Annotated in this window: 48 protein-coding genes, 8 tRNA genes and 1 pseudogene; 12 read left to right on the forward strand and 45 right to left on the reverse strand. The window is 36.2% G+C overall.

Going from position 1 to position 55,632, the window contains the following annotated elements; all coding sequences use genetic code 11:
- The first annotated feature begins 84 nt into the window (after positions 1–84).
- A complete protein-coding gene (gene fdhD / locus WKT09_RS07385) occupies positions 85–876 on the forward strand; it encodes a formate dehydrogenase accessory sulfurtransferase FdhD (RefSeq protein ID WP_340415431.1) in 792 nt (263 codons plus the stop codon).
- 366 nt (positions 877–1,242) lie between these two features.
- Here fdhD and WKT09_RS07390 read toward each other — a convergent pair whose 3' ends face one another.
- The 10 genes from WKT09_RS07390 to WKT09_RS07435 form a co-directional block, all read right to left on the reverse strand.
- Positions 1,243–1,665 carry a hemerythrin domain-containing protein gene (locus WKT09_RS07390; RefSeq protein ID WP_340415432.1) on the reverse strand — a complete coding sequence of 141 codons (423 nt, stop codon included), beginning with the start codon at positions 1,663–1,665 and terminating at the stop codon, positions 1,243–1,245.
- Between the two features lie 21 nt (positions 1,666–1,686).
- The gene (locus tag WKT09_RS07395) at positions 1,687–3,183 is read right to left on the reverse strand and encodes a nitrate/nitrite transporter (protein ID WP_340415433.1); all 1,497 of its coding nucleotides are present in this window, start codon (positions 3,181–3,183) and stop codon (positions 1,687–1,689) included.
- A 125-nt stretch (positions 3,184–3,308) separates the two neighbouring features.
- On the reverse strand, positions 3,309–3,824 hold the full coding sequence (locus tag WKT09_RS07400; RefSeq protein ID WP_340415434.1) for a hemerythrin domain-containing protein: 516 nt from the start codon (positions 3,822–3,824) through the stop codon (positions 3,309–3,311).
- 17 nt (positions 3,825–3,841) lie between these two features.
- Positions 3,842–4,489 carry a response regulator transcription factor gene (locus WKT09_RS07405; protein WP_340415435.1) on the reverse strand — a complete coding sequence of 216 codons (648 nt, stop codon included), beginning with the start codon at positions 4,487–4,489 and terminating at the stop codon, positions 3,842–3,844.
- Complete coding sequence (locus tag WKT09_RS07410; RefSeq protein ID WP_340415436.1) at positions 4,490–5,551, reverse strand: sensor histidine kinase; 1,062 nt, start codon at positions 5,549–5,551, stop codon at positions 4,490–4,492.
- Positions 5,548–6,000, reverse strand: coding sequence for a GAF domain-containing protein (locus WKT09_RS07415; RefSeq protein ID WP_340415437.1), 453 nt, complete (start codon positions 5,998–6,000; stop codon positions 5,548–5,550). The genes WKT09_RS07410 and WKT09_RS07415 overlap by 4 nt, the downstream gene beginning before the upstream one ends.
- A 175-nt stretch (positions 6,001–6,175) precedes the next feature.
- Positions 6,176–6,859: a respiratory nitrate reductase subunit gamma gene (gene narI / locus WKT09_RS07420; RefSeq protein WP_340415438.1), complete on the reverse strand. Its 684-nt coding sequence runs from the start codon at positions 6,857–6,859 to the stop codon at positions 6,176–6,178.
- The gene (gene narJ / locus WKT09_RS07425) at positions 6,846–7,421 is read right to left on the reverse strand and encodes a nitrate reductase molybdenum cofactor assembly chaperone (protein ID WP_340415439.1); all 576 of its coding nucleotides are present in this window, start codon (positions 7,419–7,421) and stop codon (positions 6,846–6,848) included. The genes narI and narJ overlap by 14 nt, the downstream gene beginning before the upstream one ends.
- A complete protein-coding gene (gene narH / locus WKT09_RS07430; RefSeq protein ID WP_340415440.1) occupies positions 7,414–8,955 on the reverse strand; it encodes a nitrate reductase subunit beta in 1,542 nt (513 codons plus the stop codon). The genes narJ and narH overlap by 8 nt, the downstream gene beginning before the upstream one ends.
- Complete coding sequence (locus tag WKT09_RS07435) at positions 8,945–12,622, reverse strand: nitrate reductase subunit alpha (RefSeq protein ID WP_340415441.1); 3,678 nt, start codon at positions 12,620–12,622, stop codon at positions 8,945–8,947. Before WKT09_RS07435 ends, narH begins: the two co-directional genes overlap by 11 nt.
- Positions 12,623–12,952: 330 nt before the next feature.
- On the opposite strand from WKT09_RS07435, the gene WKT09_RS07440 reads away from it, so the two are divergent.
- Positions 12,953–14,137 (forward strand): hypothetical protein, encoded by a 1,185-nt coding sequence (locus WKT09_RS07440; RefSeq protein WP_340415442.1) that lies wholly within the window; start codon positions 12,953–12,955, stop codon positions 14,135–14,137.
- A 233-nt stretch (positions 14,138–14,370) separates the two neighbouring features.
- Here the strand turns inward: WKT09_RS07440 and moaA are convergent, their stop codons facing one another.
- From moaA to WKT09_RS07545, 21 genes and pseudogenes are all read right to left on the reverse strand, one after another.
- Positions 14,371–15,381 carry a GTP 3',8-cyclase MoaA gene (gene moaA / locus WKT09_RS07445; protein ID WP_340415443.1) on the reverse strand — a complete coding sequence of 337 codons (1,011 nt, stop codon included), beginning with the start codon at positions 15,379–15,381 and terminating at the stop codon, positions 14,371–14,373.
- Complete coding sequence (locus WKT09_RS07450; protein WP_340415444.1) at positions 15,366–15,959, reverse strand: molybdenum cofactor guanylyltransferase; 594 nt, start codon at positions 15,957–15,959, stop codon at positions 15,366–15,368. The genes moaA and WKT09_RS07450 overlap by 16 nt, the downstream gene beginning before the upstream one ends.
- Positions 15,960–15,975: 16 nt before the next feature.
- On the reverse strand, positions 15,976–16,476 hold the full coding sequence (gene mobB / locus WKT09_RS07455; protein WP_340415445.1) for a molybdopterin-guanine dinucleotide biosynthesis protein B: 501 nt from the start codon (positions 16,474–16,476) through the stop codon (positions 15,976–15,978).
- Positions 16,464–17,714 carry a molybdopterin molybdotransferase MoeA gene (locus tag WKT09_RS07460; protein ID WP_340415446.1) on the reverse strand — a complete coding sequence of 417 codons (1,251 nt, stop codon included), beginning with the start codon at positions 17,712–17,714 and terminating at the stop codon, positions 16,464–16,466. The genes mobB and WKT09_RS07460 overlap by 13 nt, the downstream gene beginning before the upstream one ends.
- 6 nt (positions 17,715–17,720) lie before the next feature.
- Positions 17,721–18,368, reverse strand: coding sequence for a hypothetical protein (locus tag WKT09_RS07465; protein WP_340415447.1), 648 nt, complete (start codon positions 18,366–18,368; stop codon positions 17,721–17,723).
- Between the two features lie 299 nt (positions 18,369–18,667).
- Positions 18,668–19,015 (reverse strand): hypothetical protein, encoded by a 348-nt coding sequence (locus WKT09_RS07470; protein WP_340415448.1) that lies wholly within the window; start codon positions 19,013–19,015, stop codon positions 18,668–18,670.
- Between the two features lie 75 nt (positions 19,016–19,090).
- Complete coding sequence (locus tag WKT09_RS07475) at positions 19,091–19,681, reverse strand: lysophospholipid acyltransferase family protein (RefSeq protein WP_445324006.1); 591 nt, start codon at positions 19,679–19,681, stop codon at positions 19,091–19,093.
- Between the two features lie 18 nt (positions 19,682–19,699).
- Positions 19,700–21,169, reverse strand: a pseudogene (locus WKT09_RS07480) (DHA2 family efflux MFS transporter permease subunit).
- A 105-nt stretch (positions 21,170–21,274) separates the two neighbouring features.
- Positions 21,275–22,612: a phosphoglucosamine mutase gene (glmM, locus tag WKT09_RS07485; protein WP_340415450.1), complete on the reverse strand. Its 1,338-nt coding sequence runs from the start codon at positions 22,610–22,612 to the stop codon at positions 21,275–21,277.
- Positions 22,613–22,649: 37 nt separating this feature from the next.
- Complete coding sequence (locus tag WKT09_RS07490; RefSeq protein WP_340415451.1) at positions 22,650–23,873, reverse strand: CdaR family protein; 1,224 nt, start codon at positions 23,871–23,873, stop codon at positions 22,650–22,652.
- Positions 23,866–24,687, reverse strand: coding sequence for a diadenylate cyclase CdaA (cdaA, locus tag WKT09_RS07495; protein ID WP_340415452.1), 822 nt, complete (start codon positions 24,685–24,687; stop codon positions 23,866–23,868). Before cdaA ends, WKT09_RS07490 begins: the two co-directional genes overlap by 8 nt.
- 96 nt (positions 24,688–24,783) lie before the next feature.
- Positions 24,784–25,008 (reverse strand): hypothetical protein, encoded by a 225-nt coding sequence (locus WKT09_RS07500; protein WP_340415453.1) that lies wholly within the window; start codon positions 25,006–25,008, stop codon positions 24,784–24,786.
- A gap of 49 nt (positions 25,009–25,057) precedes the next feature.
- The gene (gene rocF / locus WKT09_RS07505; protein ID WP_340415454.1) at positions 25,058–25,960 is read right to left on the reverse strand and encodes an arginase; all 903 of its coding nucleotides are present in this window, start codon (positions 25,958–25,960) and stop codon (positions 25,058–25,060) included.
- Positions 25,961–26,042: 82 nt separating this feature from the next.
- Entirely contained in the window at positions 26,043–27,125 is a 1,083-nt protein-coding gene (locus WKT09_RS07510) for a phosphomevalonate kinase (protein ID WP_340415455.1), read from the reverse strand.
- 15 nt (positions 27,126–27,140) lie between these two features.
- Positions 27,141–28,118 (reverse strand): diphosphomevalonate decarboxylase, encoded by a 978-nt coding sequence (mvaD, locus tag WKT09_RS07515; protein ID WP_340415456.1) that lies wholly within the window; start codon positions 28,116–28,118, stop codon positions 27,141–27,143.
- 69 nt (positions 28,119–28,187) lie between these two features.
- Positions 28,188–29,135, reverse strand: coding sequence for a mevalonate kinase (gene mvk / locus WKT09_RS07520; protein ID WP_340415457.1), 948 nt, complete (start codon positions 29,133–29,135; stop codon positions 28,188–28,190).
- A 17-nt stretch (positions 29,136–29,152) separates the two neighbouring features.
- The gene (locus WKT09_RS07525; protein WP_340415458.1) at positions 29,153–30,442 is read right to left on the reverse strand and encodes a hydroxymethylglutaryl-CoA reductase, degradative; all 1,290 of its coding nucleotides are present in this window, start codon (positions 30,440–30,442) and stop codon (positions 29,153–29,155) included.
- 245 nt (positions 30,443–30,687) lie between these two features.
- Positions 30,688–30,762: transfer RNA gene (locus tag WKT09_RS07530), tRNA-Gln, on the reverse strand.
- Positions 30,763–30,769: 7 nt separating this feature from the next.
- Positions 30,770–30,854: transfer RNA gene (locus WKT09_RS07535), tRNA-Tyr, on the reverse strand.
- 22 nt (positions 30,855–30,876) lie between these two features.
- Positions 30,877–30,949 (reverse strand) — tRNA-Thr (locus WKT09_RS07540).
- A 4-nt stretch (positions 30,950–30,953) separates the two neighbouring features.
- Positions 30,954–31,028: transfer RNA gene (locus WKT09_RS07545), tRNA-Glu, on the reverse strand.
- A 317-nt stretch (positions 31,029–31,345) separates the two neighbouring features.
- On the opposite strand from WKT09_RS07545, the gene fabI reads away from it, so the two are divergent.
- Entirely contained in the window at positions 31,346–32,122 is a 777-nt protein-coding gene (gene fabI / locus WKT09_RS07550) for an enoyl-ACP reductase FabI (RefSeq protein ID WP_340415459.1), read from the forward strand.
- Positions 32,123–32,161: 39 nt separating this feature from the next.
- On the opposite strand, the gene WKT09_RS07555 is transcribed toward fabI, so the two are convergent.
- The 5 genes from WKT09_RS07555 to isdC form a co-directional block, all read right to left on the reverse strand.
- Positions 32,162–32,692, reverse strand: a complete 531-nt coding sequence (locus WKT09_RS07555; RefSeq protein ID WP_340415460.1) for a transcription repressor NadR — start codon at positions 32,690–32,692, stop codon at positions 32,162–32,164.
- 188 nt (positions 32,693–32,880) lie between these two features.
- Entirely contained in the window at positions 32,881–33,771 is an 891-nt protein-coding gene (locus WKT09_RS07560; protein ID WP_340415461.1) for a glycine betaine ABC transporter substrate-binding protein, read from the reverse strand.
- 301 nt (positions 33,772–34,072) lie between these two features.
- Positions 34,073–35,611: a class I adenylate-forming enzyme family protein gene (locus tag WKT09_RS07565; RefSeq protein WP_340415462.1), complete on the reverse strand. Its 1,539-nt coding sequence runs from the start codon at positions 35,609–35,611 to the stop codon at positions 34,073–34,075.
- 407 nt (positions 35,612–36,018) lie between these two features.
- Positions 36,019–38,292: an NEAT domain-containing protein gene (locus WKT09_RS07570; protein WP_340415463.1), complete on the reverse strand. Its 2,274-nt coding sequence runs from the start codon at positions 38,290–38,292 to the stop codon at positions 36,019–36,021.
- A 24-nt stretch (positions 38,293–38,316) separates the two neighbouring features.
- Positions 38,317–38,991 (reverse strand): heme uptake protein IsdC, encoded by a 675-nt coding sequence (isdC, locus tag WKT09_RS07575; protein WP_340415464.1) that lies wholly within the window; start codon positions 38,989–38,991, stop codon positions 38,317–38,319.
- A 317-nt stretch (positions 38,992–39,308) separates the two neighbouring features.
- Here isdC and WKT09_RS07580 point away from each other — a divergent pair, with 317 nt between their 5' ends.
- Together WKT09_RS07580 and WKT09_RS07585 are read left to right on the forward strand one after the other, a co-directional pair.
- Complete coding sequence (locus WKT09_RS07580; RefSeq protein ID WP_340415465.1) at positions 39,309–39,920, forward strand: TetR/AcrR family transcriptional regulator; 612 nt, start codon at positions 39,309–39,311, stop codon at positions 39,918–39,920.
- A gap of 244 nt (positions 39,921–40,164) precedes the next feature.
- Positions 40,165–40,824, forward strand: coding sequence for a hypothetical protein (locus tag WKT09_RS07585; protein ID WP_340415466.1), 660 nt, complete (start codon positions 40,165–40,167; stop codon positions 40,822–40,824).
- Positions 40,825–41,073: 249 nt separating this feature from the next.
- Here WKT09_RS07585 and WKT09_RS07590 read toward each other — a convergent pair whose 3' ends face one another.
- A complete protein-coding gene (locus tag WKT09_RS07590; RefSeq protein ID WP_340415476.1) occupies positions 41,074–41,949 on the reverse strand; it encodes a LysR family transcriptional regulator in 876 nt (291 codons plus the stop codon).
- 114 nt (positions 41,950–42,063) lie between these two features.
- On the opposite strand from WKT09_RS07590, the gene WKT09_RS07595 reads away from it, so the two are divergent.
- A complete protein-coding gene (locus WKT09_RS07595) occupies positions 42,064–43,101 on the forward strand; it encodes a YeiH family protein (protein WP_340415467.1) in 1,038 nt (345 codons plus the stop codon).
- Positions 43,102–43,187: 86 nt separating this feature from the next.
- On the opposite strand, the gene WKT09_RS07600 is transcribed toward WKT09_RS07595, so the two are convergent.
- A complete protein-coding gene (locus tag WKT09_RS07600; protein WP_340415468.1) occupies positions 43,188–43,967 on the reverse strand; it encodes a TatD family hydrolase in 780 nt (259 codons plus the stop codon).
- A gap of 86 nt (positions 43,968–44,053) precedes the next feature.
- The gene (locus tag WKT09_RS07605) at positions 44,054–45,190 is read right to left on the reverse strand and encodes an IscS subfamily cysteine desulfurase (RefSeq protein ID WP_340415469.1); all 1,137 of its coding nucleotides are present in this window, start codon (positions 45,188–45,190) and stop codon (positions 44,054–44,056) included.
- A gap of 114 nt (positions 45,191–45,304) precedes the next feature.
- Between WKT09_RS07605 and nadC the strand changes: the two genes are divergently transcribed.
- A complete protein-coding gene (nadC, locus tag WKT09_RS07610) occupies positions 45,305–46,144 on the forward strand; it encodes a carboxylating nicotinate-nucleotide diphosphorylase (protein WP_340415470.1) in 840 nt (279 codons plus the stop codon).
- 13 nt (positions 46,145–46,157) lie between these two features.
- Complete coding sequence (nadA, locus tag WKT09_RS07615; protein ID WP_445324007.1) at positions 46,158–47,252, forward strand: quinolinate synthase NadA; 1,095 nt, start codon at positions 46,158–46,160, stop codon at positions 47,250–47,252.
- A 111-nt stretch (positions 47,253–47,363) separates the two neighbouring features.
- On the opposite strand, the gene WKT09_RS07620 is transcribed toward nadA, so the two are convergent.
- Together WKT09_RS07620 and WKT09_RS07625 are read right to left on the reverse strand one after the other, a co-directional pair.
- Positions 47,364–47,693, reverse strand: coding sequence for a general stress protein (locus WKT09_RS07620; protein ID WP_340415478.1), 330 nt, complete (start codon positions 47,691–47,693; stop codon positions 47,364–47,366).
- Positions 47,694–47,976: 283 nt separating this feature from the next.
- A complete protein-coding gene (locus WKT09_RS07625; RefSeq protein ID WP_340415471.1) occupies positions 47,977–49,860 on the reverse strand; it encodes a serine hydrolase in 1,884 nt (627 codons plus the stop codon).
- 154 nt (positions 49,861–50,014) lie between these two features.
- Here WKT09_RS07625 and WKT09_RS07630 point away from each other — a divergent pair, with 154 nt between their 5' ends.
- Positions 50,015–50,542 (forward strand): helix-turn-helix domain-containing protein, encoded by a 528-nt coding sequence (locus tag WKT09_RS07630; RefSeq protein ID WP_340415472.1) that lies wholly within the window; start codon positions 50,015–50,017, stop codon positions 50,540–50,542.
- A gap of 359 nt (positions 50,543–50,901) precedes the next feature.
- Here the strand turns inward: WKT09_RS07630 and WKT09_RS07635 are convergent.
- Both WKT09_RS07635 and WKT09_RS07640 read right to left on the reverse strand, forming a co-directional pair.
- Positions 50,902–50,972: transfer RNA gene (locus WKT09_RS07635), tRNA-Thr, on the reverse strand.
- Positions 50,973–51,060: 88 nt separating this feature from the next.
- Positions 51,061–51,132 (reverse strand) — tRNA-Asn (locus WKT09_RS07640).
- A 311-nt stretch (positions 51,133–51,443) separates the two neighbouring features.
- Here WKT09_RS07640 and WKT09_RS07645 point away from each other — a divergent pair.
- The 3 genes from WKT09_RS07645 (at position 51,444) to WKT09_RS07655 (ending at position 55,155) form a co-directional block, all read left to right on the forward strand.
- Positions 51,444–53,045: a sensor histidine kinase gene (locus tag WKT09_RS07645; RefSeq protein ID WP_340415473.1), complete on the forward strand. Its 1,602-nt coding sequence runs from the start codon at positions 51,444–51,446 to the stop codon at positions 53,043–53,045.
- Positions 53,042–53,752, forward strand: a complete 711-nt coding sequence (locus tag WKT09_RS07650; protein ID WP_340415474.1) for a response regulator — start codon at positions 53,042–53,044, stop codon at positions 53,750–53,752. Before WKT09_RS07645 ends, WKT09_RS07650 begins: the two co-directional genes overlap by 4 nt.
- Before the next feature lie 104 nt (positions 53,753–53,856).
- The gene (locus WKT09_RS07655) at positions 53,857–55,155 is read left to right on the forward strand and encodes a CitMHS family transporter (protein WP_340415475.1); all 1,299 of its coding nucleotides are present in this window, start codon (positions 53,857–53,859) and stop codon (positions 55,153–55,155) included.
- 207 nt (positions 55,156–55,362) lie between these two features.
- Here WKT09_RS07655 and WKT09_RS07660 read toward each other — a convergent pair.
- Positions 55,363–55,435 (reverse strand) — tRNA-Ala (locus WKT09_RS07660).
- A 31-nt stretch (positions 55,436–55,466) separates the two neighbouring features.
- Positions 55,467–55,543: transfer RNA gene (locus WKT09_RS07665), tRNA-Ile, on the reverse strand.
- Positions 55,544–55,632 lie beyond the last annotated feature (89 nt).

Consider the following 55,632-nt stretch of genomic DNA (forward strand, 5'->3'; position numbering starts at 1 on the left):
ACTAACTAGAGCAATATTTTTAAATATGCTACACTAATTGTATAAAAAAAGGTTTGTTTCAATTGGAAGGGGAGAGAAAATTCAATGGATAAAAAGGTATATGAACAGTGGGACACAACGAGGTATACACTCAATCAATCGTATACTTTTGATGATACAATTGCCATTGAATTCCCTTTTACGATTTTCATTCAAGGAGAAGAGTTTGCAACAATTGTTTGTACTCCAACTCATATAGAAGAACTTACCATAGGTTTTCTTGCATCTGAAGGGATTATTTTACAAATAACAGATATCACATCCATTCAAATAGATGAAACAAAAGGCTTCGTCTACGTAGAACTGCATAAAACGATGCCGATGGTGGAACAGGATCATTCTAAACGGTTTATCGGTTCATGTTGTGGAAAAAGTCGACAATTTTATTTCAAGAGTGATGCTCGAACAGCGAGAACGATTTATACGACGACTTCTGTTACGGTGGCACAATGTGTGAAATTAATGAATGATATGCAAGAGCATTCCGAGTTATTTAAAGCAACAGGTGGCGTGCATAATACAGCACTTGCAACACCTGATGCCATCATTACTATTAGAGAAGATATTGGAAGACATAATGCGTTAGATAAAATATATGGACATATGTTGCAACATCATATTCGACCAACTGATAAAATTATTGTTTTTAGTGGGCGACTTTCTTCCGAAGCCTTATTAAAAGTATCTAAAATGGGAATCGGTATTATTATATCGAATGCCGCACCGACAAACTTAGCTTTACAGTTAGCGAATGATTTACAAATTACTACTATTGGATTTGTTCGAAATGAACAAATGAATGTATACACATATCCAGAACGAGTCAAAGAAGGGTAATTTTCTTTGACACAAAAGGAACGAGCGTATATACCTTTTTAAAACGAACATAAACAACACGTGAGAGGTATACAAAAGTTCCATATGTACTAAGACCAAATACGGTCCGACACTAGCATAGAAAATCTTCCTTCCATATACTAGACAAACTCGTCTATTTATTTAGAAAAAGTAATGAGTTGGAGACAAAAGTGAGGCACAGTTTTTACATATAAACAATCACCTCTTCCACAATGTACAAACCCTTTATGAGTTAATGGTTCGTATTTCGTACTAACTGGATAGTTTGTCTCACACTCATCTTTTTCATTTTGTATATGCGTGGTACACACCAATTGCACCTACATATACATGTATTCATATCGTTTAATGTTCATGCGGGAACAATAATCTTTCTTCATCCCGACTATGAATCTCGTTCACATGAATAAGTGTAAATAACTTTTGAATAATTTGATCATTTATTCCTTCGTTTTTTCTTTCTATCTCGATATCTTTTACGATAATCCGTAATAATTCATGATCTCTTTCCAATTGAATAACAGCACGTTCTAAAGACGGATCATTTGTTACAACTTCTTCGTAAAATCCTGACTCTTCTGCATCTGCATGACTTATGATTCTCGTTTTCCAATAATCAATCACATCATCTAATGCGTTTTCCGCTTCTTCTAGTTTCTTTTCCCACCAAAGCGATAAAAAGGTTTCTGTTTTTTCGATTGCACCAGACAATCCACCATCATGAATTGCTCGATGTGCATGTAATTGTTTCAATGCTGGTCCAGCCATTTGTCTCCACCTTTCTTTTTTTTATAATTCCTCATCTGTAATATCTGTAAAGGTACCGACATAACGAACATCTTCGCCAGCACCATCTTTTACAGCACTAATATTTAACCACTCTAAATATTCTTCACCATCTTTTTTCTTATTCCAAATAGCCCCTTGCCACATTCCTGTTTCATGGATACTCTGCCACATTTCATCATAAAACGTCTTATCTTGACGTCCCGTTTTTAAGATAGCTGGCGTTTTTCCGATTGCTTCTGCTTCTGTATAGCCTGTTAACATCGTAAAGGCAGGATTAATGGCTAAAATGGTGCCATTTCGATCCGTTACTAAAATCCCTTGCCCGGTAGAATTAAACACTTCATTTGCCACTTCTAATTTGTCTTGATAATGCATGCTAATGACGATGACTAAACTTGCTAATGAAACAGAAGATAACAGCATGAAACCAATCGAATATTGACCAGTGATTGAATAAATCGCTGCAAGTAATAATGGTGGGAAAAATCCTCCTAATCCTCCCATCATCGAAACGATACCGTTTACGATACCTGCCTGTTGTTGGAAATAATATGGGACGAGTTTAAAAATAACTCCATTTCCAATTCCCGCACTGATGGCAATCACGATACAACCGACACTATATAAAAAGATGGATGGAGAAAAGGCTAGTAACATAGCAGCTACTGTATATGTAACGAATACACCCATCAATAAAAATAAAGGTTGAAACTTATCACCTAACCAACCACCGACTGGGCGTAAAGCAGTAGCAACTGCAATGAATCCTGCCGTTCTCATCCCAGCATCTACTTTATCTAATTCAAAATAATCAACAAGAAAATTTGGTAAATAGACGGTAAATGCTACAAACGAACCGAAGGTGATAAAGTAAAATAAAGAAAAATACCATAGTTTTTCATTTTTATAGACAGATTTAATTTGCTTCATAATCGGCGCTCTCATTCGTTCTTCATTTCTATCACCGAAAACAAAGTTTAATAGTACAAAGATAAGCAGTAAAATTAAATATAATTTTACGGTCATCGACCAACCAATTTGTGTCGCAATAACCGGTGCAGCAAATGTAGAAATTGCGGTTCCAATATTCCCTGCTCCATAAATCCCATTCACAAATCCGTGTCTTTCTTTTGGATAATATTTCGGAAGAGATGTGACACCAACAGAAAAAACTGCTCCACCGATTCCTAAAAATAACCCACCAATCATTAAATCAATATAACTTGATGCCTCACTAATATAAAACACTGGAAATAACAATAAAATAAAACTAACGAGAAATACAATCCTTGCACCGAACACATTCGCATAATAGCCTAATGGAATACGTAAGATGGACCCTAAAACGACCGGAATCGCCGTTAAAATAGCAATTTTATCAGCTGGAATTTGAATATCCTCTTGAATAAATGGTAAGAGAGAAGAAATAATAACCCATACCATAAATCCGACGACTAAGTTTAATGTTTGTAATGGTAATTGCATTTTTTTAATCATAAGCTCACCTTTTCCTTAGGTAATGAATGGATAAGTATTAATTTCCCTATCTTTATTTTACCTAAAGGACAAACAGAAACGAATAAGGGAGTACCCTCTCTTACTTCGGGTATTCCCTTAACATATTAAATAATGAGCGTATTCACTTGTTCTAATAGTTTTTCTTTATCTGTTTCCCGCATCACTCGTTCGGCCATCGGAAATAACACCGATTCTTCTTTGACGAAATGCACTGTTAACACTTCAAATGCTTCTCCCGCATCTTTTACTAATGCCTTCATATCAGCTAATGATAATGTGTCTAAGGACATTCTCGTATGATGTAAAAAATGACCGATATAGGCATCAATTTCTGCATGTTCCTCTTCAATCGATAATATTGGTCCTTGTTCCAATCCAATATATTGCCCTAATAGCGGGAAGAAATATTTTTCTTCTTTTTCTGTATGATTTTTTAATGGATCAATAAAAGCAATCAATTGTTTGCGTAATGTTTGAAATGCTTCCCTACCTGTCGTTTCATCGTACATATCATGTTCAAAATGTAAAATGATTTCATGCCACTCATCCATTACATATGTTAAATAACGATGTTCATTTTCTAAGATTCTTAAAGCTTTATCTTTCGTCTGAAATTGCATCGGCTAGTAGCCTCCCTTTAAAAGTCTAATAACTTTTTCTTAAATGCATATTCGACTAGCTCTGGACGTGTTTTTAAGTGAAGCTTGTCCATTATTTTCGCTTTATGTGCTTCCACTGTTTTTACGGAAATAAATAACCTTTCTGCGATATCTTTATTGCCATACCCTTTGGCAACGAGTGGTAAAATTTCTAATTCACGTTTGGATAAAACGTGAAATGGATCATCTGGTGCGTGGCTTTTATTTTCTTCAACATACTCTTTGACAAGTGATGTTGCCATTTTCGGATGAATGTATGTTCCACCATCATGTACAACGCGTATTGCATGTACTAATTCTTTATCAGGAGCATTTTTTAAAATATATCCAGATGCACCACTTTTTAAGACGTGAAACATATACTCTTCTTCATCGTACATCGTTAAAATTAATATTTTAGTATTTGGAAAATCTGCATGGATTTTGCCCGTCGTAATTAGCCCACTTTCTCCTGGTGGCATACTAATATCAAGCAATAAAATATCCGGTTCGTATTTCGCAACTTTTTGGTATGCCTCCATTCCATCTGCTGCCGTTGCAACGACTTCCATATCTTCTTGATAATTAAGGATCATCGAAAATCCACTTCGAACGACAGCGTGATCATCCGCTATGACGATTTTCACTTATATTCCCCCTTCAATTGGCACAGATAAGACGACCTTTGTTCCTTTGCCAATTTCTGTATCGATCTGTATGGTTCCATTGACGAGTGCTGTCCGTTCTTTCATGCCAAATAACCCTAAACCTGTTCCTTTCGCGTTATAGTTCGCCAAATTAAATCCGTTCCCTTGGTCAATAATATGCAATATTACGTTGTCTTCGGCTTCATATAGATGGACAAAAATTTCATCTACATTGGCATATTTTAAAGCATTCAATATAGCTTCTTGTCCGACACGATAGATGACTGTTTCCATCTCACTATTGTACCGTTGTCCGTTAATTTCAGATGTGTAATGAATTTCCAAACCGTAATTTTTTTCAATCCAACTAAAATGAGAGCGAAAGGCAGCTTCAATACCTAGATCATCTAGAGATGCTGGCCTTAATTCTACAGACATATTGCTAATATCATCTAATAAACGGGATAAAGAACCTTCTATTTGTTGTAATCTTTCATGGACTGCTTCTTCATTAGGTAAATATTTGACTAACTGAATCTCCAATAAAGAGCTAAGCACTTCTTGAGCGACACTATCATGTAGCTCCCGGGATATTCGTTTCCGTTCATCTTCTTGTGCTTTGATCACTTTTTTTACTGTCGTATTTTCTAATAATTTATTATGTGTTTCCATCTGTTTTGTTAACGGTCTTAACATAAGCATTTTGATTCCATATTGTTCATCGATGGTTTGAAAACTCGCAGCATAAGGGACAATTCCTTCATTTTTTGTATTTAAAAATAATTGAAAAGAGCTAAAATCCCTTGATTTCTCATGAAAATAACAAGATTTACACGTGACTAATGCCTCTTCACTTGTATATCCATGACAAGTTAAGCAAATCGCATTCGTTTCTCCAAGAAACATTTTTTCTATCACTTCTATATCGACAATTTGCTTTGCTGCATTGTTCAAATGGACGAGGTTACCGACAACATTAAAAAAGAAAATCGCTTCCGAACAATTGTCATACATTTTCAATAAGTAATTATGCAAGGACGACGAAGGAACTGTTTGCTTCATTTGGTGATCATCTCCTTATGATAAATATATTGAAAATCCGCTTCTATGTTCTCTAATATTTTATCATAAAGTTCTACTGTCATTTTGTCTTTTTCTCGAAAACCTAACAAAACAACCCCTTTTACTCGATTTTGTTCGTAAAGTGGGATCGCACACATACTTTTTATTTTTTCAGATACGATTATTGGATAATTAAATAACGTATCCTCTGTAAAGGCTGCTTCCGTGTTTTCCACATGCATTGGTTTACCTGTTTTATAGACGATGCCTGCGATTCCCTTTCCGGATTTTAATACGATTCGCTTAAATCTTTCTGCAATATTTCCGACTGCATATTCCCATCTTAAATTTGTTTCATATGGTTGCATATATACATTTGTCACAGCGACAAAGTCTAATGCATATTTTTCTTTTATATTTTCTATCATTCGTTGAATCGACCTTGCCATTCTACTTCCTCCTCTGAGCACTCCGTTACCCTGTCCCTAGTGTACACGATAATAGAGTAGTCGAAAAATATTTACCTAGAGGAACTATTGTAAAAAACGCCAAAATAATACTTCCCCCTTGTACCTCTGTTAGCTTGAATAGAGTTGTATATATTTCGACGTATTATCATATAAATTATGTTCGGTTTTTTCGATAAATAATATAACTTCTTCCGATATAGTTTAACGGTACACTCCACACGTGAACGAGTCTCGTAAATGGCCACATTCCAAAAATAAAGAAACCTGATAATACATGTAATTTAAATGCGAGTGGAACAGATTGCATTAAAGATGCATCTGGACGTAATAAAAATAATTGACGAAACCAGACAGAAATAGTTTCACGGTAATCAAAATCAGGTTGTACAGTATTTGTTACGATTGTGGCATACATACCCATAAAAACAATAAATAATAAAACAACATTTACGATTAAATCAGATGTCGTACTTAATTTGCGTACGTTTTTTTTCGTAAATCGTCTTGAGGTTAAAATAATCATCCCGAGCAATGTTATAAACCCAAAAAAGCTACCGATATATACAGCTCCTAAATGGTATAAATGATCATTCACACCGATTGCATTCATCCATGATTTCGGTATTCCCAATCCTGATACATGCCCTAAAATAACTGGAAAGATACCGATATGAAACAAAAGACTTCCGATCATTAATTGTTTTTTCTCAATAAATTCACTTGATTTTGCCGTCCAACTAAATTGATCTGTTCGATACCTAAATATATGTCCGACAATAAATGTAACGATACATATATATGGGAAAATTACCCACAAAAGCTGGTCAATCATGTTCATTTGACATGACCTCCTCTTGTAAACACGACTTCAATGTTTCACGAAATCCTTTTACGAGTGGATAGTACACACTATCTATTTCCTCCAACCCTTGTAATAAATGATAGGTGCCATCCTCTAATACGGCCATTAAAATGTTGAAGCTATCTTCCGCTCTATCATCTCCTAGCCATTCGGCTGCATATAAAAATTCACTTATGAGTGGCAAGTAATCTGATAACTCGCCACTCGGCATCTTTAGCCCAAACATTTCATACATGACTTTTAACTTTGCTAACATTTGTCCGCGTTCTTTCGCATCTTCAAATTTGAAAAATGTCATATAAAGGGTTGCTTTTTTATGAAAATCAAATGTTTGTACATATAATTCTTGTAACTGTTCTAAGCTATACGATTGTACGTTTTCCCAATATTGTTTTATGAATGGATATGCTGGATCATCTACTTGAATACTTTCTTCCAACAACTTCGGATGGTAAGTGCTCTTTTCTGGATAAGTTAATTGTTGTGCAAAAAATCCAAATGCTGTTTTCTGACTGTACAATTTTTCTAAGTTAATCACGCCAAATCCCCCCATAGAAATTTTCCTCATAAATTTCTTTTCCAGATTTTTTCGGCGGATTTGGGGAAGCAGGTCCACATCCATCACAACCCATATCATATCCCATCGAACCCTGTGCACGATATGGATCCATATATCCTTCCCGGTGTGAGGTTGGAACGACAAAGCGATCTTCATATTTTGCAATTGCTAGTAATCGGTACATCTGTTGCGTTTGGTGTGCTGTTAAACCGACACGATCTAACCGACTTTCATCAAAATCTTTTCCAGATGATCGTGCTCGCATATATGAACGCATCATCGCCATTCGTTGTAATGATTCCTTCACAGACTTTGTATCACCAGCCGTAAGCATATTCGCTAAATACTGAATTGGTGTCCGCATTTCTTCAATAGCAGGAAAAATCATGTCAGGATTTTTAATGGAATCTTTTCCTTCAAAATAACTCATAATCGGGCTTAATGGTGGTACATACCAAACCATTGGCAATGTACGATATTCTGGGTGTAATGGAAATGCTAATTTATATTCGATTGCTAATTTATAAACGGGTGAATTTTGTGCTGCTTCAATCCACTCCTCGGCAATTCCGTCTTTTCTCGCTTGCTTCACTATTTCAGGATCATTCGGATCTAAAAATAAATCGCACTGTGCTTCATATAAATCTTTCTCATCTGGAGTCGACGCAACTTCTAACACACGGTCCGCATCGTATAATAAAACACCTAAATAGCGAATTCGCCCTGTACAAGTTTCGGAACAAACCGTTGGTAGTCCAGATTCAATTCTTGGATAACAAAAGGTGCATTTTTCCGCTTTATTCGTTTGCCAGTTAAAATATACTTTTTTGTACGGGCACCCTGTCATACAGTAACGCCAACCACGACATGCTTCTTGATCGACTAATACAATTCCATCCTCATCACGCTTATACATCGCACCAGATGGACATGATGCAACACAACTCGGATTTAAACAATGCTCACAAAGACGTGGTAAATACATCATGAACGATTTTTCAAAATTGAATTTGATTTCCTCTTCAATTTTTTGGATATTTGGATCTTGAGGACCTGTAATATGTGCTCCAGCTAAATCATCTTCCCAGTTCGGTCCCCATTCTAAATCCATTTTTTCGCCTGTTACAGCTGATTTTGCACGTGCAACCGGGGTATGTTTCTTTTCCGGTGCCGTCGTTAAACTTTCATAATCATATGTCCATGGTTCATAGTAATCTTCCATTTCAGGCATATCTGGATTATAAAAAATCTTTCCTAATGCGACCTTAGACATTTTCGAACCTGATTTTAGTTCGAGTTTGCCGTTTCGCATTTGCCAGCCGCCCTTATAATGTTCTTGGTCTTCCCAACGTTTTGGATACCCAATTCCTGGTTTCGTCTCAACGTTGTTAAACCACATATATTCAGCACCTTTCCGATTCGTCCAAGTGCTCTTACATGTCACACTACACGTATGACAACCAATACATTTATCTAAGTTCATGACCATTGCTATTTGCGCTTTAATCTTCAAGCCAATTTACCTCCTTCATCTTGCGGACAGCCACATACCCGTCACGTTGGTTTCCTATTGGACCGTAATAGTTAAATCCGTAACTTAATTGGGCATAGCCCCCAACCATTTGTGTCGGTTTTACATGTATTTTCGTTGGTGCATTATGGCTTCCACCTCGTTGTTCGGTAATGTCAGAACCTGGAACTTGAATATGCTTATCTTGAGCATGATACATAAACATCGTTCCTTTTGGCATACGGTGGCTTACGACTGCTCGAGCTGTTACAACACCGTGGCGGTTATATACTTCTAACCATTCGTTATCGTCAATATCATGTTCTTTTGCATCTACATCACTAATCCAAACGGTTGGACCACCACGGAATAATGTCAACATATGCAAGTTATCTTGATACGTACTATGGATATTCCATTTTCCATGTGGTGTTAAATAACGTAAGACAAGTGCATCTTTTCCACCGACCACTTTCTTATCGTTTGCCCCAAAAACAAGTGGTGGCAATGTTGGTTTATACACAGGGAGTGATTCCCCATACTGTATAAAGATTTCATGATCGATATAGAAATGCTGTCTTCCAGTCAACGTTCGGAATGGAACCAATCGTTCAATATTCGTCGTAAATGGCGAATACCTTCTACCAGCTTTATTCGATCCACTAAATACAGGTGTCGGAATGACCTCTCTCGGTTGCACTGTAATATTTTCAAACGTAATTTTTTCGGCGGCACGGTCTGCTGATATATCTTTTAACTCCATTCCTGTTATGCCTTCTGCAGTTTCCCACGCTTTTTGAGATACGTTTCCATTCGTCGCAGAAGATAGATGTAATACGGCATTTATCGCTTGTTTTGCCGTCCGCATCATCGGTAAACCATTTTTGATTGTTTCATCAAAATGTGTGCCGTTTATTTTCTTTATATCGTCATACTCTTCTTCTACCGGGAACGCAACACCGTGCGCACCAATTTTCCCTTTTTCAAGTAATGGACCTAACGAAACAAATTTGTCATAAATTTTCGTGTAATCTCGCTCTACAACAGAGAAATTCGGCATCGTTTTACCTAAAATTGGTTCAATTTCGCCTTTCTTCCAATCTTTTACTTCCCCTAACGGTTGCGATATTTCACTCTTCGTATCATGTGCAAGTGGTGTTGTAACAAGGTCTTTATAAATACCTGGTAAATGTTCCTCCGCCATTTCACTAAACGTTTCCGCTAAAGAACGATAAATATCCCAATCTGATCTAGACTCCCATAACGGATCAACCGCTGGATTAAATGGGTGTACAAATGGGTGCATATCTGTGGAAGAAATATCATCTTTTTCATACCATGTTGCAGCAGGAAGAACGATATCAGAATATAAAGGGGTCGAAGTCATTCGAAAATCTAAAGAAACGAGTAAATCTAATTTTCCTTCGACATCTTCTCGCCAAACAATTTCTTCTGGTTTGTCATCTTCATTTGCTGAGGCGAGCAATCCATCTGAAGCACCTAGTAAATGCTTCATAAAATATTCTTGTCCTTTTGCCGAACTTGAAATAAGGTTCGAACGCCAAACAAATAGTGATTTCGGGAAGTTTTCTGGTGAATCTGGGTCTTCCACTGCTGCTTTCACTTCTCCTGTAACGACTTGTTCATATGCATGTTGAATAATATCCTCTTCTGACGTCTTTCCTTCTTGAGCCGCTTCTTCGGCGAACAACAAACTATTTTTATTAAATTGTGGATAAGATGGTAACCAACCAAGCCTTGCAGCTAGCACATTATAATCTGCTGGATGTTGATAACGGATGTCATCTGCAAGTGGGGATTTTAACGCATCTGTTCCACTTTCTTCATATTTCCATTGGTCTGTTGCAAAATAGAAAAATGATGTCGCATTTTGTTGACGTGCTTGTGCTTGCCAATCCTTTGCAAAAGCGATGGTAGACCATCCTTCAATCGGACGTACCTTTTCTTGTCCGACATAATGTGCCCAACCTCCACCATTGACACCTTGAGAAGCAGTTAAAATCACGAGATTTAAAATGGAACGATAAATCGTGTCACTATTAAACCAATGGTTAATTCCAGCTCCCATAATAATCATCGAACGACCATTTGTGTCGATAGCGTTTTGTGCAAACTCACGAGCAACTTGTACGACAACCGATGCTTTCACACTCGTAATGGTTTCTTGCCATGCCGGCGTATAATGCGATGTTTCATCCTCATAACTTTTAGCGTCGTATGGACTATTTAATCCGCGGTCTACTCCGTATTGGCTTAACATTAAATCATAGACCGTAGCAATTTTTTTCGTTGTACCATCTTGCAATGTAATCGTCTTTGTCGGAATATGTCTCGTAAATACACCATTTTCCTTTTGATCAAAAAATGGAAACACAATTTCTTCTATCGTCGCTTCACTATCTAACACGGACATTGCCGGATCAATAAATGTCCCATCTTCATTTTCTAATTGTAAATTCCATTTCGTCTCTTCTTCCCAACGTTGTCCCATCGTTCCATTTGGCACGATAATATCGTCTTTTATTTGATCAATAAGGAGTGGTTTCCAATCAGCATGCTCGGTTGCGTCGCCGAGATCACTTGCACGTAGGAAACGTCCAGCTTTATATTTTCCGTCATATTCATCTAACATGATTAAAAATGGCATATCCGTATATTGTTTCGCGTAATCAATAAACATTTTTTCTTCACGTTGTACATAAAATTCATCTAAAATAACATGTGTCATCGCTTGGGCTAATGCAGCATCTGTTCCTGGATTTGCCGGTAACCAATTGTCCGCAAACTTCACATTTTCCGCATGGTCTGGAGCAACCGAAACGACCTTTGCCCCTTTATAACGTACTTCTGTCATAAAATGTGCATCCGGTGTACGAGTTAATGGAACATTGGAGCCCCACATAATTAAATAACCCGTATTATACCAGTCAGATGACTCTGGAACATCCGTTTGCTCTCCCCAAATTTGTGGAGACGCAGGTGGTAAATCCGCATACCAATCATAGAAACTAAGCATTTCTCCACCTAGTAAACTAATAAAACGAGAACCAGCGGCATAACTAATCATCGACATCGCTGGAATAGGGGTAAACCCTGCAATACGATCTGGACCATATTTACGAATCGTATAAATTAATTGCGCACTAATTAGCTGCAATGCATCTTGCCAATCGACCCGTACATGTCCACCCTTTCCACGAACTTTTTTGTATGACATTGCCTTTTCTTCATCTTCCACTATACTTGCCCATGCATCAACAGGATTTTCATGTTCTTCCAAAGCCGCTTGCCATAAACGCCATAGTCGACCACGCATATATGGATATTTCACACGGAGTGGACTATATTCATACCAAGAAAAGGAGGCTCCACGCGGACATCCCCGAGGTTCAAATTCTGGCATTTCTGGTCCACATGATGGATAATCTATCTGTTGGTTTTCCCACGTAATAATTCCATTTTTCACAAATACTTTCCAACTACATGAACCAGTACAGTTTACCCCGTGTGTGGTTCGCACAACTTTGTCATGGGACCATCGTTCACGATACATATTCTCCCATTCTCTACTTTTCTCTTCTAAAATTGACCAGCTACCTGAATACTTTTCTGTCGGCTGAAAAAATTTCAACCCAAATTTTCGCTTCATACGGACTCATCATCCTTTCTATCTTAAACGTTACATCATTAAGGAAAATCAATACTTATTCATGGTTATATTCTTATTATCATATATACGAAAATACTAGACTATTAGGGAAACACCTATATAAGTAAGGTGTTTCCCTAAAATGGAGGAGGTACATATCCATTTAAAAGGAGATATATCATAAAAGACCTATGTTCATTTGTTATCGCCCCGTTACTTTTCTATCATCTTTTTCATTTTTCAAAATTCCCTCTAGCATTCTATTTTTCATTTCGGTAATATATAAATACGTTTTTAATGACAAGAGATACATACAAGGAGGAATTCATATTGAAGCAATTATTAAAATGGGCGGTCATCTGCTTTGCCGCTATCGTGCTCGTAAGTTGTAATACAACAAATAAAAATGAGGAGCCTAACGAGGAAAATAAGATAGAAGCAGAAAATGCAGGAAATAGTGAGGTCTTACAACAAGAAAACAACATAAATGAACCAAAAAACCCTGATGCACCTCTCATTGATACAGATAAAGCGATCAATCAACGTGAAGCTTTAGTTAATTTGTTTGAAGCTGCAAAAGACGAGCCAATCATAAGTATTCTAGAACCTGGTGATGACTATATGAATGTAAATATGTTTAATAGTCCGCAAGATGAAAAACAGCCAATTAGTGTAGAAACGTCAATTGACGTGACAGATGTCCTCGTGCAACTATTACAATCCCCTGTTTTAACAGAGTATGGAATCGAAACATTTATGGAAGAAAATGAGTCAGAAGCAACAAACATAAAGGAATTTTCTGAAAATGGAAAAGAAGGCATGTACTATCAATCAGATGAAGGCGTGTATGGCATGGCATTTGAATTTGATGGAAGGTTGTATAATCCACATATCTCAAATGTACAATCCACAGAAGATAAAGAAAAGATGCAAACATTGCTACAATTACTGACAAAATCAATGAATACAGAAAATGAAGGAGCATATAACCCGATCTATGACCATTTCACAATCGATTTAAATGAGGTTAAATTTCCATCATTTAATGAAGAACGTGTAGAAATGGAATCGATTGGTGTATTAAACAATCCATCTGAAGTCCCTTCTTCAAGACATACAAATGAAGTAAGAGCTTTTTATCATATCGAACATTTAACCTATGTTTTTCATGTTAGAGCAGAACAATTAGATATTTATGACGAAGATAGTAAGGAGACAGAATCTTTAAAGGCTGACGATGGTACAGAAGTAATCAAACATATGAGTATCAACGATGAGGACGAAGTAATTGACACTTCATATGAATGGAAGGATGGTTCCTATTACTATGTTATCAACACTTCTGATACGGAAGATTTATTATCAGATGACGAAATCCTTACAATCATCGACTCGACTATTAACGATGAAAGAGAATTTGACCATCTCGACTCCTTTCAAAATTTAGACAAAGACTTTTCGTTATCAAAAGAGGAAAAAGAGTTAGCGAAAATTATTAAAGAATTTGCTTCCTAATAAAAATAGTTTGGAACATACATTAAGATAGGTCCTTACAATACGAATCATGCATGTTACATAACTAAAAAAAGAAATGTACGGTTATTTTTAGCGAGGAGCTGCTAAGTCTCTTATAGTCTATAACTTATTGAGACTTAGCAAAGCTTTTTCTCCCAAAGAAATTTTTGTACATTTCTTTTTTGAATTATCACTCGTATTTCATGGTAATTTGTTGATCCAAATTCGATTATTTATCCACCTATATAACTCATATTTATTTTCTTACGTTTTTTCGCAGTTTCTTCGGTTCGTTCATCAGAATAACGATCGATTCGATTTTCCCACACCTTCGTTAATGCCTCTAATAACTGTTCGTCTGAATATCCATTACGAACGAGTTCTTTTATATCAAACCCACTTGATGCGAATAAACATGTATATATTTTCCCTTCAGAAGAGAGCCGTGCGCGCGTACAAGAAGAACAAAATGATTCCGAAACAGAAGTAATAAAACCGACCTCAGCTCCATTATCTTTATATCGATATCGTTTCGCAACTTCCCCGAAATAACTCGCTTCTACTGGTTCTAAATCAAAATTTTCGTTAAGCATATCGTATATTTCCTTTTTAGAAACGACACGTTCAAAACTCCATGCATTGTCATTTCCAACATCCATAAATTCAATATATCGTAAAGTAATTCCTCGTTCTTTAAAATAAGTAGCCATCGGGATTATTTCTCGTTCGTTGACCCCTTTTTGAACGACCATATTTACTTTGATTTCGAAACCAATTTCTTTGGCAAGATCAATATTTTTTAATACGATATCTGGAGTCGTTCCACGCCCATTCATTTTACCAAAAACCTTTTTTGATAATGCATCTAAACTAATGTTAAGACGACGTAATCCTGCATCAAATAAAGGCTGGGCATGTTTTCCAAGCATCACTGCGTTCGTCGTTAATCCGATATCATGAATTCCTTCAATCGCGTGTAATTTTTTGATTAAGTTTGGTAAGTCTTGGCGAAGTAAAGGTTCTCCACCAGTTAATCGTAATTTTTCTACACCTAGCGATGCAAATAATTCACTTAAACGGATAATTTCTTCGAATGTTAATAACTCCTCTTTCGGTAAAAATGCGTAATCATCCCCAAATATTTCCTTCGGCATACAATATGTGCATCGAAAATTACACCGGTCTGTCACCGAAATACGTAAATCACGAATGGGCCGACCAAATTTGTCTACAATCGGTTCCATACTTCCAACCTCCTCTCTTCTTCCTTCGTATTAATATTGGAAAATATATGTGCTTCATCGGTTAATGCCTTTCCTTGTACCATATGTACATATGGCTCTTTTAGTACGGTTCTTATTTTATATTGTTTTTGCATGAGCGCTTCATAAATCCGTTGTTTCATCGATCTGTCCCAAATAGAAACGAGCGGTTGAATATAATAATCTGTTTGTACTACTGTAACACCTTTTTTATGTTTTTCAATAAGTTTTTTAATGACATCTTTCTTCATTAACGGCATATCACAAGGTAAAACTACATATCGGTCCCCTTCTGACACTTCCATCGCACTATAAATACCAGCAAGTGGCCCACAACCAACAAACGGCTCTACATCCGTTATAGTAATGATATGTTTAGGAAATAATGGTTGTAACTCTTCTCGCGTTACAACGATGACCTCCTCACAAACATCATGTAAAATATCATAGGACCATGTATAAAAATATTTATTTTTCCACGTTGCAAAAGCTTTCGGTTCTCCATACCGACTAGACAATCCTCCAGCTAACAATATACCGATAAGACGTTCTTGTGCCATATACATATCCCTCAAATCAAAAAGCTTCTCTTAACCAACTACGTAACCAACTATTTAAACGGTCTTCGAATGTACGGGAAGCAATCGTTTCATATCGATCTGTTGCTACATCGCCTACAACAAGCACAATTCCATCGAGTTGTTGTAATGTTTCCCATTCTTCTTCTGTAGCAAGCACCACTTTCTTTCCTTGTTCTTCTTTAAATCCTTCCACTAAAATAATATCTGGTTCATCCCGTTTTGCAAGGGCAATTAATTCCTTATAAGAAGATTCTTTTTGCATAATTTGCTGTGTATAACCGCCCCCACTAACAAGTGACATATCCGCACCATGTGCAATATATTGCATGGAATCTTTCGCTTCGTCTGGCATCGCGAGTTTTGCTCCATGGCCATGATGTTTAATTGCCGCTACTTTATAACCTGATTCCTTTAAATATGAAATCCAGTTTTTCATTAATGTCGTTTTCCCACTATTTTTATATCCGACTACATGTAATATCTTTACAGTATCCATTGTGCAACACCCTGTTCTTGTCCTAATAATAATACATCAATTTCTGCGCCTTTTACATAGCCTTCAGAACCACTAGGTAAAACGATGATACAGTTTCCTCTAGCAATCGATGAAACAGCATTTGATTTATTAAAACCAGCAGGTGAAGCAACGATTTTTCCGTTTTGAATTTCCCAAGATGCGCGAATAAATCGTGTGAACGGATTGGCCTTTGTAAAGTCTTCCCCTAAAGATGCTTTCATCGTCGGTAAAAATAATTTTGTAGCCCCCATCATCTTTAATAAAGCTGGACGAGCGTATAGTTCAAAGCCAGTAAAACATGCAGATGGATTTCCTGAAAGGCCAAACAATAATTTATCGTCAAGTACAGCAACCGTTGTCACACTTCCCGGTCGCATCATAATTTTATCAAATAACACTGTCGCACCTAAACGTTCATAAATTTGCGGTAAATAATCATAATCCCCTACTGACACACCTCCTGTCGTCATTACGACGTCAGATTTTTCTAATGCTTCTTCTACTATTTTTGTACACGCATCTAAGTTATCCTCTGACATCCCGTAAGAAGTCGCTTGAATGCCCATTCGTTTGAGCTGTGCTTCTAGCATGGGACCATTTGAATTTCGAATTTTTCCTTCTTGTAACGGTTCATCGACATCTAATAACTCCGTGCCCGTCGATAAAATACTAACACGAGGTTTTTTTCCAACTTCGACATTTGCATAGCCAAATGTTGCTAATAATGCGCTCGTACCAGGATGAATTATATCCCCTGCCTCTATGAGCACTTCTCCTTCCTTAGCATCTTCACCTGTAAAAGAAATGTTTTGATGATACGTAATAGGTGTATCTATTGTAAAACCGTCATCTGTCGTTTCTGTATGCTCTAACATGATAATCGCATCGGCGCCTTCAGGTAATTTTGCCCCTGTCATGATTCGATACGCTTCAAAAGGTTGTAGTTTTTTTGTTCCGACATAACCTGCACCAATATCACCAATTTTTTTAAATGCAACCTTATTCGTTTTCGTTGCGTGTGCTGTATCTTCTGAGCGAACGGCATACCCGTCATATGCAGACCGATCAAATGGGGGAACTGGATGACTCGCAATGATCGGTGCGCGCAATACCCTCCCATATGCATCCTCAAGTTTGACAGTTTCACTATGTAATTGTGTTGTATGTGCTAATACCTTTTCAATTGCTTCATGTACTGGAATTGCTGTTCGAATCATCTTCCCTTATTCCCCTTTCTCTTTATTCGGAAAAAATGTATACGACCACGCGATTATCGTATCCACCACATAGATAACGAGCCATAAACGAACAATATTCATGACCATTTCGTGTTTATATGGCGCATGATGAATCGTCTCTTGTTCAAACCAAGACCAATCTTGTATATACGATAAAAAGTGTGTCGCCTTATCCCCATATAATTGCCAAAAAATAATGTTCGCAATAATTAATACGATTGTGTGCATATACCACCATAAACGGTAACGACGTGCAATATATGTAGGGTTTTGTTGTTTTTCCATTATTGCTCTATCTTTTTCAGTGAGCAAATCCACTTTACGCCATTTTCCTACTTTTTGTTTAATATAACGGTCCAGTTTTTTAAAATCACTGATTCCAAACGTACAAGCATATATAATAAAAATGCATACAACGATTTGAAATGTCTCGATTTCCCCTGTTTGTTGATAGTTTATGAAGGCAAGAATTCCTTCCAATAGAATAAACAATAAAAATAATAAGAGAAAAATTTGCCCTATTTTCACTCGATCAAACGCATAACGTAACAATAAAAATAGAAACAAAAAAATCCATGAGGCTATTTCTAGGAAAATAAAAACTTCCCATTGATACATTTGGAACCATTCCATCATAAAACCCCGCTTTGCTTTTATTTTATTGTACCAAACTGAACTTATAAATTCGAGATGGCGATAACAATATTTTTTATTAGTAGTAGATATCCCATTCCTTTAAAAATTACCTGTTATTATATTTCTCCTTTTCACCATACCATTGTTCCATCATTTCAAACATGTATCTTTATTTTGACATTTACGTGAACATCCTATAATTCTTTTATTTTTTAATATAAAAAGGGATTTCAGTATTAAATTGAACTGAAATCCCTTCCCATTTATGCTAGATTTTTCTAACACGTTATTCCTTATTATTCACCTTTTTTCGTACCTTCTGTAAATGCATATAGTCCTACAGATAAAACGAACACATACCCAATTACAATCCAGTAAATTAAGTTCGTTTCTTGTGTTTCTGCTGGTGCAGCATCTTCGTTTTCAGCATTTTTTTCATTTGTTTCTGCACCATCATTCGATGATTCCGCTTCATCATTCGTTTCCTCATTTGTTTCTGCGTTTGTTTCTGCATCTTCAGCTTGTTCGTTGACTGCTTCATTATTTTCAACATTTTCTTCATTTGCAAATACAGCTGTTGTAGGTACAATGAAACTCACTATTAAAGCGAACATTGCACCGAATGTTACTAACCTTTTTAACATGAAAGCACCATCCTCTATGTATTATGATTACAACAAAATTATACCATATATTACGAATTTTATGAAAAATAATATCTACTCTAACCCTTCTTGTAAATCTTTCATCGCTTTGTTTAAATCTTCCATTAAATAATCTAATGCCTCTTTTTTAGGCACATCTTTTCTTAAATGAATCGGCTCTCCAAAGGCAATTTTTGCACGTTTAAAACGAAATAACTCTTTAAAATTATTCGGTCCTACATATGCAGCTGGAATAATTGGAGACTTTGCATAACTTGCAATCGTCACTGCCCCACGTTTTAATGGTACATCTTCACTCGAGCGAGTTCCACTCGGAAATATACCGACAATTTTCCCGTCTTTAATTAAACGCATCGGTGTCTTAATGGAACTAGGTCCCGGGTTTTCTCGATCTACTGGAAATGCATTTAATTGTTCCATTAACCACTTTAACCCTTTCGACTCGAATAATTCCTTCTTCGCCATATAATTTATTTTCAGTGGTAGAATAGAAATCCCTAACCATAAAATATCCACCCATCCTGTATGTGTACACGCAATGACATAACCATCTTTTTTAGGTAATTTCTCTTTTCCGAACACTTTAATTGGGCCACCAAAAATCGATAAAATTACTTTTAAAACATATCCTGCAATATAATATATCATTCTTTTATCCCTCTTTTACATACTTCCTTTTATTTTATTCTCATAAGGAATTGGTTTCTTAATAAAAAGCGCTAAAACTAGTGCAACAGACGCCAAAATGGTTGATATGAAAAATGCATGGTTAATTCCTTCTAACATCGCTAAATGTTCTAAAGACGCATCTGGCATCACTTTCCCAGATGCAATCTTATCTGCTAGTTCTAAACCAGCACTTTTTGATTTTGTGGTCATAATCGTTAATAAAAATGCTGTACCGATAGCACCTGACACTTGTTGTAACGTATTATTAATTGCCGTACCATGTGGATTTGCCTCCATCGGAATTTCATTTAACCCATTCGTCATGACAGGCATCATTACAAGAGACATCCCAAACATACGCACTGTATAAATCGTCATTAAATAAAAATAACTATCTTCCATCGTTAGAAAACTTAATAGAAATGTAGTGATCACCATCACCGTTAACCCGATTAACGCTAAAATTCGCGCCCCAAATTTATCGAACAAACGACCAGTAATCGGGGACATTAACCCCATAATGATTGCACCTGGCAACATCAGTATACCAGAATGAAACGGAGAAATTCCTCTAACTTCTTGCACATATAAAGGAGTTAAAATCATCCCTGAAAACATGGAAGCGGAGATAACGACCGAAATAACAGAAGATAAAGCAAACATTGGAAATCGATAAATACGAAAGTCTAACATTGGCTCACGTAATGTAAACTGTCTACGGACAAATAAAAATAACGTCATCGTCCCTACGGCAATCGGTACATAAACGAGATAATGATTCCATCCTAAATCACCGACAGAACTAAATCCGTACAATAACCCACCAAAAGCGATACTAGATAAAACGAGTGATAGAACATCTAACGTCATATCTTTGATTGGCGTTACATTTTTTAAACGGAATAATGCATAAATAAGTGCGATCATTCCAAACGGTAAAATGATTGCGAACAAAATTCTCCAAGAATAATGCTCGACAATCCAACCAGATAAAGTTGGACCAATTGCTGGTGCAACAAACATTACAAGCCCGAAAAAGCCCATCGCTGTTCCACGTTTTTCAATTGGAAATACAATCAAAATAATATTCATTAATAGTGGCATCATCATCCCAGAACCACTTGCTTGTAACATTCTCCCAAGCACTAAAATAGAAAAGCTTGGAGAAATCATCGCAATAAATGTTCCTAATGTAAATAATGACATTGCAGTTAGAAATATTTTTCGATTTGAAAACCTTTGAATTAAAAAGGCACTTGCTGGAATTAAAATTCCATTGACAAGCATATAACTCGTCGTTACCTATTGCACCTTTGCAGGTGATACATCAAATTCCACCATAATCGTCGGAAGGGCAATGTTTAATAATGTATTGTTTAATAATGCTGCAAAAGCACCAATAAACAAAATGGCGATCATCCCATACGGAGGATTCGCATGTATTTTTTTAATATCTAACTCCATTTATGCCCACCTCTATTTCACACATTGTACCTCTAAAAAAAGTTAAGACATAAGTAAAGGGTATACATGTCCAAAGACATTATCCCAACTTATGCCCCACTTTTATTAAAATCCTAATGCTTTAATTTTATCTATAATTTGTTGTACGTATGTTTCACATGCATCTTCTGTTTCAGCTTCCACCATTACTCGAATTAAAGGTTCTGTTCCTGAAGGACGAACGAGCACTCTACCATTCGAGCCTAAAGCTTGTTCGACCGCATCGATTTCAGCATAAACCTCATCACTATTTAATACAACATGTTTATCTGTTACTTCTACATTTTCTAATACTTGTGGGAAAATAGGCATTTCTGCTGCTAATTCAGACAGACGTTTACCAGTTTCTTTCATAATATTAACTAGTTGAATGGCCGTCAACATTCCGTCACCCGTTGTACTATGATCTAAGAAAATAACGTGACCGGATTGCTCTCCACCGAAGTTATGTCCTTCTTCGACCATTTTCTCCATAACATAACGGTCTCCAACATTAGATGTTACAACTTGGACACCTAATTTTTCTAATGCACGATGAAGCCCTAGGTTACTCATCACCGTTGCCACAACAGTCGCATTTTTCAATGCACCTTTTTCATGTAAATGTTTCGCACAAATATACATTACTTGATCTCCATTTACAACTTCCCCATTTTCATCAACCGCAATTAAGCGATCTCCGTCTCCATCAAATGCGAGTCCAATGTCTAACTCTTTTTCTTTTACTAACGCTTGTAAGTTTTCTGTCGCATTCGAACCATATCCGTCATTGATATTCGTACCATTTGGTGAATTTCCAATTGTAAATAGCTCTGCATCTAAATCAGCAAATAAATGTGCTGCAAGGCTTGATGTTGCACCATTTGCGCAATCTAATCCAACATACATATCTGTGAATTCATGGTCAACTGTCTCTTGTAAGTATGAAAGGTATTTTTGTGAACCTTCAAAATAGTTGCTCACTGTCCCAATGTTATCACCAGTTGGACGTGGCAATGTATCTTCTTCGTCCATTAATGATTCTATTTCAGATTCTTGTTCATCTGATAATTTATATCCACTTGGACCAAAGATTTTAATACCATTATCGCCAAATGGATTGTGAGATGCGGAAATCATAATTCCCATTTCAGCATTCGTTGCTTTTGTTAAATAAGCAACTCCTGGTGTTGAAATAACGCCTAATCTCATTACTTCTGCTCCAATAGACAAAAGACCTGCAATAAGTGCCCCTTCTAACATCGGACCAGAAACACGTGTGTCTAAACCAATTAATACCTTTGGCTTTCTATCTTCTTTTTTAAATAGATATCCACTAATTCTCCCTAATTTATAGGCTATTTCCGGTGTTAATGTTTCATTTGCTACACCTCTTACACCATCTGTTCCAAAATATTTACCCAACTTTACCTCTCCTTTAATTCAATCATGCAAATTCGTACTATTCATTCACTTCAACTGTAACTTTTTTTGGTTCAGCATCAAACTCAAATTCTTTTGGTCCTTCAATCGAAATATTAACTGTTGATTCCTTATCACTGTCGGCATTTGCGACATCAATTGATGCGGTAATTTCCGATTCTTCCAAGTCTTTCATTAAAGTATCTAATCCAACAGCTGTAACACTAATTGTGCCATCTTCTGGGTTCTTTAACGCTACCTCGCGATCCCCTTCACCTATAATTTCGATTGGAATTTCCTTAAATACTTTTGATTCCTTCAGTGCAATGTCCACTTTTATTTTTTCATCATTCACCGCAATATCTTCAGGTAGATTCAGAGGTACCTCAATGACTCCGGAGCTTTCGATTTTACTTAAGTCTATCTCCTCCGTCGATATCTCTTTTACTTCTTCTAAAACATCACGGCGACCGAAAATCTCAATTTCTTCTACTGCTTCTTTTTTATCTATTTCGAACTTGTCCGGTAGTTTTCCTTTCGTTTTTACATCGAGTGGAACTTTTTTACTTGGACGATCGACTTCCATTGATACTGTTACACTCGATGGTTCTACCCGAACATTTAAATCATTCCCTTGTGCGTCATATACAATGATTGGTAACTCCTTATTACGAATTGATTCCCTTAAATCTGTTACATCCACAAACACCTTCACCATGGCGATTTGTTCAATAACATCTTGTGAGCTAACAATCGTGACAGTTTCAGGAGCAACGGATGGCTCCCCTAATTCATAACCAACAGGTAATTTATCCAAATTCGTAATATCAACATCAACTGAAAACTCTTGCATTGCCCGTTTTTCAATTTGAACATCGATTGTTTTCGGTTCAATATAGGCATTTACTTCTTTCGGTATATTATCGTATTCGACCTCAACCGTATGAGAGCCTTCTTCTAATTCACGTAAATCAACAAATACTGTAAATGACTGCTGTCGAACAATTGGAGTTAGAACACTCGTCTTACCTTCTAGCGATACTTTCACATGTTCAGGCACACCACTTACAACATAATTTTCAGCGTCAATTTTGATTTCTAAAGGTACTTCATCTATCACTTCTGTTTCCTTAGAACCCATTGTATCAATTCGTGATTCATTTTGACCTGGATTTGTTTCAACGGTTACGAATAAATACAATATTATTGCTAGTACGAGAGAAATAACCCTTATAAACCATTTGCTTTGAAATAATTTATCCATTCCTTTTCGCCCTCCAATTAAATGCCTTTGATTCAGGGCTCTTCATTGTTTGTGTTAAGTTTCTTTCTAAAATTGAACGCAAACGATCTTCGTCAATATCTCGGTATAATTCCCCATGCTGTGTGCAAGAAATCGCACCAGTTTCTTCGGATACGATGATCGTTAATGCGTCTGTTACTTCACTAATTCCTAAGGCCGCTCTATGACGTGTTCCAAGGTCTTTAGAAATTGTCGCACTTTCAGAAAGTGGTAAGTAACATGCTGCAGCTACAATTTCATTCTCTTTAATAATAACCGCACCATCATGCAATGGTGTGTTTGGTGTAAAAATATTCGTTAATAATTGATTCGTTAAATTACCATTAATCGGGATTCCAGTTTCTGCATACTCCCCCGTACCTGTTTCTAATTCAATTGTTATTAATGCTCCAATACGTCGTTTCGCCATGTACAAACAAGAAGCAACGATAGCCTTAATCGTTTGTTCGATTACTTCTTCTTCTGAACGTGTACTTCTAGAAAAAATACTTCCACGTCCTAACTGTTCTAACGCTCTACGTAATTCTGGTTGGAATAAAATAATGATGACGAGGAATCCCCATAAAATAGCTTGGTTCGTTATCCATTGAATCGTTTGTAAATTAAATAAAATACTTAATGTCCAAATGACGATCACTACAACAATTCCTTTTAATAGTTGGATTGCCTTCGTTCCTCTAATAATCATAATTAATTTATATAAAACATACCAGACGATAGCGATATCTACGCCAATTCTTAAAATATTGATAAGATCGAGTCCATCCGCTAGCATGTCGACACTTCCTTTTTATAGCCAAATAATATATCGTATATTATACCATAATCTATGCACCATGTATCTAATCATGGTTGAAAACATTTTCATCATCTATACATTGTTGCACCTGATTTTTCTTTCTTGCAACTTTGGGTCGTATTTTTGCAACTTTACCCGGTATTCTTGCAACTTCGACCGGCATTCTTGCAACTTCGACCGGTATTCTTGCAACTTCGACCGGCATTCTTGCAACTTCGCACAGTATTCTTGCAACTTCGCACAGTATTCTTGCAACTTCGACCGATATTCTTGCAACTTTACCCGATATTCTTGCAACTTGCATCAAATGACATTGCTATTCGTTCTTCTTAAGCGAGCTTGAAAATTAAAATAAAGTTTCCCCAAATAAAGAGCCTATTAAAGCAACCGTTAATTCTGCTGTTTTATTTCGAACGTCTAAAATAGGGTTCACTTCTACAAATTCGGCTGAAGTAACAACGTTCGTTTTTGCTAGAAGCTCTAATGCAACATGTGCTTCCCGATACGTTATTCCTCCTATTACAGGAGTTCCCACACCTGGTGCTTCTGATGGATCTAATACATCTAAGTCAAAACTAACATGAATCTTATCTGTTCGTTCTTGTAAATATTGTAATGCTTCATCCATTACAGCTTTCATACCCATTGTATCCACTTCATGCATTGTAAACACCTTCACATTTAACTGGCGTAACAAATCTATTTCGCCTCGGTCTAATTCACGCACACCAATTAAAACAACATTTTCAGGTTGTACTTTTGTTTCCGCTTTCAATAAATGAATGAGGGAAGGATGACCATGCCCTAAACTCGCCGCTAAAGACATACCATGAATATTCCCAGATGGAGAGGTTTTATCTGTATTCATATCACCATGTGCATCAAACCAAAGGACACCAATATTATCATAGTGTTTCGCAATGCCAGCAAGTGATCCAATTGCGATACTATGGTCTCCACCAAATATAAGCGGAAATTCGCCTCGTTCGATCGTTTTATCTACGGTATTTGCTAATGCTTCATTTACTTTTTTTACAGCGGTTAAATTGTGTACATTTTCCACTGCAGAACTATCTTCGTTTGCTACATCCGCTATTTTTATATCACCAAAATCATGTACATCATATTGCAAGGTTTGCAACTTTTCTAATACACCTGCATAACGAATTGCTTGAGGACCCATATCGACCCCGCGTTTTAATTGGCCTAAATCCATCGGTACCCCAATAATAGAGATATTTCGGTTCATTAAAATAACCCCCTCGCTTCATATATAATTTTATTTTATATGAAGCGAGGAGGTTGACTCAACTCAACAAAAATTTGTATATTTATTCAGAACGTTCATAAACATTCAATGTTAAAGGTTTGATATCCCATTGCTCCCAAGCTTTATACAATTGGAAAACATCTTTATCAAGTGGTAAGAAGGCTATGCCACAATCTCCTCCCCCTGCACCAGATAATTTTCCGGCACCACCAAGTTTTACTGCTTCATCTCGCAATTTACGGAGTTTTTCCGTTTCGATTGGTACCTCTGCGATATGGCCCATTTCCGCTAAAGCAATACGATTTTGTTCGATACCTTTTAAAAATTTTGCGGCATCCTCTTTTTCCATTCCTTCCACCATCGACAATACAGCTGTTTTACTTTTTGCTAAAAATGCTTCATAAACGGATCGATCATCCATTTTTTTCACTTCTTTTACTAAGCTTTTTGTTGACGCGGCTTTTCCCGTCCAACCGACAGCCAGTTGAATCGATGTTGGGAATTTCATCTGTTTAATCGATAAATATTCCCAATCCTTTTCAATCAACTCTGTTATCGAGCGCGTTTTTCGAAATTGATGTAAAAGCCATTCTGCTTGGAAAGAAGTGTATAAAAGGACACCACTATATGTCGATGCAGCAATATCTGCACCAGAACCATTGCCTTGAGTTTTCACATGAGAAATAGACGCTAATTTAAATACGAGTTCATCTGTTGCTTTATCTCCAAGAAATAGTTGCAAAATCGCTCTTACGACAGAAGTAACAACTGCCGCACTTGAACCTAAGCCAAATTTTACTCCTGTCTTTTTATCATCGAGCTCACTATGTACAGTGATTGTAAATGGCTCAATTTCGATGTTTTGTTCTTTTAAATATCTTAACGTATAAGACATTGCATCATTCACAAAGGACATGCGTCTACTCGGATGATGAATATGCACTTTCTTTTTTAAAAAATCCCATGTTGCAGAAGGTACTTCTACATCTGGTAAACAAACACGACTAATCGGAGTTTTTTCAATCGTCGTCTCTACAAAACGATCGACAGCCATCACAATTAATGGATGATGTTTTTCTAATACAGCAAATTCTCCAGCAACCATTAATTTACCTGGTACCTTTATTTTTATCACCTGTTCCATTAATGTGCTGCCTCCTTATTTATACGAAATACCTGCCCCTACTTTACTTACAATAACTTTTTCTACACCTCGTGCAGCTTCTAATGTACGCAACACTTCTTTTTCGTATTCTGGTAAATAGATTACTTTTACATTCGGACCTGCATCAATGGTAAAATATGCAGGAATCTCCTTTTTACGTAAATTTTGTACAGTTTGCATTAAAGACATTGTCGTATCCTGCCAATACGTAAATGGAGGTGTCGCTCCAAATGTTGTCGCATGCATTTTTAAACAATTCGCTTCTGCTACTTTACCAACCATTTCAAAATCTTTATCCCGAATTCCTTCTTTAATTGTCTCCATATCTTTTGGTAAACTTTGTAACCAACCATCATAAAACACCGATGTTTCCACAGTCCTTCTCATCCCTACTCGACTCGAAACATCCTTTTCCTCTGCCGTTAACACAACCGCCGCTACTCGAATATCCCAATGGTCCTGTGGCGCAACTTGTACTGCAAATGAATCTTGTCCATCATCACGTTCCCCCATTTGCCACTCTACAAATCCACCATAAATAGAACGACAAGCTGAACCAGATCCCTGACGTGTAAAACGTGATAAATCCTCATCAGACAACTGTAAATCAAGCGCTTTTGACGTTGCTCCAGCCAATGCAGCAAATCCTGATGCACTTGAGGCAAAGCCGGCCGCTGTTGGAACATTATTCGTGGAAGTCACTTCAGCAAATACCCCTTGTTTATTCGCATAATGACGAAATAAATCTAAATAGTTGGTAACACGATCATATGCTACACCTGTTACTTCTTTATTATCTAAAACAAATACATCCTCTTGTAAATCTTCCCGGAATTGAACGGTTGTTTCCGTATGTAACCCATCTAATGTAACGGATAAGCTACTATTTGTCGGTAAAATTAACTTCTCATTTCGTTTTCCCCAATATTTAATTAATGCAATATTCGTATGTGCTTTCGCTGTTCCCTTCATGTTCATACCCCTTTACATATTTGTTTTATACAGACAAATAGGAAACCGGGCAGACGATTTCCTTCATTATTATTCGATATGTTCATTTTTAAGGACGAAAGGCCAAACAGCTTGTGCCCCAAATTGTTTTAGCTTTTCACTTAATTGTTTTGAATGTAATTCATTTTGTGCCAAGGCAATCATACAACCACCTTTTCCAGCCCCAGTCAATTTTGCACCAAGTGCTCCTTCTTTTCGAGCAAACTTGATTAACCTTTCTAAACTTTCATTACTTACGCCTAATAATTCTAATTCATGTTGTGCCTCGTTTAATAAATAACCGAGGACCTTTTTACTAGACTTTTCTAATGCTTCACGAACTTGATACGTTATTTCACCAATACGTTCCACAGCCCCATACATTTTTTCAGGCGCTGTTTTCAAAAGTTCCTTTACATTTGCTACAGACGATTTTGTATCTGCCATCATTCCTGTATCTGCAACAACGAAATAAAACGTCCCTTTTGGCTCAATATAATCAATGGATGCTCCCTTTTGATACCAAACAGGGCTCGATGATGTAATGGTAATGGAATCAATTCCACTCGGCGCTCCATGTGCGTACGTTTCAGCAATATTTGCTAATTTTAATAGTTGTTCATTTGTATAGGACGTATTTGTATAATGAAACAATGACCTTATAATGGCAATGGCAACAGAGGCACTAGAACCTAATCCTTTCCCAGGAGGTATCGTAGAGTGTATTTGAATCAGTAAATTTTCTGCCGGAACCTGTAAACAAATTAATGTTTCCTTTATCGTTTGTACAATGCCCGATAAAGGCTTTGGCGCTTCATCTAAAAGGCCGTTATACAATTCACTCTCCAAACGAATTGGTCCTTCTATTTCCTGTACACTCGATTCGACCTTAATTAAAGGAAATGGCAAAGCAATCGCTGGTTGCCCATGAACAACAGCATGCTCGCCTACTAATATTAATTTACTACTTGCTACTCCAATAGCTCTATTTTCTGACATAAGTATCATTTCCACATTCATTTTTTATACTCTTCCAGTAGTTGCTCTGCATAGCCAACTCGTATTTCTTTCGCTTCTACTAACTTTTCTGCAATAACATCTACTAATTCCCCAGTAGCACCTGCAGCAACCGCTACCGAACGAGAATGAAGACGCATATGTCCTTTTTGAATACCATCTGTCGCAAGAGCTTTAATAGCCCCTAAGTTTTGGGCTAGTCCAACCGTTACGATAATACGTGCAAGTTCTTCGGCAGATTCCACACGTAAAATATCGTAAACTACTTGTGCCATTGGATGTACTCGACTCGCACCACCGACAATTCCTAATGACATAGGTAATTCAAGTTCTCCAACTAGATTGCCCTTTTCATCTACAGACCACTTTGTCATCGAACTATATTGACCATCTCTTGCGGCATATGCATGTGCCCCAGCTTCAATGGCACGCCAATCATTCCCCGTCGCAATGACAACAGGGTCAATCCCATTCATAATCCCTTTATTATGTGTGACCGCACGATACGGATCAGACGCCGCAAATTCATACGCTAATATGATACCATCACGTACTTCTTCTCCTGTAAACCCGTCTGTTTCTAACAGATGCGGTGGAATAACACATGTCGCTTTTGCTAAACATTGATCAGCAAAATTCGATAAAATTCGTAAATATACTTTCCCTTCCGTTAAATGCTCCACAACAGGTGCAAGTGATTCTGCCATTGTATTAATGATGTTTGCTCCCATTGCATCACACGTATTTACGTAAATATGAACTACAAGCATTTTCGTATATTTTGAACCATCTTCATTAATAATACGAACATCTAAATCAACCGCTCCACCACCACGAGCAACTAAGCTAGGATACGCATCATTCGCTGCATTAATAAGCATTTCTTTTTGATCTAATACGGCTTGTTTCGCTTTTTCAAAATCCGGACTGCCGACGACCTGAATCTGCCCTATCATAATTCGATCTGTCGCTTCTGTTTTAAATCCACCAGCCTCACGTACAATTTTCGCAATATAACTAGCTGAAGCGATAATCGATGGTTCTTCCACTGCCATTGGGATGACATAATCTTTCCCATCAATTAAAAAGTTCAACCCTAATCCTAAAGGTAACGAAAAGGTTCCAATAACATTTTCGATCATTTTGTCTGCAATATTTTCCGGCAAATTTACCCTATCATTCAACTGTGATTTCGCTGCATCATCTAGTTGAAATATTGTACTAATATGTTCTTTTCGTTCCTCTACAGTCATTTTGTAAAAACCAGGAATTCTAGAAGAAATATTCATTTCATTCACCCTTAACTAAAAATTATGTTCATTTTTCTTCATTTATTATTTTCCGAACAAATCCTGCATTTCATTATATCAAAACTACTTATAAATTTCCTATATATCTTGCTTTTTCTTCAAAAAATACGATACATTTTCATAAGATTCATTGAAATAAGTCCTCAAAACAAAAATAAACAAGGTAAGTTTAAAAACCTCCCTTGTTTATTTTATCTATATTTATAACTTATAATTGTCATAATTGGCTGGGCTACTAGGATTCGAACCTAGGAATGACGGAACCAAAATCCGTTGCCTTACCGCTTGGCTATAGCCCAATATCCATGGTGGAGGGGGGCAGATTCGAACTGCCGAACCCGATGGGAGCGGATTTACAGTCCGCCGCGTTTAGCCACTTCGCTACCCCTCCAATATTTTTTTCATTAGAAAAATGCCGGCCAGAGGACTTGAACCCCCAACCTACTGATTACAAGTCAGTTGCTCTACCAATTGAGCTAGGCCGGCATGATGGTGACCCCTACGGGACTCGAACCCGTGTTACCGCCGTGAAAGGGCGGTGTCTTAACCGCTTGACCAAGGGGCCTTACTTATGTATATGTTGCATCGCCTTTTTGACAGTCAACATTTTTTATTATAGAGAACATTTCTATTTTTGTAAAGTATTTTACCTATCTTTTTGATGAAAAATTTTTAACTTAACTTTTTCCATGATAAAAACTCGTGAAATTACTTGGACAATCATATAGTAGTATATATTAGATTAATCGTCAAATAAATTGAATATTTTCCTGAAAACTTTCCTTTCCACTTCTGTTCATATATTTTTTATCTTTTACATTGTGTTCCCCTCCTTCTATTAAGTATAATATAGAAAGTACATATTTCGATGGAGGTGCCTATATGTCAGGCTTATTAAATGGAAAGAACATTGTTGTAATGGGAGTTGCAAACCAACGAAGCATCGCATGGGGAATTGCAAAATCCTTACATCGGGAAGGCGCAAATTTAATTTTTACCAATAGACAAGAACGATCTAAGAAAAAATTAGAAAAATTATTAGAAGAAAATAACATACAACCAGCTTTGCTTGTAACATGTGATGTTGCAAGTGATGAAAGTATTGGACAAGCTTTTGATGAAATTGGAGAAAAAATTGGTGTAATCCATGGTGTTATTCACTCTGTTGCGTTTGCAAACTCGGAAGAATTAAAAGGTGAATATGCAAACACAACTCGAGATGGATTTATACTTGCACAAGAAATTAGTGCGTATTCTTTAGTAACTGTAACAAATGCGGCACGTAAATATATGACAGAAGGTGGCAGTATTGTTACACAATCATACTTAGGTTCAGAGCGAGTTGTGAAAAATTATAATGTAATGGGAGTTGCGAAAGCTTCATTAGAAGCAAGTGTCCGTTACTTAGCGGAAGATGTAGGTAAAAACAACATCCGTGTTAATGCTATTTCAGCTGGCCCGATTCGTACATTATCAGCTAAAGGGGTTTCCGGTTTAAATGAGATCCACTCTGTTATTGAAGAGAGAGCTCCTTTACGTAGAAATGTTGACCAAGAGGAAGTAGGAGATGCAACAATGTTCTTAGTAAGTGATTTATCAAGAGGAATTACCGGCGAAGTTATCCATGTAGATTCTGGATATCATATTATGGGATTATAGTGAACAAAGGGGTAAACATTTTCGTTTACCCCTTTTCTATTATGCTTCGTATAAATATCCCGCATGACGTAATGCATGAATCGCCACTTCCAATTTTTCTTCTGTGTCTGCTTCTAGTGTATGTAAATGAATCCCATCAGTTAAAACAGATAAAAGAGTCGACTGTTCTTCCTGTAACGCTTCGATAAATCGTTTCACATCAAATCTACTTTCAATTTGCAAACTACCTGTCATTTCACCATAAATCGGATGTTCGACTATCACATTTAACACTTTCACACCATTATCTACTATAATGTTTAGTTCGTCTGCTGTATCTTCTGGGCGATGTTGACAAGCAACCACTTTTTTAAATGTTTCCTGTTCATTTTCCTGTAAATACATATACCCTCGGTTCGTTGCAATAATTGGTTCATCCGCTGTTCTTAATAAGGCAATATCTGTAACGATCACTTGCCTACTTACATTCGTCATTTCAGCTAATTGTCTACCTGTATAAGCCTTTTTCGTCCTTTTCAATTGATTTACGATAAATGTACGTCTTTTTTCACCAGACATCTTTTCTGACATTTGTATCACCTCAGTATCTTTTATTATACATGAAAATAACCAGATCGAAGAATGTTATTAACATGTGCATCCAATTTAGTTTGTTTCATATAAGTAAAAAAAGAGTCTATCATGATATACACCTAAACAGATAAATAATAAATGTAACTCTGTCCGTTCGGTACATCATTTAGACTCTTTTTCCTCTTCTATTTTTTAGGTTTTAAATCAGTTAATGAATCAATTTCCATATAGCTAGGTACAGCTAAACCTATTTTAGCTCCTGTTAAATTCGGACCTAAATCTTCAAATTCTCCTTCATACTGTTCATACAACTCTCCATGTGTTTGGCTAACCCAAGGAGATAAAGAAGCGTCAGATTCTCCTGTAGCAATAGCTTCAAATAAAACAGCAGGATCTACGGGCGTTAGTTCCACATCATATCCAAAGTCCGTTAATACCTTTTTAGCTACATTTCCTGAGAACAATGCATCGTCCCAAGGCGTTGTAACTAATTCAAACGACTCTCCTGATACTTCATCCAATCCTTCTGTCCAATTAGCGATGGTATCTTTATTTTCCTCTACCCATTTATCTGCTACTTCATCCATTTCTAACTCTTGAGCATCTAGCAATGCATTTTCAACATCTTCCAACTCAAACGTGATACGATCTAATATTTCATATGCCTCTGGGGCATCCTTTTGTAATCCTTCTCTTACAATTGTGATTACATCCTCTTCTTCTCCATATACGCCTTCAGGGTCCTCTAAATATTTAATGTCCCATTTTGCAAACATATAATGTGGAGACCAAGCGGTAATAATAATTGGCTTTTCCGCTTTTATCGCTTCATCTAATGCAGATAACATGGCACCTGTTGAGGATAAATCTTGGGTCCACCCTTCTAAATTATCATACGTTTCAATTGCTATCTCATTAGTTTCTGTTTGGCCTGCACCAGGTTCCAAACCAGTAATTGTATAATCCATTTCCTTACTAACATCTGAAGACTCGGCTTCATTTTCATTTCCACAACCTGCGAGAATGATTAACGCGATAATTGTGACAGTCATTATATGATATTTAAATTTGCTCATATGCTATGTATTCTCCTCATGATTTTCTTGACGACAATTTCTTCTGTGCACAAAAGAATCTATGTCCATAAATAATGTTAACGTTCCTTTACACGATTCACAAACACAGAATTTGAGCATAATACAACAACATCGTGATTGAGAGCGGATTCAGCGTATAAAACAATCTATTATCTTATATTTTCATAAGAATACTTCTATTTTATTATGCACTTAAAATGGATATAATATTCTAAATAATTAACATGGTACGGTTATCTTATGAGAAGAAGATGCCCCTTCCCCTATTACCTTCTCTTTTTTATTCGATAAATGTTTCTCTCAATTTAAATTTCAATACCTTACCTTGTAAACTGCGAGGCAACAATTCTTCTACAAAAATCACTTCATGTGGAATTTTATAGCTAGCCATATTGCCACGACAAAAAGTAAGAATGTCCTCCTCAGTCGTTGCTTCGGGATCTTTTAAGCGAATCACTGCGACTGGTACTTCTCCCCATTTTGCATCATTTTTGCCAATTACCGCCGCTTCCGCAACATTATCATGTAAATGTAACACTTCTTCCAGTTCTGCTGGATACACATTAAACGCTCCAGATAAAATCATATCTTGTTTACGATCGACTAAATAATAAAACCCTTCTTCATCTTGTCTTCCTAAATCACCAAGGCCGAGCCAACCATCGCGAAACGCCTCTTCATTTGCTTGTTCATTTTCATAATATCCATCACATAATGTAATACCCTTTACTACAATCTCACCAACTTCCCCTTGTTTCACTTCATTTCCAGCTTCATCCACAATTTTTACTTCCATTCCTAACATCGGTAAACCGACTGAACGATCTTTTAATGCCATGTATTCTGGAAATAAATTCGTCGATCCACCATGTTCCGATGCACCATAAAATTCATTTAATTTTATTCCAGGAAAAAATTGTAATGTCTGTTCTTTAGTTGCTGTCATCAGAGGGGCACCAACCGAAATAATCGATTCCATTGTTGATACATCATATTTTTCCCTTATTTCTTCCGGTAACGAAAAAATAGCATCTAACATAGGTGGTGCTAAAAACGTCGTCGTCGTTTTCTCCTCATCCATCTTACGTAAAACCTCTTCTGGATTAAAACGTTCGAGTAAATGCACAGGATTACCGACAAAAAAGTTCGGTAACGTAATAGCCAAAGATGCTGCACCAAACAATGGGCCAACTACCAATCCTTTTCCATTTCGCCCAATTTCAAATTCAATACTAAATAATAAGCTAACTAAATATAAGCTTCTATGTGATCTGACCGCTCCTTTTGGCAAACCTGTCGTGCCACCCGTATATAAATAACAAATCGTATCTGTTTCCCTTAAAGAAGCATCAGGAGTTGGTTCTTCCGTCTTTTGTTGTCCAATCCACTGTTCATATTCAACATTTGTTAATGCACTATTTCCTCCAACAGAAACAAAGTTTTGAATCGATTTCGTCCACTCTGTTGCTTTCACGACTTCTCTTTCAAAACGAATATCATAAATAAGCAATGTCGCTTTAGAATTATTCACGATATGTGCAATTTCCCTTCCTACAAAACGGGCATTAATCGGGATAAAAATTGCGCCAATTTTACCGCAGGCGAACATCGTTTCAACGAGCTCATTGCAATTGAACAACATAAAAGCAACTTTATCCCCTTTTTTCACCCCTTCACTCTGCAATGCATGCGCTAATTTATTTACACGATCATTCAACTGTTTATATGTAAATCGTCTATCCAAATATGATATTGCCTCTTTTTCACCAAAACGAATGGCATTCAATTTTAACGGATCACTAAAAATCATCTCACCCATAAACATCCCTCCAATAAAGTATTATATATTTCAAACATATTATAAAGCGCTTTCAATGTCAATATGGTCGAAAGTAAAAATTGTCACGAAGAATTTCATTACATATACCTTATTATGAGCATGCCATAACATATACAGAAGGCTGTTGTTAATAATGATATTTTTCATGACGAAAGTGAAGGAGGATTATGCAACTTAACAACATTATTGAATAAAGGAGCAACAAATTAAACCCCACTCCTAGTTTAGAAGTGGGGTCATTTATATGCAAATAAAGAATTCATATCATTTAATTTGGGCAAAGTACTGACGGAAGCGTTTTGCTACCGTCAATTTATGTGGGGGAGAGCCTTGCCCGCAAAAATCCAATCCAATTAGTAAGATGTATATACTAATTGTATGATTCTTTATCCGTTAAACTGAATTTTTCTAATACGAATCACTAACATTGCAAGTGATCCAATTAATAATAAGCTGTACAGAATGATTTTGCTCGTGTCCCCTGTTTTAGGGTTTATTTGAGCATCATCTGTCCCATTATCTGTTGGTGTACCAATATTTGTTGCATTACCAAATGCTGGTTTATCCATTTGATCATCAGTAGATGCAGATGCTTCATCTTTTCCATTAGATGTTCCTATATTATTTTCAAGGTTTTCATCAACATCGTATCCATGTTTTCCATCTATTAATTCCATGCTGTCAGGATCCATGACAAGACGAGCATCATGTACAGTTTCATATAAACCTGGAACTGTAATTTTCATTGTTAAAGGAACAACTGTTGATAAATCACTTGGCACAGCAAATTGAAGTACTGCTGTATCTTTTGCTTTATTTTCACTTACAATCGCAATGGACTTTCCATCTACTTCAATCCAATCAATCATACTCCAGTTTGTTACTGTTACTTGTAAATAGTATTTTCCATTTTTCTCTAGTAATGTTCCTGGCTTTTTAAAGAAGTCATCTGCAACAGATGCTTCATCTTTTGTAGCATGTTTAATAGTATAGTCAATATTATACGCATTTACACCAACGTCAGTTTGGTTGGCTGGTTTCTTGCTTGGCTTTTTCCCTGAATTATTTGGGGGAGTATTAGAATCTCCTGGTTTCTTAGGGTTTTCATCATCCGCTTCCTCGTCCACCTCTTCTAAAGAATCAACATCCATGACAAGACGAGCTTTATGTGTTGTTTCGTATAAACCAGGCACCGTTACTTTCATGCTTAACGGGACAATTTTAGAAAAATCTTTCGAAATCGGAATTTGAATTACTGCTTCGTCTTCTTTTTCATTTTCTTTTACAACTTTTATCTTGTTACCATCCGCTTTTAAATTGTCGATCATGCTCCAGCTTGTTACTGTTACTTCTAAGAAATATTTTCCATTTTTCTCCACGATTTTTCCTGGCTTTTTAAAGAAGTTATCTGCTGCTGATGGTGCATCTTCCGTTTCATGCTTAATTACATAATCAATCGTTGATACTTTATCTTCTGCCTCAGGTTTTTCTTCTGGCTGTTCTGGTGTTTCTTCTGGTTGCTTAGGTTCTTCTTCATCTACTATCATTTCCGTTGCAATTGGTAGCTGATTCACTTTTTTAATTGATTCGTCGTTTAATTCAATATCAAAATTTGCATTTCCGGAATAAACTTCTCCATTATATGGAGCTTTATATTCGACATATCCATCCATTTTTGTTTGTAGCGCATCTACTTCAAAACCTAGTAATGTTTTCTTACCATCAACACCTTTTTCTACTGGTGCTTTACCATCCAATTCTAATTTTGTTACCGTCTCATTATCGTTAATCAAAATATAGAATATCGTTTTTCCATCTTTTACTTCAACATATGTTTCTTCCCCTAAATAACGAGCCATAGATGATGGATTACCATTTTTAGAGTTAATAAATGCAGTATTGAATGAGTGTATTCCATTCCCTAATTCAATTGCAGTATTTTCATCTGGCTGTTCAGGTTCTTCTTCTGAATCAGTTTCTTCTCCAGATTCAGTTTCTTCTCCAGATTCATTTTCCTCTCCGGACTCAGTTTCCTCTCCGGACTCAGTTTCCTCTCCAGATTCAGTTTCTTCTCCAGATTCAGTTTCCTCTCCGGACTCAGTTTCCTCTCCAGATTCATTTTCTTCTCCGGACTCAGTTTCCTCTCCGGACTCAGTTTCCTCTCCGGACTCAGTTTCCTCTCCAGATTCATTTTCTTCTCCGGATTCAGTTTCTTCATTGCCATCATATGAACTTGGATCCATCACTAAACGAGCATCATGCGTTGTATCGTATAGACCAGGCACAGTTACTTTAAGACTTAATGAAACTTCTTCGGATAAATCATTTCCAACCGGAATGCGTACTACAGCAATATCTGTATTATCATCTTCATTTATAATAGTTGCATCTATTTCGTTTGCTTTTAGATTACTAATCATACTATAACTCGTAATTGTTACTTCTAGATAGTTTATACCATCTTCCTTCACAATTATTCCTGGTTTTCCAAAGAAATTATCTGCCGTCGAAATTTCATCTTTCTCAGAATGTTTTATTACATAATCAATTGTATGTGTTGTGTTTTCCTCTGACACTCCAGTCTCAGCTAACACTGGCTGTTGGCTGAATAGGCTCATAAGAAGAAGTACTATTGAAAATATAATCGTTGGTTTTCTCATTTTACTTTCCTTTCCATCATATGATTAATTTTTTGCAAAACGAGTTTCATAAATAACTAAAACTGCAATGGATGCTAATAATAAAAATACATATACACCAATCGGCGTTGTATCTCCTGTCTTAGGGTTCTTTTCCGTAGTATCATCTGCCTTAGGGTTCTTTTCCGCAGTATCATCTGCTCCTGCAGTTACTTGTTCTACTTCATCCTTTGCTTCTGTACTTTCTTCCGCACTTTCATTTGTTGCAGCTGGAATATTATCAGCATTAAAAACTACACGAACAGAATGATTATGATCATATTCCATTCCAGCAATTTCCTCTGGTACAACTACATGCATTTTCATATTAACTGGGTTAGATAAATCTCCAACTTCAAATTGAACTGTACGTGTATTTCCACTTTCACTTACATCTGTTGCACTTCCCATTGGTCCTGACATCGATTTAATCCAATCACTCTCATTTGTCGTTAATTGAATGTAATTCGCGCCATTCTTCACGACCAATTTAGCAGGTTTTGTAAAATATCCATCAGCGATTGATGTGTTGTCACTCCCCGCTTCTTTCATTTCAAATGAAATATCATATGTACCATCCGCATATGTTGCTGCATATGCTTCACTATTCGGTGATACGAATTGAAATAAACTAAAAGTTATAATAGCAATAAACATGATGAAAGTCCTTTTCGTCTTCATCGATTGCACCTCCACATTATTTTTATATATACTAACCAGTATACAAATAACATTATATATACCAGATGGTTAATTAATCAAGTGAAATTAAACGTATTTTTTGGAAATTCTATCCATATACCGTAAGAACGTTGTCAAATCAACATTTATGCAATTTCTAAATAAATTGTGAACATGTATTTTTTTTACATAAAACGGTATTTTCACGAACTACCATAAATTTACAATAAATTAACATATTACGAATAGCTATCTTTGATGATTTCACTTTTTATTGATAGAATAATGTTTATATATCTTTACTTGGAGTGAGTAAAATGGAAAATTCTCAGCGACAATTAGGTCGACCACGCAAAAGTACAAATGAACTGTCAACAAAAGATACAATCTTACAAATAGCAACATTTTTATTTTTAGAAAAAGGCTATCCGCTAATTTCTATGGACGATGTAGCACAACGAGCAGATGTAACAAAGGCGACTGTCTATTATCATTACAAAACGAAGGATGATCTATTTACAGATGCTGTTGTTAAATTAATGGAGAGAATTACTGGTGGCATTAATAAAATCTTTTCCACAGATGAGCCATTTAAGGTGCAATTACATAAATTAGGGGTTGCACATTTACGTGCGACATCAGGAATGGATGTTAATTTATTTATGAAAGAAGCTCGACATTCTCTCTCACCTGAACATGAGGCCCAGTTAAAAGAAGCCGAAGACAAAATGTATCAAGCCATTGAAGATCGTATCCAACAATCGATTGATAAAAAAGAAATTCCACCGTGCAACACACATCTAGCAGCATTATTATTTATGTCGATGTTATTAACTGGAAAAAATCACGAAAAATCATTTAATTCTTTAGAGGATCTTGTTGCACAAACAATTGAATTTTTCTGGAACGGTCTTGCACATCAAGAATAAATTCATAGATGAAACCATTACATGAAAATGCACTTCCAAATGGAGGTGCTTTCCTTCTATTCTCCTCTCATTACTCCTAAACTAAACATCTAGTCACGATGAGACGAGGAAAGCCGTACTAATCGTTTTTACTTTCCCTATTTGCACCGTAAAGATGAATATAATTTTCTTTATATCATATTGACAGATGAATAAGTTTTATGGTTTCATAAAATTATTACTTTAAGAGAGGAGCTAGAAACCGATGCGAAAATCTTTACGATATCTCGTGCTTACATTAGCTATAATGCTCGTACTTGGAGCTTGTGGCAATAACAATGCTGATAATAATAATTCTACTCAAAACGCAGAAAATAATAGTACGAATAACAACGCCGAAGTGAATGATAATGATAATACTTCAGAAAATAATACTGCTGAAAATGAGGATGAATTATCAGCTATTCTTAAAACTATTGAGGAAGCGGACGATCAACTAAACTTGAAACTAGGAGAAACTGGATCCTATGTTACAACGCTAGGTACATATGATATGACTGTTACATCAGCCGAATTAAAAGGTTATGAGTTCGAAGGCTATGAATCTGAACTTGATTGTTGGGTAGTATTAGACATTACTATTAAAAATACATCAGATGAAGCATTACAGGCAGAAGATCTGATGGAAGCTATGGAATTAACGGAAACAGAAGAGGGATCTGGTTACGGTGACTCTTCAGGTGCTTTTGAATCAGTAGAAGAATTTGAAGGTGAAATTGCTCCGAATGAAGAAAAAAGTGCACAATTTGTTGCGTACGCGTATGATTCAGATACATATTTCTTCCGAAAAACTTCAGGAAACATTGCTGGTGGAAGTAGTAACCAAGTAATGTGGAAAATAGAAAAAGATGATATGAAGCAATAAACTTCGAATAACATGAAGGTGCAAGTGAGCTTTGTGATACAGGATAAGAAATGTATACAATTCTCTATAAAAAGGTGAAAAATCCTAATAAGTTCTAACTTAGCGAAAGCTGATGAACGAAGGTACATTTCTATACTCATGAATCATCCCATTGCTATCATTCCTTCATAGAAGAACCAATAAAGTGGGCTATTACCGCTTTATTGGTTTTTCTATTTTATATGCAAGGATAAAGTTTGGTCACCCTTGTTATTCCTGCAATAATTTTATAAATACTTGTAATGCCTTCGATCGAAAAGGCGTGGCAATTAAAGTAGAAAACTTACGAGACAATGGTAATCCTTCGACAGGTAAAATTGTTACATCACCATCACGTAATTCTTTTTGGATTGCCCATTCCGACATCAAGCTAATTCCCATCCCCTTTTCAACTAAACTTTTAATAGGTTGTGTACTTCCTAATGTTAGCGTGCTTTTCGGCTGAATCTCAAGTTGTTGAAATACTTTATCTATTGCTGCACGTGTTCCAGAACCTTTCTCCCGTAAAAACCAATCCACTTGTTCTAATGACTTCGCCTCAATCTTATCCTTACGAAGATTTAATGGATGTTGTGGACTAGCAACAATATACATAAAATCTGTTGCAACGTCTTCCATAGTCAATTCTTTGTCTTGTATAACGTCACCCTCAACAATCCCAATATCTAATTGATGTCTTTTCACAAGGTCAGCAATTTCCTTCGTATTCCCAATACTTACAATTGGCTTTATTTCTGGATAATTTCTTTTCATCTTCGCTAAAATTTCTGGTAGTACATATTCACCAAATGTATAACTTGCTCCAATGGATAACGGGCCAACAGGGTTATCAGTTAAGTCTTCCACTAAATTTTCCATGCGGTCATACAATGCGATAATTTCCTTTGCATGATGGTACACAATTTCTCCGGCTTTATTCAAATATACATATTTGTTCGTTCTTTCTAATAGTCGCTGCCCCATATTTTCCTCGAGCATCCGTATATACTGACTCACTGCAGGCTGGGTCATATGTAAAGCCTCTGCTGCTCGAGTAAAGTTTTGTTTTTCTGCCACCATGACAAATACTTCTAATTGTTGATCGATCACAATCACCCCTTTAATTATCCTATCATAAGTATTTACTTATTATCATCATATCATTTAATTATTTAACTTATATCATTGTTCGCTTTATGATACATATAGGAGGTGTGTTTTATGACATTAAAAAATACACAGAAAAACATAACATCAACAAAACAGCTATCCTCCCAAAAAGCGTGGGTTGTTGGAGTCGCATTTACTTTTTTTATCGCATTGTTAGGGTATGTTTTATCTATTGTTCCAGGGTTTGCTCTTATCGGACAATTAGCCTGCGCAATCATTATTGCTGTCGCGTATCGTCAAATATTCGGTTATCCTGAAAAAATCCGACAAGGGATTCATTTTTCTTCTAAAAGACTATTACGTGTAGCAATCATCTTATACGGTTTAAAGTTAAACATTAACCTCGTCCTTAGTGATGGGCTTGGATTATTATTGCTTGATGCAGGTGTGATCATATTCGCTATATTTACAATGCTTGGTTTAGCAAAATTATGGAAGGCGGATAAAAATATCTCTCTTTTATTAGGGGTTGGAACGGGAGTTTGTGGGGCAGCAGCCATTGCTGCAGTTGCACCAATCATCCAATCAAGTGAAGAAGATACTGCCATTAGTGTCGGGATCATTGCTTTAATGGGGACGGTCTTTGCTATTACGTATACGATTTTATGGCCTGTCCTTCCAATTGATGCTGTTCAGTATGGAATTTGGTCTGGAACTAGTTTACACGAAGTTGCGCACGTCGCATTAGCAGGAGCCCCTGCTGGAGAAAATGGTTTAGCTATTGCATTACTAAGTAAATTAGGTCGTGTTTTCTTGCTCGTGCCCCTTTGTTTTATTTTCATTGCTATAATGAAACGTACAAACAAAGATAATAAATCTTCCGATGCTTCAATTGAATTCCCTTGGTTTTTAATTGGATTCATTGTATGTAGCTTTTTAGGCACATATGTATTCGGACATTATATTCCGATGTCTGAAAATGTAATGGAAGGCATATCTACGTTAACTACTTGGTTCCTTACCGCCGCTATGGTTGGACTTGGGCTAAATGTAAGTTTAAAAGACCTACGAGCACGAGCATTACGCCCATTAGTAGCGATGACTATTACATCTGTTTTATTATCATTTATTGTATATATCATCGTATAATCGTTCATTTGCTGGATAAACGTGTGAATAAGGATAGGATAACATTTGATACAAACCATATGTCATCCTATCTTTTTTCCGTTATGTTATCTTTTATCCAAACAATAAAAGTCTACTGTATTTTCATACAATTGTTCGTAAACAGCATCCACTGACAAATCTTTTATAGAAGCAATCATTTCGATTGATGCATGAAGCATGTTAGGATGTGTCATTTCTCCACGGAATGGACCTTCAAAGGGCCATGGACCGTCTGTTTCTACTAATAAATTTTCGATCGGAGTTTGTGCAACGATTTGTTGAATCTTTCGTTTATAACAGACATCTGGTGTAACCGAAATAACATAATTTTGTTGAATGATTCGTTCTAATGTTTTTTGATCTCCTTTAAACCAATGAAAGTGAGCCTTTTTCACGCCAAACTCTTCTAATAATCCACATACTAGTGGTGCATCTTCATACACAGCATGCAAAATAATCGGTTTATCCATTCTCACAGCTAATTCTATAAATCTAGTTAATAGTTGTATATACGGAATAAGTTCTAGTTGTTCATTTTCTTTTCGTAAATAATACGGTAATCCTACCTCACCAATCGCTATCATTTTTTCTTTATTTTGCTCCATCCACGTAAAAAATCGATTCATTTCTGCCGTTGATGGTAATGGCTGTTCAGGATGGTAGCCGAACGCTGGTTTGATACGATGGTCGTCCATCGCTATTTGTAATGTTTTTACCGCTGACTGATAATCGTTCGATACAGAAATTAACATTGCAATTTTCTCTGCCTCTAATTCGGTTAAGATTCTTTCCCTATCTTTATTATCATACCTATCCAAATGAATATGCGCATCGATTATATGCATCTAATCACCTTTATGTATTATTTTATTCCTTCCTATTACTGTATCAAACATAGCCTACATGAACGAATTATATTGATGTGCATTCCTCATAAAGAAGGAAGCGATTGAAGAATATTCCCCATTACCATCACCGTTTGTTCTATTTCCTCTTTTGTCGTTTTACTTCCTAAAGAAATGCGAAGAAAGCATTTCGCCTCAGATTCCGACTTACCAATCGCCAACATGGTTCTTGATGGACTCTCCATTCCAACTTGGCATGCTGAACCGGTTGATATACAAATGCCATACCGATTGCATTCTAACATCATGTATTGGCCTTGTACGTGCAAACAAGTTAAACCTATAATTTGTGGTAACTGTGCTTCTAATGACTGTTCCACCACTATTTTATTGGAAAGTTTCTTAATTTCTTGTAAAAATAATGCTCGCAATTGTTTATAATTTGCTGCACGTTCCACCATTGTTTCCATCATTTGTTGTGCCGCAGCAGTAAACGCTAAAATAGACGGCACATCAACTGTACCAGGGCGAAAACCATCTTCGTGTGTCGTTCCATCGTAGATACTTTCCCATAAAACAGATGGACTTATATAACAAAAGCCAACCCCTTTTGGACCATATATTTTATGACTTGATACAGATACACTATCTAGTTTCCACTTTTTTACGTCAATCTGTACTTCCCCATACGATTGCACACAATCGGAGTGAAAAACGATTTGATGAGCTTCTAAAATTTCCCCAATTTCTTCTAGCGGTTGAACTGTCCCGATCTCTCCATTTGCATGATGAATAGAAGCTAAAATCGTAGTCGGGCGAATGGCCTTTTTTAATGTGTCCAACTGAATGGTGCCATGTTCATTTACATCTAGATACGTCACTTCAAACCCGTCATTTTCCAATTGCTGAAATAAATGAAACAATGATGCATGTTCCACTTTTGTCGTAATGAGATGATTTCCTTTGCTTCTATATGCTTGTACAATCGACAATATAGCAAATATATTCGCTTCCGTACCCCCACTAGTGAAATATATTCCTTCCGTTTCTCCATTCAAAAATAGACTATGTTGTTTTCGACAAAGTTGTAAAGCTTCTCTGGCTTTCGTTCCAATATCATGTAAACTACTCGCATTACCAAAATACAATTGACTCCCCTCATTATACGCACGCAAAGCAACTTCACTCATTGGGGTTGTTGCAGCATAATCTAAATATATCATGTTCTATCATTCCTTTCATTACATCTGTCTTGTCACTAGTATTGACATATATGTGTATGGATGTCAAAATAAACATCATAACCATGTGAAAGTAATCACAAGAAAGGAGTTAACATGAATGACGTTTTAATCAAAGAAAAATTGAAGCAATTTTATTTAGAAGATGTTGGGCAACACGATATAACTGCCATGTCGATTTTTTCCAAAAAAGAGCCAACAAATGCATATTTTTACGCAAAAGAAGCCGGAATCATTGCTGGGGTATCCATCATCAAGCAAATGTATCACATAATTGACCCATCCATTCGTGTTACATTGAAAAAACAAGATGGACAATCTATAAAGGAACAAGAAACAATTGCAGAAGTAACAGGACCCACCTCTTCTATCTTAGTCGGTGAACGAGTGATTCTAAATTTGATTCAGCGGATGAGTGGCATAGCGACTACGACAAATAAAGCGATACAAAAACTCAATGATCCAACGATTAAAATTTGTGATACAAGAAAAACAACACCTGGTTTAAGGATATTTGAAAAATATGCTGTTGCTTGTGGAGGAGGATGGAATCACCGAAATGGATTATATGACGGCGCTATGATTAAAGATAATCATATCGTAGCCGCAGGTTCTATCAAAAACGCTGTGCAAAAAGTAAGAGAACAAGTCGGTCCAATGATAAAAATCGAGGTAGAAACAGAAACGAAAGAACAAGTAATAGAAGCGGTTGATGCAAAATGTGACATCATCATGTTCGATAATCGTACCCCATCTGAAATTCAGCAATTACTTCCACTAGTGCCAAAACATATTTACACAGAAGCATCTGGTGGGATCACACTTGATACCATCAATGAATTTCAGCATGTCGGTGTAGACTTTATTTCGTTAGGGTTTTTAACCCACTCTGTAAAGGCTTTGGATATAAGTGTCATGATAGAAGGAGGGTATTAAATTGGTGCAATTTATTGATTTATTTCAGCAAGGTACAACAATCCCTACAAAGTATAAAAATTTAACCATGGAAGAAATGGAGAACAGAGTGAAAAAGTTGAAAGAAAAGTTTGGAGATAAACTTTTCATTCCAGCACACCATTATCAAAAAGATGAGGTCGTTCAATTTGCCGACGCTACTGGCGACTCTTTACAACTCGCTCAACTTTGTGAAAAAAATGACCAAGCTGCATTCATCGTCTTTTGTGGCGTACACTTTATGGCAGAAACAGCAGATATGTTAACGAAAGAAGAACAAACTGTATTACTACCAGACTTACGTGCAGGTTGTTCCCTAGCAGATACGGCAAATATAGAGCAAACAGAACGATGTTGGGAGACATTACAACAAACATTTGGGGATACAGTAATCCCCTTAACCTATGTAAATTCTACCGCTGCAATTAAACAATTTGTCGGAAAAAATGGTGGTGCAACTGTCACCTCCTCCAACGCAAAAAAAATAATTACATGGGCATTTACACAAAAAGAAAGAATTTTATTTTTACCTGACCAACATTTAGGACGAAATATCTCATATGACCTAGGTATACCATTGAATAAAATGGCAGTTTGGAATCAATCAACCAATGCATTCGAATTCGATGGGAATATAGAAGATGCGAAAGTTATTTTATGGAAAGGCCAATGTTCTGTACATGAAAATTTCACTGTAGAAAACATCGAACAAGTACGGAAAGATTATCCCGGTATTAATGTACTCGTTCATCCAGAATGTCCTTATGAAACGGTAGCAAAATCTGATTATGCTGGCTCAACAAGTTATATTATTCGTATGATTGAAGAGGCACCCTCTGAAAGTAAATGGGCCATCGGAACAGAAATGAATCTAGTACAACGTTTGATTCAAGCACATCCAGATAAGGAAATCATTTCCCTTAACCCACATTTATGTCCATGTATGACGATGAATCGAATAGATTTAGCTCATTTATTATGGTCCATCGAATCGATAGAAACCGAAGAATATAAACATGTGATAAAGGTAGATAAAAAGACGACTGAATATGCAAAATTGGCACTAAATCGTATGTTAGAACATGTGTAAGTAGAGAAGCAAGGACATTTATATGAAACATGTCCTTGCTTTCTATTCATATATTTGTCGTGTAATAAAGTAAACAGTTCATGACATGGGAATCTTTTAGTTCTTATGTCATTATTTTTCATTCGTACTAATTAATAACACTTTCCCATGATCAAGTTTTTCTTCTAATTTTGCTGCCTCGTCTTCCGAAAAACCGATTACTTCTAATTTATTTCTTAATTCATCCCCTTTTTTATTGAACATGTTTTCCATTGCGACTTTCATCCCTTCTTCCTCTAATCCAATTACATTTGCATTCACTTTTTTCGCAATGCGTTTCGTACGATCATCATCATGTGTAATAATATATAAATTTTCTTTCGACACCCCATCATTCAATTGCTTTTCAACCTCTTGAATGACATCCTGATCATCTTGAAACTCTTTCACTTTTGGCTTCAAAGTTAGCTCTTCCTTTCCTGTTTTAATTAAATGTTTCACAGGTAGCTTCTCCGATCTAACAACTTTTAAACATCTTTTTGAGCATTAAATAACGTATATAAAAACAAAATCACTCCAATAAACATAGAGTGATTAGCCATGATGACTTATATACAAGTGATACGTAAATAGATTCAAAACTTACTGCTAACTTCATATCGACTATTTCAATATCTGGATTAGATTGTAAAAACACATGTACTTTATGGTCCAATCCTGTCGTTAGTCTAGTGCAGGAATTTTGTTACCATAATAAATGAAAATAATAGAGAAACAGGGTGAATAGGCAGCTGATAAGCAGTAAACTGATTCGAGCGATGTTTTGCATGCGTGTTTTCTTTTTCCACTGTTTGAACATAAAATAACCACATACTAGGACGGAAATTGGTAATAGCATATTAAGCCATAAATGGATGCGGAGTGTTGCCATTTTTTGAAACGGATCCGCCATAAATCGTCCAAATAAAATAATGATATTGACTGTCACAATCAACCCAATAAAGGCCAGTAATCCGGTGGCTGGAAACATGTTTGCTCTGCTTGTTTTCTTTCGTTTACGAATAATCCATTGGATGAGCGCAACCATAGTATATATAATGAACGCCATCACGCTAACGATAATTATTATCATATGGACCTCTACACGATTCTTCAAAGATACAGGCAGGAAATCACTCACTATTCCATAGGTCATTTTTTTCACATTACCTTGTCCATCTAGTTGAAAATAAACTTTACTTGTATCCATTCCAGCTTTATCCATTAGTGGAATAGTATTATCCACACGAACATACTCTAAATGATCTGTTTCAGTATACAAAATTGGCTCGGGATCTGCAGCCGTTTGCAGAGTAATACCACCAGATGGGTGTTGTTTAACCGTAACATCCGAATTCCCAATGATCGGTAATAACTTCAAAAAGTTGGTGTATATGCCCCTAGCAATTCGATAAGTCCCTTCCACCTTTTCGTCATTTTGACTCACATGCACTTTTTCAGGCTTTTCTTGTTCACCGATTAATGCATTTAATAAATCTACTCGTAGACCGGACATTTCTTCCCCAACATTCATAAATAAAACAACACCAAAGTTTTCCTCAGGAACAAACGTCATTAGGGTCGTGTAACCAACTGCATTTCCACTATGTTCGAGAATACGATAGTCATTTATGCTGCGCTCCCAAAAACCATGCGCATTTCCCGTAAAACTGGATGTTTGTTCATGCATTTGATCTAAAATTGCCTTATCTTCAAATAAATGGTCGTAACCTGTTCCTAAATAAGCCAACATAAACTTGGCCATATCATGTACAGTTGTATTTAATGAACCAGCTGGGGCATCATTGACATACGACCAATCAACCTGTTCAAAATTATCTTTGGTCTTAACATAACTTTTACTTTTATTATTTGTAATCGTAGATATGTCGCTATAATCAGTTTGAAAGGAAGAAAGATTCATTTCAAGCTGATCTAAGATATTCGCTTGCATGTATGTCGCAAAATCTTCCCCTGTTACACGTTCAATGATATATCCAGCTAAAGACGTTCCATAGTTAGAATAAGCAGTCACAGTTCCCGGACGAAATACTTGGGTAGGTTGTTCATGCTGGTCAGACAGATAATCCTTTAAAGGAATGACTTTATTTGGATCTGTCGTTAATAATTCCTCCGTTGTATCTTCAAATCCTGCTGTATGATTCATTAAATCAAGTATGCTAACTTTATCAGGATAGGCCAAATCTAAATAACCATCAGGTAGATAGTCACGAATATCATCTTGTAAATGAACTTTCCCTTGTTCAACAAGCTGCATCATGGCAGTCCATGTATAGACCTTTGAAATCGATGCAGCTTCAAAGACGGTTTGCTTTGGGTCTATGCTTTTCTGTTTTTTTATATCAGCAAAGCCATAACCCTTTTCAAATATAATTTCTCCATCCTTGACAATAGAAATAGCTGCGCCAGGAATGTCCTTATTTTCTCCAATATAGTTTTTCATGATTTCATCAATCGACGTTTCTACTTCACTTAAGGGTAAACCTGAGGGAAGTTTAGCTGTATTTGCATAAGCCGAAATAGGTGACATGAACAAAAACATGCCAACTAATAATAGAATTTTCTTCATGATTTGCACCCCTTTATGTTATCATTATCAATAATGATAACATAAATAAAGTAGAAAGGAAACATAAGATTGCATCGTATCAATTTATGATTTACTATGATAATATCAAGATAGCATAGGTTTTTACTTAACTTAACGACTATTTAAAGAGGCGATGAAGGTGGATAAAGCTGAGGTATTATTACACCCTATAAGAATGAAAATTGTCCGTACTTTAATGGGACACAATAAAGAAGGATTAACACCATTGGATATGGTAAAAATTATTCAGGATGTACCACAGGCAACATTGTACCGTCATATACAAAAGCTTGCCGATGCGAATATTATCCGTGTATTAAAAGAGGAAAAAGTACGAGCTGTTACAGAAAAGTACTATGTTGTAAATACAGAAAAAACAAGTATGAACCCGCAGGAGTGGGAAGCTTATTCTATAGAAGAGAAATTAGATTACTTTTTTTATTTTCAAATTTCTCTTTTTAATCAATATCAAACCTATTTAAACAATATAAAAAAAGAAGATAAAAAGGATTCTTCAACTTTATCTGTGGTGGATTTACAATTAGATGATCAAACATTTCAAGATTTTCAAGCAGATTTAAATGATTTAATGAAAAAGTATTACCAAAAATCAACAGAGAAATCAGTAAGTCGTACGATAGGAATTACCATTTTTCCATAGTTTTGGAATACAATAAAAATCCCCTTCTAAAGTAGTTTTTTTGGATTACCTCCTTAATCTTATAATGATAGGAGGCATTTTTAATACCACGCTAAAAACTACTTAGAACCTAGAACCCCCAGGCAGAGCCAGGGGGTTTCAAATGCATAAAAAAACCCTTTCGCACTAAGGTGTGAAAGGGTTGATATGCAATAATGTTATATTAGTGTGTCGAGTGACAATAAAACTTATTTTGTAAGAAGGCTCATATACCACCGAAGCAAAATTAACCATTTTGAAAGTGTACAAACTTTCGACAGCCGCGAACAACATTAAATGTATTCACATACTTATCCGAAAGTCCATTTAGTTAAAAAATAAGCCAGTAGTGAGAATCGAACTCACATTGCCGCCTTACCATGGCGGTGTTCTACCATTAAACTATACTGGCATTTTATGTAATAATCATTCCTTCATACATTTTCGAAAAGCACTAAAATAATTAAATCGGTTAATAGGAGCAAAAAAGCATGAAAAAGCTCCACAGGTAGGGTTCGAACCTACGACCGATCGGTTAACAGCCGATTGCTCTACCACTGAGCTACTGTGGAATCATATTAATTTACTTATACCCGGTTGTTTCGTGAGTAGCTTTACGATAGTCGCCTCCGGGCCTAACGGTCCTCGGCGCAGTTTATATGATTTTTTAACAAAAATCATATAATGCTCTACCACTGAGCTACTGTGGAATGTGGAATCATCATAAGCTACATATTGCTCATTTCAATCATATCATAACGAAAATTATTCGTTTGTGCAAATAAAATACTCCTCTTACGCATTTCGAATGAAAATACATGTAAACTCTCATATAAATCGATTACAATATAGTTAGATTATATGGGGAAATGGAGGGATGAACGTGCAAAAAATAAGGCAATGGTACAAACAAATAAAATTCCAAACAAAAGTTTTAGTATTAATGAATGCTTTAATTTTCATTATTTTCCTTGCATTGTATGTATACATTCATTCCATTACATCACAAAACATTCAAGAAGAAGTTGGGAAAAAAGCACTCGCTGTTTCTGAAGCAATATCCGCTTCCCCTAGCATAATACAAGCATTTGATGAAGATAATCCTTCTACAAATATTCAAGCTTACACAGATGCCATTCAACATAAAATCGATGCAGAATTTATCGTCGTCGGAGATAAAAATGAAGTAAGACTTGCACACCCACTTAAAGACCGAATTGGGAAGAAAATGGTTGGAGATGATAATGAACGTGCACTACTAGATGGCAAATCTTATATTTCTAAAAAGGAAGGAAGTATTGGATTATCTATCCGAGGGAAAAGTCCCATCATAAAAGAAGGAGAAGTTGTCGGAGTTGTTTCCGTTGGCTATTTATTAGAAGATATAGATAAACTCGTCTGGAAACAAAACACACCAATTTTATTTTTATTTATCGTATTTTTAGGAATAGGTATGGTCGGAGCCTTTCTGATTGCTCAACATTTAAAAAAATTATTACATAAAATGGAACCAGAAGAAATCGCCTCCCTTCTATTACAAAAAGAAGCCATTTTACAATCTGTTAAAGAAGGAATTATTGCCGTCGATATACATAATCGAATTACATTAATAAATGAAGCAACCAAAGAAATGTTCCAAATAGAAACCGATGTGATCGGGAAACGATTAGATACCATTTTATCCTTTCCGTTACTACACTATGCTAAAACAAACGAAATGAGTCAAGATACAGAATATATCATAAAAAATGAACCAGTATTAATGAACGTACTATCTTTAAAAATGGATGACATATTATATGGGGCTGTATTAACTTTTCGAAAGAAAACAGACCTCGAAAAAGCAACACGCGAATTAAGTTCCATCAAACAATATTCGGAAGGATTACGTGCGCAAACACATGAGTTTTCCAACAAAATTCATACATTATATGGCTTGATACAACTACAACATTATGAAGAAGCGAAACAATTTATTGAAGAAGAGTTAGATACATCTTCTACATATTACCCTTCTTTAGAAAATCAAATTAAAGATGCCGTCATCCACGGATTATTAATCGCTAAATATAATATTGCGAATGAAAAAGGAATTACATTTGAAATAGAAGAACATAGTTCCTTACAAAAAATAAACGATGAGCAAACACGTCAATGTATATTATTAGCACTTGGAAATTTAATTGATAATGCCTTTGCAGCTATCCTTTCCTCTGATCGACCATATGTACAGTTACATATAACCGACGTCGGAAACAATATCGTACTGGAAGTGGATGATAATGGAAAGGGAATTCCTGAAGCAATGATAGATCTAATCTTTGAAGATGGGATAACAACGAAGAAAACGGTAGGTCACGGAAAAGGATTGTTTATCGTGCAACAGGCTGTACACGGCTTAGGAGGAGAAATATTAATCGATGAAAGTGACTTTGGTGGAGCAAGATTTATCGTGATTCTCCCAAAGAAAGGAGCTAACAAATGAACGTAAACGTATTAATCATTGAAGATGATTTTAGAATTGCACATATTCATAAAGAAATGGTGGAACAATTGCCTTTTTGTTATGTCTTGCATACATCATTACATGCAAAAGATGCACTGGAGTTTTTACAAACAAGTCTAATATTGCCAGATATCATTTTATTAGATATGTATATTCCAGATGTGCAAGAACTAGAATTAGTTGAAACCTTACGAAAACAATATCCCTATTGCAATATTATTATTGCTTCCGCTGCAAATGATACGAAAACGATTAAAGCAGCAAAACAACTAGGAGTATTTGATTTTATGATAAAACCTATTGATAAAGAGCGATTGCAGGCAAGTTTCCGTAACTTTAAAAAACAGGTAGACTTACAGGAGCAAGAATGGACGCAAGCACAACTTGACGTCCTCTTTCATGCAAAGCAATTAGATGAACAAAAACAAGTAAAAAAACAAGAAGAACTACCAAAGGGAATTGATGAATTAACATTAGATAAAATATTAGCTTTTCTTCCTACTTTGCAAGAAGAATATATTACTGCACAACTCTTAACAGAAAAAATTGGCATTAGCCGTTCCACTGCTCGAAGATATTTAGAATACTTAGACGCGATACAAGTTGTTGAAGCGACGGTACATTATGGACAGGTTGGTAGACCGCAGCGAATGTATATTCTTCGTGAACAATATGAACAAAATTAATTTTATTTTCTTAATAAACTATATAAATGGAATATTTCCTCCCTCACTGTAAGCGTGTACAATTAGTACAATATAGAAAGCGTTTTACATGAGGAGGATTTTAAATGTTAAGTATTGTTGGTTTTATAACAATAGTCGTTATTGTTGCCATACTTTTAAGAGGAAAAACGATTCCAATTATTCCTTTAATTATCATTCCTATTATCGCAGCATTAATTACAGGCTTTGGGCTCGCAGATATTGGGGAGTTTTTCACAGAAGGTTCCTTAAAAGTAATGAACGTTGTTATCATGTTCATTTTTGCTATTTTATATTTCGGACTAATGCAACATGTTGGATTATTTGATCCGTTAATTAATAGAATGGTGCAAATCACACAAGGAAATATCGTTACGATAAGTATTGGAACAGTCGTTATTGCAGCAGTTGCACATTTAGATGGATCTGGTGCATCTACCTTTTTAATTACGATTCCCGCACTTTTACCTTTATATCAACGTATGAAAATGAATCCATATTTACTACTATTACTTATCGGTGGTAGTGCTAGTATTATGAATATGGTTCCATGGGCAGGACCTTTAGGAAGAGCTGCCTCTGTATTAGAAATGGATGTCACAGAATTATGGCGACCACTTATTCCCATTCAAATTATTGGAATGGTTTTAATGATCATTTTAGCTACTTTTTTAGGTATAATGGAAAAACGTCGTATCGAAAAAAAGTATGGATCTGCTAAAATTGCACTAGAGGAAATAAAAGAAGCAAAAGAGAGTACAGAACCAAAAGAAAAGCCTGCATTACTTTGGTTAAACTTACTTTTAACCATTTTAGTGGTCATTATGCTTGTATGGGGTGTCATTCCAGCAGGTTTAGTATTTATGATTGCCCTAAGTATTGCACTAGTTATTAATTTCCGTACAGCTGATGAACAAAATGACATTATTAAAGAACATGCTGCAAGTGCTTTAACAATGGGAACCATTATTTTAGCGGCTGGGTCTTTCCTAGGTATTTTAAGTGGAACAGGTATGTTGGATTCTATTGCAACAGATGCGGTTAAAATCATTCCAGAATTCATCTCACCATACATTCACTTAATCATTGGGGTTCTTGGTCTCCCTTTAGATTTATTACTAAGTACAGATGCTTACTATTTTGCATTGTTACCTGTAGCAGACCAAATTGGAACGACATTCGGTATTTCATCTCTTGCAACAACATATGCAATGATTGTCGGAAATATCGTTGGTACATTTGTTAGTCCATTCTCTCCTGCATTATGGTTAGCTTTAGGGCTTGCAGGACTTGAAATGGGTAAACATATTCGTTACTCTTTCTTCTGGTTATGGGGAATCAGTATTATTTTATTAATCGTCTCATTCTTTATGGGATTAATTTAAAAAAATATGTAGACAAAAATAAAAGGGATGCCAACACGATACACGGCATCCCTTTTATAATAATTATTACTATTTTCCCAAACAATATTTCCATTTTGCCGTCCAAAACGTCGGGAACAGTAATATGGATACAAACCACTTTAACGGCAATAAAAGATGGTCATTAAAAAAGTATCTATTGATTTCATGATCAATAGATACTTAGTATGGAGCCTAGCGGGATCGAACCGCTGACCTCCTGCGTGCAAGGCAGGCGCTCTCCCAGCTGAGCTAAGGCCCCGTAGTAAAAATAAAAATATATGTATTCTAGATGGTGGGCCTGAGTGGACTCGAACCACCGACCTCACGCTTATCAGGCGTGCGCTCTAACCAGCTGAGCTACAGGCCCATCTATGTTAGAAATATTCCCTCAAAACCGAACAAACAACAATAAATGCCAGACACGTCTAAGACGTGTTTCCGTAAGAGAAAGCCTCG

The sequence above is a fragment of the Pseudogracilibacillus sp. ICA-222130 genome (genome assembly GCF_037892545.1).
Classification (GTDB): Bacteria; Bacillota; Bacilli; order Bacillales; family Amphibacillaceae; genus Pseudogracilibacillus.

Bases quoted from the DNA above. Each gene is read 5' to 3' on its own strand.
- fdhD (WP_340415431.1), top strand. From the start codon at position 85: ATGGATAAAAAGGTATATGAACAGTGGGACACAACGAGGTATACACTC.
- WKT09_RS07390 (WP_340415432.1), bottom strand. From the start codon at position 1,665: ATGGCTGGACCAGCATTGAAACAATTACATGCACATCGAGCAATTCAT.
- WKT09_RS07395 (WP_340415433.1), bottom strand. From the start codon at position 3,183: ATGATTAAAAAAATGCAATTACCATTACAAACATTAAACTTAGTCGTC.
- WKT09_RS07400 (WP_340415434.1), bottom strand. From the start codon at position 3,824: ATGCAATTTCAGACGAAAGATAAAGCTTTAAGAATCTTAGAAAATGAA.
- WKT09_RS07410 (WP_340415436.1), bottom strand. From the start codon at position 5,551: ATGAAGCAAACAGTTCCTTCGTCGTCCTTGCATAATTACTTATTGAAA.
- WKT09_RS07415 (WP_340415437.1), bottom strand. From the start codon at position 6,000: ATGGCAAGGTCGATTCAACGAATGATAGAAAATATAAAAGAAAAATAT.
- narI (WP_340415438.1), bottom strand. From the start codon at position 6,859: ATGAACATGATTGACCAGCTTTTGTGGGTAATTTTCCCATATATATGT.
- WKT09_RS07435 (WP_340415441.1), bottom strand. From the start codon at position 12,622: ATGAAGCGAAAATTTGGGTTGAAATTTTTTCAGCCGACAGAAAAGTAT.
- moaA (WP_340415443.1), bottom strand. From the start codon at position 15,381: ATGGAACCGATTGTAGACAAATTTGGTCGGCCCATTCGTGATTTACGT.
- WKT09_RS07450 (WP_340415444.1), bottom strand. From the start codon at position 15,959: ATGGCACAAGAACGTCTTATCGGTATATTGTTAGCTGGAGGATTGTCT.
- mobB (WP_340415445.1), bottom strand. From the start codon at position 16,476: ATGGATACTGTAAAGATATTACATGTAGTCGGATATAAAAATAGTGGG.
- WKT09_RS07460 (WP_340415446.1), bottom strand. From the start codon at position 17,714: ATGATTCGAACAGCAATTCCAGTACATGAAGCAATTGAAAAGGTATTA.
- WKT09_RS07465 (WP_340415447.1), bottom strand. From the start codon at position 18,368: ATGGAATGGTTCCAAATGTATCAATGGGAAGTTTTTATTTTCCTAGAA.
- WKT09_RS07470 (WP_340415448.1), bottom strand. From the start codon at position 19,015: ATGTTAAAAAGGTTAGTAACATTCGGTGCAATGTTCGCTTTAATAGTG.
- WKT09_RS07490 (WP_340415451.1), bottom strand. From the start codon at position 23,873: ATGGATAAATTATTTCAAAGCAAATGGTTTATAAGGGTTATTTCTCTC.
- cdaA (WP_340415452.1), bottom strand. From the start codon at position 24,687: ATGCTAGCGGATGGACTCGATCTTATCAATATTTTAAGAATTGGCGTA.
- rocF (WP_340415454.1), bottom strand. From the start codon at position 25,960: ATGAACCGAAATATCTCTATTATTGGGGTACCGATGGATTTAGGCCAA.
- WKT09_RS07510 (WP_340415455.1), bottom strand. From the start codon at position 27,125: ATGGAACAGGTGATAAAAATAAAGGTACCAGGTAAATTAATGGTTGCT.
- mvaD (WP_340415456.1), bottom strand. From the start codon at position 28,118: ATGAAGGGAACAGCGAAAGCACATACGAATATTGCATTAATTAAATAT.
- mvk (WP_340415457.1), bottom strand. From the start codon at position 29,135: ATGTCAGAAAATAGAGCTATTGGAGTAGCAAGTAGTAAATTAATATTA.
- WKT09_RS07525 (WP_340415458.1), bottom strand. From the start codon at position 30,442: ATGAATATTTCTTCTAGAATTCCTGGTTTTTACAAAATGACTGTAGAG.
- fabI (WP_340415459.1), top strand. From the start codon at position 31,346: ATGTCAGGCTTATTAAATGGAAAGAACATTGTTGTAATGGGAGTTGCA.
- WKT09_RS07555 (WP_340415460.1), bottom strand. From the start codon at position 32,692: ATGTCAGAAAAGATGTCTGGTGAAAAAAGACGTACATTTATCGTAAAT.
- WKT09_RS07560 (WP_340415461.1), bottom strand. From the start codon at position 33,771: ATGAGCAAATTTAAATATCATATAATGACTGTCACAATTATCGCGTTA.
- WKT09_RS07565 (WP_340415462.1), bottom strand. From the start codon at position 35,611: ATGGGTGAGATGATTTTTAGTGATCCGTTAAAATTGAATGCCATTCGT.
- WKT09_RS07570 (WP_340415463.1), bottom strand. From the start codon at position 38,292: ATGAGAAAACCAACGATTATATTTTCAATAGTACTTCTTCTTATGAGC.
- isdC (WP_340415464.1), bottom strand. From the start codon at position 38,991: ATGAAGACGAAAAGGACTTTCATCATGTTTATTGCTATTATAACTTTT.
- WKT09_RS07580 (WP_340415465.1), top strand. From the start codon at position 39,309: ATGGAAAATTCTCAGCGACAATTAGGTCGACCACGCAAAAGTACAAAT.
- WKT09_RS07585 (WP_340415466.1), top strand. From the start codon at position 40,165: ATGCGAAAATCTTTACGATATCTCGTGCTTACATTAGCTATAATGCTC.
- WKT09_RS07595 (WP_340415467.1), top strand. From the start codon at position 42,064: ATGACATTAAAAAATACACAGAAAAACATAACATCAACAAAACAGCTA.
- WKT09_RS07600 (WP_340415468.1), bottom strand. From the start codon at position 43,967: ATGCATATAATCGATGCGCATATTCATTTGGATAGGTATGATAATAAA.
- WKT09_RS07605 (WP_340415469.1), bottom strand. From the start codon at position 45,190: ATGATATATTTAGATTATGCTGCAACAACCCCAATGAGTGAAGTTGCT.
- nadC (WP_340415470.1), top strand. From the start codon at position 45,305: ATGAATGACGTTTTAATCAAAGAAAAATTGAAGCAATTTTATTTAGAA.
- WKT09_RS07625 (WP_340415471.1), bottom strand. From the start codon at position 49,860: ATGAAGAAAATTCTATTATTAGTTGGCATGTTTTTGTTCATGTCACCT.
- WKT09_RS07630 (WP_340415472.1), top strand. From the start codon at position 50,015: ATGAAGGTGGATAAAGCTGAGGTATTATTACACCCTATAAGAATGAAA.
- WKT09_RS07650 (WP_340415474.1), top strand. From the start codon at position 53,042: ATGAACGTAAACGTATTAATCATTGAAGATGATTTTAGAATTGCACAT.
- WKT09_RS07655 (WP_340415475.1), top strand. From the start codon at position 53,857: ATGTTAAGTATTGTTGGTTTTATAACAATAGTCGTTATTGTTGCCATA.